Here is a 57,671-nt window from a genome sequence, read left to right as displayed (position 1 = left end):
TCCGCCGTTTCGCTGAACGAGGAGACGGCAATATATCCGACCTTGCTGGAGGGAATCAGGCTGGAGGTTACCGCTGGAAGCGAAAATTGGCCTCGGGTAATCGGATAAACAAGGTTTTGTCCGCTGCGGTTTACCGTAATTTTGACCTGCGTGTTCTCTTCCCCCTGGATACGCAGCGTATCTTCGCTGCTTGTTACCGGAAGCCCGTCCACCTTGGTGATGATATCGCCCTGCAGAATCCCCGCTTTGGCGGCGGGAGAATTCTTCAGCACATCGGTGACATACATGTGATCCGAATGATAACGAAGCGTGACCCCGATCCCGACATACTCTTGATTTAACCCGTCCTCAAAGCTTTGCAGTTCTTCCTGCGTAAAATAATCGCTATACGGATCATCGAGCGAATAGACCATGCCCCGGATGGCATTGTCCAGGAAATCTTGCCGCTCCACGCCCTCGATATTGTAAGCCTCCAAATAGTCCAGAACCTCCTGGAGCACCAGGAGATCGGAGTTCTCCGCCGTTTCGTTCAGGTTGACGACCAAACCTCCGGTCGTACCGGCCGAATCCGCTGCACCGGCCGCTTGCGGCAAGCCCAGCAGGGTTAGGGATAACAGGGGAATCAAGGCGTACTTGCGGATATAAGTCATGATCATATTCTATTCTTCCTTTACTAAAGTATTTCGGAGCTTGTCCGGTTTCTTATCCCAGGAAAGCATTGCGTACCCGATTCCAAAAAGGAAACGGGCGGTAACGGACAAAGCTGATTTTCTGCTCGGACACCTGACAGCGCACGGAAATCAAATCATCCATGGGCAAATTGACATGGTCGATCGTCAGCAGCAGATTTTGTTCTTTGCGCGAGTAAATATCGCAATGGTGATGCTTAGGCAGGACCAGCGGCGAGCCCAACGTGCGGAACACGCGATTGTTGATCGAGGCGATTTCCGTCACCTGCAGCGCTTCGATCGTAGGGTGCAGCATCGCGCCTCCCAAGCTCTTGTTATAAGCGGTGCTGCCGGACGGGGTAGATACGCAAATTCCGTCGCCGCGGAACATCTCGAACATTTGGTCGTTGATGTCCACTTGAGCGACTACGGTGCCGTCCACGCCTTTTAGCGTAAATTCGTTCAAACATATGTAGGTAGCGTTTTCCGACCTTTTCCGGATCTCCAGCTCAATGAGCGGATAGCGGACGATCCGAGGTTTGAGCAGTCCCGGGTCGGCATGGCCGCTCATCATCTGAACGAGCTCGGGGATTTCATCGGCCTTCCAATCCGCGTAGAAACCGAGATGGCCGGTATGGATCCCGACGAAAGCGATAGAGGAGATTTGATCGATAAACGTATGGAAGGCATGAAGCATCGTACCGTCTCCGCCGATGGAGACGACGATATCCGGGGATTTCGCATCCAGCTCGAGACCTTGCTGGGCTGCGAGTTTATGGAAGGACTCGCTTAATTCGGCGGATAATTGATCACCACGGTCAAGAACATAATATCTCAAGATGACAAGCTCCTTTGAAGATCCTTTTGTAAAGATCATAATCAATTCGATAGCAGAACACAACGTTTCATTTTCCGGCCGCGCCTAGGCTTTCGAGGAGAAATGCGGAAGGGACGGCTAGTTTTTCGGCCTGTAGCCCAGCCGGCGAATGATTCTGGTCAGGAAAGACAAAATAAGCAGTATGGCCAGCGCAATCAGTAAAATCCGCAGGGCTTCCGGAAATCCGCTCCACCCATAAAGCGGCCCTGCGACTCGGCCCGTAAATTGCTCCCATGCCGGGGCGGTTCCCATGACCGGTTTCCAGATCAAGAGCAGCAATCCGGCCGAGCCAACGGCATGAAGAATACGAGCGATCAGGAACGGGAGATAGCGCAAGTCCGCTCCGTTTAAAATGCTGGCTACCTGGGCGTGTACCGACAGGCCGCCCCAGGACAAGATAAACGCGGCTGCCGCCGCCTTGTACACCAGCGGGATCGTTTCCGGAGCAGCGGATGCTCTGGTGCCCAACGTCACCTCGAACAAGCCGCCGACGAGCGGCTCCGCCAGCCCGGAGGGCAGCCCGGCCAGAGGAAGCAGGCGGCTCACCGCCAAATATAGCGAATTCATGAATCCAGAGGCGGTCAGCACCTCAAGGATGACCGAGAAGAACACGACAAGCCCGCCAACGACGGCCATCAGCTGCAGGGAGGAGACGATCGCCTGCCGCAGCAACTCGCCCACGCTGCGGCCATCCTGCAGCCGAGCTTCGTGCATCGTCCGCAGTGCCAACCTGAAGCTGAAGCGTTCGGGGGGAGCGGCTTGGCCTTTGCCCTCCGATTCGGGGGTGGCCGGGCGGTAGAACCGCATCAGCAGCCCGATCAAAAGCGCGCCGCCGTAGTGCGCCAAGGCCAACGCTCCGGCGAGCTTCGGGTTGCCGAAGAAGCCGACCGACACGGCCCCGATCAAAAAGATCGGATCGGAGGAAGTCGTAAATGCGACGAGACGCTCCCCTTCGGTGCGGGAGACTAATCGCTGCTCACGAAGCTTGGTCGCCAGCTTGGCGCTGACGGGATATCCGGAGGCAAAACCCATGGCCAGCACGAATCCGCCGCTGCCGGGGATGCGGAACAGAGGCTTCATGAGCGGATCAAGCAGTTTGCCGAGAAAATGCACGATGCCGAAGCCGAGCAGCACTTCGGATATGACGAAGAAAGGGAAAAGGGACGGGAACAGCACGTCCCACCAAATGGCCAAACCGCGGACTCCGGCCTGCCAGGATGCTTCGGGATAGCCGATCATCAGTACGGCCAATAATAGCGCTGAGCCTATAAACAACAAAGCGGTCAAGCGTTTAACGAACATAGCACCGCCTCCACACCCGAGTTATAGAGGTTGTTCAAAAAGTCGTCTTTCCAGGACGAAGCAAATCATGAAGTGGATTCGACATCGAATCTTGAATTCAGCCGGGACTTCCCTTGCTCACGTAGCCTCCAGCTACGCTCTGCTACTCAGTCCCTAGCTTCATCCAACCTTCTCGATCCTGAAAACCCGACTTTTTGAACACGCACATATAGTGAATTTTATGTTTGCGATGGGACAAACAGCACAAAAAAATAAAGGAAGCGATTGCAGAGAAGGCTGATATTTCCGCGTTTCTATGTTAAAATGATTCTAGAAGACCAATTTGGATCTTTAGAACCAGCTACGATACATTCATTGACTTCGCAGGAGCCCAATTTTATGGATGGAGTGATGATCATGAGCATTGTTGCAGGTGTTCTCGTATGTGCTTTTGTTTACGTTATCCGCGCCTCTCTCGTCCATTCCGGTGAAGAGGATTGGCGCAGTTACTGATAGCTTGGCGACATAACTGACAGATAGAAGCTCCGGTAGGAGCTTTTATTTTTTTTTGCTATAATATAGAAAGTAAGCTGACCCAAGGATATGGTGTGACAAGACCAAAAGGAAAGCAGCGGTGAGCGAATGGATCCAAACCTGAGCATTTACGAAAATCTGGGCGGAGAGCAGGCGATTCGCAGGCTGGTGGAAGCTTTTTATCCCCGAGTTCAGCGCGAACCCTTGCTTGGGCCTTTATTCCCGGAGGATATTACCCCGGTGATGGAGAAGCAGTATATGTTCTTGACACAGTTTTTTGGGGGGCCTTCCCTGTACTCCGAAGCAGTGGGTCATCCGATGATGCGTGCGCGGCACTTGCCGTTTCCGGTGACCCCGGAGCGGGCCGAGGCCTGGCTGGCTTGCATGCGCGCCGCGCTGGAGGAGATCGGAATTGACGAACCGCTGCGGGGATTTGTATTGGAGCGGTTGTCCGGGCCCGCTTTTCACTTTGTGAACACACCCTAGAAGACAACGAACGATCCGCAGGGCGGACATTTTGGAAAGGAAGTAGGAGAATTGGCACTTGAACCTCTTTATCAGATCAAAGTTACTTGCATCCACTGCCAACAAGAATTTTCGAGCTCGCGCGTTCGTCCCAGCTTCAAACGGGCCGTGCGAACGGACACGGACTTTTGCGGTTATTATCAGAATGAGAATCCCGATTATTATGTAGTTCGGGTTTGCCCCGCCTGCGGTTTCGCTTCGACGGAAAACTCGCTGGCGCGGCTGACCGACCGCCAACGGGCCCGTTTTCAGGAAGAGATCGGCAGCCGTTTCAACCAGAAGAGCTACGGCGGGCACCGCGACTGGGAAGATGCCTTGGAAGCGTACAAGCTTGCGCTGATTTGCGCGCAAACCGTCGGCGAAACGGATCGGATCATCGCCAGTCTGCTGCATCATATCGCCTGGCTGTACCGGTATCGGAGCAATCAGGAGCAAGAGCGGCGTTTTCTGGAGTATTCCCTGGAATCCTATATTCGCGTTTATGAAAACGAAGGGGTCGGAGGCAGCGATGCCCGGTTGATGTACCTGATCGGCGAGCTTCATCGCCGGGTCGGCAATTTCAACGAAGCGGTCAAATGGTTCTCGCGTGTGATTAACGATAAACGAATCATGGACGCGGCCATGATCCGGGCATCCCGGGAGCAATGGGCGCTGCTGCGCGAGGAAATGCTGAACGGCGGGCATGAGCTGCCCGAAGAGATGCGGCAATAAGAATTGCTCCCATACAACGAAGGGCCGTTCTTGGTAGAACGGCCCTAACTGTAAGATCTATTCGGGTTACCGGATTACGGTATCGGTCAATAAATAATCGTTGTCGCAATCCAACACGGTAACTTTATTTCCGCAGCAAGGGAAAACGAGCAGCTTCTTCTTCCCCTCATGTATCGACTTCAGTTCCAGCGGCTTCAGCGGCAGCAGCACGTTGCTGCTGGAGCAGAACGGACATGCGTGTACATACACATCCCCCATGACCACATCATAGGGCCAAGATCGGTTAAACGGGATCATGACGGCTTTGAATCTTTACTATCAGCTTCGGATTGTGCAGGCGGGCTGCCCGCTTCCTCCTTGGCCAGTTCCGCGATCTTCTGCAATAAAATGTGCTGCGGCATATGCATCAGGTGCTCAATCGGCACTTTGAGCCTTGCTGCTAATTTAACGGCTGTATCCGCCGAAATTTGTAGCGGCTTCATAAGAATATCCCTCCTGTCAGGCTGGTAGCTATATAATAGCATACACTTTTACCCTATAAGCCATCAATATTAACGATGAAGAAAGGATGGAACAATACTCATGACATTATTCAAGGGACCGCTTCAACCCACATGGGAACTGGAATCCGTTTTTCCGGGAGGCTCTTCTTCTTCCGCCTTCCGCAACCAACTTGATGAACTGGAGCGGGAAATCGCCCACTATCAGGCCCAAATCAACGAAATGGGAGCTCCGGGGTCCCTGGAGGACACGAAGACGTTTGACGGATTGATCGAAGGCCTGCAAAACGCTGCGGCCAAGCTGGCCGAATCGAACAGCTTTGTGGGCTGTTTAACGGCACAGGACCAACACGATAAAAAGGCGATCCAACTGGATGCCAAAGTGACTTCCCTAAACGCTTCCTTCACCAATGTAATGACGCTGTTCTATAATGTCCTGCGCATGACCGGGGACGAGGTGTGGAACTCCTGGATGGCCCGGGAAGAAATCGCCCCGATCTCGTTTGTGCTTGACGAGAAACGCAGCGAGGCCCGGGAGAAGCTGCCGCCGGAGCTGGAGACCTTGATTTCCGATCTGGCGGTGGACGGTTACCACGGCTGGAGCCAGCATTACGACACGATCGTCGCAAAAGTCGAAGTGCCGTTTGAGGAAGCGGGCGGCGAAGTTAAAAGGTTATCCGTCGGCCAGGCGGCCAACAAGCTGGATGATCCGGACCGGAACGTGCGGGAGCGCGTCTTTGCCAGCTGGGAGGAAGCGTGGGGGAAATCCGCGGATTACTGCGCGGACACGCTGAACCGTTTAGCCGGCTTCCGGTTGAAGCTGTACGAGAAACGCGGGTGGGACGACATTCTGAAGGAACCGCTGGCCATTAACCGGATGTCCAAAGCAACGCTGGATGCCATGTGGCAGGTCATCGAAGAGAATAAACCGAAGTTCGCCGTATACCTGAAACGCAAAGCGAAGCTGCTTGGCGTAGAGAAGCTGAACTGGACGGACGTGGATTCTCCGCTCGGCCAAGTGACGAGCAAAATCACGTATGAGCAAGGCGCCGAGGATATCGTCAAGCAATTCGGCAACTTCAGTCCGAAGCTGGCCGAGTTTGCCGTCAAGGCGTTCGAGAACCGCTGGATCGAAGCGGAGGATCGTCCCGGCAAACGTCCGGGCGGGTTCTGCACGTCGCTGCCGAAGAGCAAGCAAACCCGGATCTTCATGACGTTCGGCGGCACGATCTCCAACGTATATACGCTGGCCCACGAGTTGGGGCACGCCTATCACCAGAGCGTGATGGAAGAGCTGCCGATATTCAACCAGGATTATGCCATGAACGTGGCGGAAACCGCTTCGACTTTTGCGGAGATGATTTTGGCCGATGCTTTCGTGAAGAATGCGGCTAACGATCAAGAGAGAATCGTTCTGCTCGCCGACAAAGTTCAGAATTCGATCAGCTTCTACATGAACATCCATGCCCGCTTCCTGTTTGAAACCCGCTTCTACGAGAAACGCCGGCAGGGCGTACTGGATGCCGAGGAGTTGTCGGCATTGATGGAGGAAGCGCAGCGCGAAGCTTACCAAGATGCGCTGGGCAATTATCATCCGCATTTCTGGGCGTCCAAGCTGCATTTCTATATTACGGGCGTGCCGTTTTACAACTTCCCGTACACCTTCGGCTACATGTTCAGCACCGGCATCTATGCACTGGCTCAGCGGGAAGGTCAAGGCTTTGCCGCCAAATATGACGCGCTGCTGGAAGATACCGGCCGCATGACCGTCGAGGAGCTGGCCGCCAAGCATCTTGGCGTCGACTTGACGAAGCCGGATTTCTGGCGCGATGCGATGGCGTTGTCGGTGGCGGACGTCGATGCGTTCCTGGAATTGACGAAATAAATGGGATGGCTCTATTGGCCCATTCAAGCGGGTCCTCTTCGGAGGACCCGCTTTTGCGCGCATTCAGCCGACAATCCTACGCGCTTGGCGGTTTTTGTGTCGCCGGGCATGTCGAAGCGTGGAACAAAAGAGGATAAAGTCTGCTTTTTCATCAGTAATATTTAACCAATTTTGTAGTATATTGTTGAACATTTCCTGATAATGGACTATAATGTGACGTAAGCCCTATGCTATTGGGGAATAACATGGAAGGGAGGGTGGATATGCTGAAGACCGAACAGATTTCACTCGCCAGACAAGTGGATATGGTGTTCAAAGAGCTGGAAGAGGAGCTTGCCGGGCTAACATCGGGTACCGTATTTTTGCAAATCCGCAACAACACCGTCGGGAAATTTGGAATCCGCCACAATCCGATCGCCGGGAGAAACGGCCAGCTTGCCGAGGAGGGCCGGGGCTTGAATGCGGATCAAAGGCAGTCATTTCGCGCGATGGCGATTCAGGCCTTGAAATTCAAGCGTTGCTGGACGCATGGAGAGATCAGTTACGAATTTGCGCTTCGACAGGGAACGGTCATGATCGACGCCGTGATGGAATCCAACTATAACATGGCCAATTTGTTGATCCAGCGGTATTCGCATAAGGAGCAAACCCATACATACAAGGATATGACCTCATAAATTTTATCTCATAAGCTACATAGGCTGTTCGGTACTTTAAGCAATATGCTTTCGTAACGTGAAACAGGCGGTCTGCTCACGCAGACCGCCTGTTTCTATAGTGGTAAATAGGAGAATGCAAGTTACAGGTTCGAACGACCCGACAATTGCTGCTCCGCCATTTGAACCAAACGTTTAGTGATGTAGCCCCCGAGAGAACCGGTTTCACGGGAAGTATAGTTCCCGTAGTAACCGTCTTGCGGAATTTGTACGCCCAATTCCTGAGCTGCTTCCATTTTCATTTGTTGCAGCGCAGAGGTAGCTTGAGGAACGATAAGGTTATTACGGCTTCCGCGGCTTTGACCTGCCATAGTTGTCACCTCCTTTGGCGTTTGTGATGTTAGTATGGTTCGTAGGACGCAAAATATGCGGACCAAGTTAAAACTATAGCAGTGGTAATTATTGCATTTCTTCCAATGACCGGATTCTGGATGCCTGAATCCGGCAAATCAAAAACCGCCCTCCGAAGGAAGGCGGTCAAGTCGTTTGCTCTTGAAGAAGAGCCGTTTGATAAGCGATTTACGTTGCGGATCCGTCCGGGTAAACCAGATCCAGGTTAATGTTCAGTTCCAGCGTTTGCTGCGGCCGCAGTTCGATCAAACCCGTCTCGCTGGCCGGCAAATCGATGTTCGGAGCATCCGGCAGCCAGGTATAGGGCTCGATGCAAAGAAACTGGTCGGCTTCCCCTTTGGAGTAGATGACCCAGAATTTGAAATGCTCCGGATCGGCCGAATAGCGCAATCCATATCCATCGTCTCTCGTCAACAAGGCTTCCACGGGCTTGTCTCCGATGCGCAGCATGGTATCGCAATTGACGTCCTGCAAATTCATGCTCGCGTTCAAAGCGTCCCAAGGCCCCAACGGAGCGGTTTCGCCCGTAGGAATGTTCTCCTCGTCCGACAAAAAGAGGTCGGAGACCGGCAAATTAAGTTTCCAGCGTCCCGGCTCGCCGTCGATCAGGAACCATGTATGCAGCCCCAAGCCAAATGGAGCGGCGTTTTGTCCCAGATGGGTAATTTTAAAAGTTTGCTTTAAAGAAGCGCCCTGCAGTCTTAAAGTCATTTCCAGCTTGAGCGGCTCAGGGTACTGCCGGATCCAGCCCGGATCGTCGGAGGTCATGAATTCGGTCGTAATGGCGCAGCCTTCATCATCCTCCTCGATATCGCTGACGCACCAGCTCTGCGTGCGGTGCAACCCATGAATATGATTGTCGTTCGCCGTGTTGCGGTCAAACTGGTATTCCTGCCCGGCATAGGTGAAATGCCCTTTGCGGATTCGCCCCGGAGGAGCCAACAGGGGGATGCCGAAATGGTAGGGCTTTTGCAGATAGAAATCAAGCTCGCTTTCTTCCGGATGCCGCAGCACATCGCGCTGCTGGACATTGTCCCATATACGAATCACGTTATTGCCAAGGCGGGGTAGCAGCGTGACTTCAAGTTCGCGGCTATGTAAGATGTACGTATCGTAACCGTTCCATTGCCCTTTGGTCACCTTTTTCATATCGTTGCTCCTTTTCCCACATAATAGTACGTGTTCAAAAAGTCGCTTTTTGAACAACCTCTAATCAACAGTTCCTTAAGCTAGACTTATCATAACACTTTTTCCGGTGGACGAAAAATGGATTTGACATGGCCACGGGTGACATTTTATGATGATAACAATAAAAGCGCAAGATGCGCTAGTTCAATGAAGGTTCAAAAAGTCGGGTTTGGAGCACCGAGAAGGTTGGATGAAGCCAGGGACTGAGTAGCGGAGCGTAGAGGGATCTACGTGAGCAACGGAAGGCCCGGCTGAATTCAAGATTCGACGTCGAGTCTGCTTCTTGATCTGCTTCGTGATCCAAAGATGATTTTTTGAACTTCCTTATAAACAATGCGATGATGAGGGGAAGTAAGCGAAGTATTCCTCCTGCAGAAAGCCGGTGGTTGATGCGAACCGGCGGAGAAGCTTTAGCCGAATGGGCCTCGGAGTGCCGGGCAGAACGCAAAAGGACGGGGTTCCTTTTCCAGTATGCCGGCCGGGTTGATCCACGTTAAGGATTCAGGAAAGGCCGAATGGCCGGGCGGGCTCTGTTCGAACATAGCTCTGCCGGGATTCGGCGAATAAGGGTGGCACCACGGTCTCACGTCCCTTGCGGGCGTGGGGCCTTTTTGCATTTTCTACGGCAAAGCCAACGGCTTGCACACAAAGAACATGAATCATATGGAGGAGGAAATTCGCTATGAAAAAAGTACTGTCCGGCATTCAGCCTAGCGGCAAGCTGACGCTTGGCAATTACATCGGAGCCATCAAAAACTTCGTGACCCTGCAGCATGACTATGCCTGCAATTTTATGGTCGTGGATCTTCACGCCATTACGGTTCCGCAGGAACCGGCCGCTTTGACGGAGCAATCCGAATCGGTGGCGGCGCTGTATATCGCCGCCGGCATCGACCCGAGCAAAGCCAACGTTTACCTGCAATCCCACGTGATGCAGCATGCGCAGCTCGGATGGCTGCTGACGACGCTCACCTCGATGGGGGAACTGGAGCGTATGACGCAGTTCAAAGACAAGTCGGCCGGCAAGGAATCGGTCGGAGCGGGACTGTTTGTTTATCCGGCCTTGATGGCGGCGGATATCCTGATCTACAATGCCGACCTGGTGCCGGTCGGAGAAGACCAGAAGCAGCATCTGGAGCTGACCCGCGACCTGGCCGGACGCTTCAACAGCCGGTTCGGCGATTACTTTACGCTGCCGGAGCCGTATATTCCGAAAGTGGGGGCGCGGATCATGTCCCTTGACGATGCCTCCAAAAAAATGAGCAAAAGCAACCCGAACCCGGGCAGCTATATCGCCCTTCTGGATACGCCGGACGAGATTCGCAAGAAGGTCAGCCGGGCGACCACCGATTCCGGCCGCGAAGTCAAATTCGATCCGGCGAACAAACCGGAGGTCAGCAACCTGATTACGATCTTCAGCCAATGCTCCGGCCTGTCGATCGCCGAAGTGGAGCAACGTTACGAAGGCCAAATGTACGGCCCGTTCAAGAAGGATTTGGCCGAAGCGGTCGTCGGCGTATTGGAGCCTCTTCAACAACGTTACCGCGACATTCGCGAGTCCGGCGAGCTGCGGAATATTTTGCGCCAAGGCGCCGAAAGAGCCTCCGAAGTGGCGGACAAAACGCTGCAGGACGTACAGCGTTTGATGGGGTTCGTCGGCAGATAACAAGCTGATATTAAGATAGAAAAGGGTTTGCCGCAGGCTGAACGCGCCTCCGGCAGGCCCTTTTTCTGTTGCGCCAACTCCTCTCCCGCATGAGGGAGACAAAATTACGATTCAGGTGCGGTAGATCGACTGCCCGTAAGCGATGTTCTTGTTGAAGACGGAGCGTCATGACATAATCAAGGAAATAAAACCCGGTCTAGCTACTTATCCTTTACTAAATAAGGCGGGATCCCATGAATTTCTTGAGAAGCCGTACGTTCCGCGGCAAGCTGAAATCGGCATTTCTGATCGTAATCATTCTATCGATTCTTATCACCGGAGGTTTCTCATACTCCATCTCGGCCAATATTTTGCAGAAGAATGCCTTAAACCTAACGCAGGATACGGTCATCAAATCCGCGCAAATCGTCGACGAGAAATTGAACAAGCTGATGATCATCATGATGACGTTCATGCTGAGCCAGCCCTTTCGCGGCATGCTTAAGGACGCCTCGACGGGGGAGGCGGGCCGCTATTATACCCATCTGGCCGATCTGGACAACGTATTTTCGCAGGCCCGGATTGCCGAACCGCTCATCCATTCCATTTACATCTCGACGCCGATCGGCGAGTTTTATCCGCTAACCATGAACCGTAATCGTCAGAGCCGATTTGAAGATACGATGCTGTACGGGAGGGTCAGGCAGGAGAATAAAAACGTGTGGGTTGAAGGGCACGAGGATATGCTGTTTTTGGGGAAAGAGCGGGTGATTTCCCTCATTTTGGAGCCGATCTTCGACACCCCGGTCAAGGACGTTTACATCGTCGTCAATATCCGGGAGGAAGGGTTTCGCAACCTGGTCGGGGCCGGGACGGGGCAGGATGCCGTGCGTTTCTTGCTTAATGCCTATGGAGTTCCGGTTTATGCGGAAAATAACGCCTTGGTTCAGAAGGCGGTAAACCGCGGCAATTTAATGGGCGAACTACAACAGCGTACCGCGGCCTCCGGAAGCGCTTCCTATAAAATCGAGCGCCATGACTATTTGTTGAATTACGCCCGCCTGAGCATTGCGGACTGGACGATGGTTACGATGCAATCCAAATCCTATGTGCTGAGAGACCTGATCTACGTCAAATGGATGATCGTCGGCATCACCGTAGGCGCCTTCCTGATCACGGCGCTTATTTCCGGCGGGTTGACCCGTTATTTGCTTGCCCCGCTGCAAGGGCTGCAAAAGGTCATGAAACGCGTGGAAGCCAATGACCTCACCGCGAGATTCGCCGGACACGGGAACGATGAGCTGGCACAGGTGGGGTATCGCTTCAACCGCATGCTGGAGCAAATCGTTGTGCTGATCGAGGAGGTAAAGCAGGCGGAGACCCGCAAGCGTTCCGCCGAGATTAAGGCTTTGTCCGCACAAATGGATCCGCATTTCCTGTACAATACGCTGAACACGGTTTATTGGAAGCTGAAGCTTGGGCAAATCGACGAATCCCAGCGCATGGTCGTTTCTTTGTCCCGTTTGTTCCAGCTTGGCCTGAATAAAGGGAACGAGATTACGACGCTGCAAAAAGAGTTGGAGCACGTCAAGCAATACTTGGAGATTCAAGCGCTTTGCTACCCGGAGTTATTTCAATATGAGATTCAAGTAGAGGATTCGCGGCTGCTGACTTGGCCGGTCCCGCGGATCATGCTTCAGCCGCTGGCCGAAAACAGCATCCTGCACGGGTTCAAGGATATGGAAACCGGCGGCAGGATTACGATTGGCTTAACATTCGATCGGGAGAAGGAACTGGGAGTCATCACGGTTTCGGACAATGGACGTGGGATGGGACGAGACGCGGTTGCCTTACAGCCGGAGCAAACGTCGGAGCACGGATATGCGATTCGGAGCCTGATTAGCCGGTTGCGGCTGTATTACGGCGACCGCGCGAATTTGCTCCTGGAAAGCAAGCCGGATCGGGGAACGAACGTAACTTTAACTCTGCCGCCGAGAGGAGAACAGACCCATGAATCATGACGAACACGAACAAATCAGCCTATGCGTGATCGATGACATTAAAAGCGTCGTCGACGGTTTGACGGCGATCGCTTGGGAAGACCACGGGATCACGATCAAAGGGGCATCGGCAAATGGAAGCGACGGGCTGGAGCTTGTGCGCCGGGTTAAGCCCGATTTGGTCATCACCGATATCCGAATGCCCAAAATGGACGGACTGACGATGCTGCGCCATTTGCTCGAATCGAGCCACAGCTGCAAAGTAATTCTGATCAGCGGGTACGCGGACTTTGAATACGCGCAGCAGGCCGTGCAGCTCGGCGCTTTCGATTTCGTCGTCAAACCGTTTACGGAGGAAGACATTCTGAATACGGTGCTGCGGGCGAAAGCGCACATCTTGGAGGAACGATCTCAGTTGATCAACCATCGGTTGATGGAGTCGAAGCTGCGGGAAAGCTTGCCGGTGCTTCGCCAGGAATATTTGGCCATGCTCGTCAGCCATCGGACAACGTGGGAGCAAGCGTCCAAACGGTGGGATTTTCTTGGCATAGACCTGGAGCCTCGCGGCTTTATCGTCATGCTCATCGAGATTGATAAATTCCGGAAACAGGCGGCCGAGCTATCGATCCGCGAGGCAGAGCTCATCCGCTTCTCTCTGCAAAACATTGTAGAGGAAACGATAAGACAATACAGCCGGTGCGTAGTCATCCGGGCGAGAAACAACCGGTTTCTAGCGCTCATGAACGATAGCGTTCCGCAGGATGCTACCTTGATTGCCGAAACCTGCTGCCGAAATATCGAAAAATATACTCCATTTACGGTGTCCATCGGCGTCTCCGGCCAGGTCGGCCAGACAAGCGAGCTTCCCGATGCCTACCGGGAGGCGGACCGTGCGCTCGCCTACCATATCTTCAGCGAAGGGAATGCCGCTATCGGCGTTCGCGATCTGCCCGAAACCGGGAGCCAGCCTCCGTTATCCCTGGAGCAAAAGGATGAGCTGTTGCTGGCATTGCGTTCCGGCAACGGTGAGCGGGCTTCGCAGCTTTTATGCGGTATTTCCGTCCGCCTTCAAGAGCTAGCCCCGCCTCCCCACCCGGATTATTTGCTCAGCTTGTATGATGAGCTGGCTGCGTCCGTCATCCGGGCCTTATACGAACTGGCTCCTTTCTCGGAGGTTCAACCGCTGATCGCCCGGTTTAGGACGATGAGAGGCGCCTCGACGATGCCCTTAAGCAGCCTGGAGCAGCAGTTGTCGCTATTGTGCCGAGAAGGCACGGATCTGATTCGCAGCAACACGTTGTCGGAGGGCCAGAAAATCATTTTCAAATCGCTGGAATTCATCCAAAGCCGGCTAAGCGGTGAAGTCACATTGACCGAGTGCGCCGCGCACGTGCATCTCAGCGTCAGCTATTACTCCAGCCTGTTCAAGAAAGTCACCGGGGCGACGGTAACCCAATACGTCAATCAGGAACGAATCCGCCTGGCCAAGTCCTTGCTCGTGGAAGGCAAATCGGTGCAGGAGGTGTCGGCCGCGGTAGGCTATGAAGAACGGCGTTATTTTAGCGAAATGTTCAAAAGAATTACCGGCATGACCCCTTCGGAATTCAGAGCCGATTATCATCCGGATGCTCCGGAGTAATCCCAAAACCGGTCAATATCATGAAATCGCTTCCCTAAAGAGTGGGATTGCCCCACTCCTTTTTCATGCCCGAGATTTTATAGTAAAGAAGAAGACAAGAGCATCGCAAACAAGAAAGGGGAAACGTCTATGTGGAAAAAAGCTATGCTGCTCGGAACGAGCCTTGTGCTGGTCATGGCTCTGGCGGCTTGCGGCGGCAGTGGCTCCAATGAGCCGAAAGAGACGACGAGCAACGAGAAGGAGGGCGGGAATGCGGCAGCAGCGCCGGTGCAACTGAAATATTGGACGGATGACCGGCATGACCAGGAATATATCAAAGAAATGGTCGCGAAATTCAACGAGACGAACGAGGACAACATTCAGGTGGAATTGACCGTGATGTCCGAAAACTACACGCAAAGCGTGGATATCGCTTTCTCCAGCAACCAGTCACCGGACATTTTGCGATTGAAAAGCGCCAATACCGAAGCTTTCTACAAAAAAGGGTATCTGCAGCCGATCGACGGCTACTTGACCGACGTCATGAAAGCGAAATTCTCATCCGTCCTCATCGACGGGGTTAACCGGTTCGACGGGCAAATTTATTCGCTGCCGAACACGGGCCTTACGCTAAGACTCGTATATAACCAGGATCTGTTCAATAAAGCGGGAATCGCGAATCCGCCGGCCACACTTCAGGAAATGGTCGACGCCGCCAAGAAAATTACCGAAGTCGGCAAGTCGGAGGGCATCTACGGCTTTGCATTGAATTTTAAAAATCCGAAGCAGGCGTTCGACCGCTCCGTCAGAGAAATTTTGTCCCTCAGCGGATATCAGGGTTTGGGGTTCGATTTCAAAACCAAACAGTTTGATTTTGCCCCTTATGCGCAAGTAATCGAATACTTCAAACAAATGCATGCTGACGGAAGCATTCTTCCGGGAGCGGAATCGCTGGATATCGACCCGCTGCGCGCCCAGTTCGCCGCCGGCAAAATCGGCATGTACCTGAGCTTCTCCACGGAACCCGGCGTCTACCAGGACCAGTTCCCGACGGATATCAACTGGGCGGGCGCGCTGGCGCCAACGTTAGATGGACAGAAAGGCACCTCCGAAATCGTATCGGCCGGCACTTGGCTGGGAATCAGCAAAATGTCGCAACATCAGGATGCGGCCTGGAAGTTTATGCAATTCATGTATGCGGACGATGTCCTGACGGCTTATCACGAGAAAGGTTTTGGCATTTCCGTTGTGCCCAGCATTGCCGATAAGGCCAAAACTCCGGACGTCAAAGGGATGGACGGCTTTTTGATCGGGGAGAAGGATTCATTATGGCCTGTAGCGCCAAACGTGACGCCGGAAGGGGCGAATTACGCGGATGCCTTCTTTAAATACATGCTGGACGGCGGGGATGCGCAGAAAATCGTCGAGGACTTGAATCAACGCTACAACGAAGCTTTGGCGAAATCGGTGGAAAAAGGTGAAGTGGCCGTAACTCCGAATCCATCGTTCGATCCCGCACACCCGCAAGGAGAATAACGCTTAAAGTGCGCGTTCAAAAAGACGGTTTTTTAGCACCGAGAAGGTTGGATGAAGCTAGGGCCTGAGGACCGGAGCGTACGTTTTGGGTACGTGAGAACCGGAAGGCCCGGCTGAATTCAAGATTCGATGCCGAGTTACCTCTTGATTCACTTCGTGATTAAAAGACGACTTTTTGAACTACCTTTTTAAACGGGACGGGAGCTTTTGTGAGCTGACGACAAGGCTCCTTTCCTGTCTCCTGGTAAACAAAAATATGGGGGGAAACCGAAGATGGTTAAATGGAAGCGGCTTCGGGAGAACAGCCTGTTTCTTTTTCCTAGCGTCATCCTTACGTTGGCTTTAGGGATATATCCGTTGATTTGGATGCTGCGCTACATGTTTTACGATTACGTTGGATATGGAGAAGCTTTGTTCGTAGGTTTGGACAATTTCAGAAGACTGGCCGGCGATGAACAGTTTTGGGCGTCGGTCGGAAATACGTTCATTTTCGCCGGAGGCAAGCTGCTGCTGACGATACCTTTATCGTTGCTGTTGGCGGTATTGCTGAACGGCAAGCTGCGCGGCAGAAATTTGCTGCGGGGGATTTACTTCATGCCGACGGTGATTAGTACGGCGGTGATTTCGGTAGTATTTTACAACATCTTCAACTCTTATAACGGCATGATTAACCAATTGCTGATGAAATATCATATCATCGGGCAGCCGATCGATTGGTTGGGTCCGAAGCATGCGATGCTGACGGTTATTATCGTGGCCGTGTGGGGCGCGGTCGGCAACTATATGTTGTTGTTCCTGGCAGGGCTGCAAAGCATTCCCCAGGATTTGTACGAAAGCGCCGCGATTGACGGGGCTCATGCCGGACAGCGCTTCTGGCATATCACCATCCCGATGCTGGGTCCGGTGATGCAAATGATCATCATGCTGGCGATTATCGCATCGCTCAAGGGCTACGAAAGCATCATGGTCATCACCGAGGGGGGGCCGATCGGCAAGACGGAAGTGATGTACCTGTACTTGTATAAATTACTCTTCCCGGTATCAACGGGATCTCCGGTGACGCAGCAATTCGGTTATGGCAGCGCGGTGGGATTTGCAACAGCGATTATCGTCGGTGCGATTACCGCGGGCTACTATTTCTTGAGCAAAAAAATGAACAAGGTATTCTAGGGGGGCTAATAAATGAACGAACCGTCGATGGCGGGGAAAAAACAGGCCGCGCAAGCCGCTAAATGGATCGTGCGCCCGGTCATGTGGCTGTTTTTGCTGGCAACGGTCCTGCTTACCTTGTTTCCGATATTGATGACGATTCTCGGTTCCCTGAAAACCGGGGCCGAGATGATGAGCGGCGGGGATTTGCTGCCGAAGGAATGGCAGTTCCGCAACTATGTGGAGGCCTGGAACCAGACCAACTTTGCTGGATATACCTGGAACAGCATGTTCTTGAGCGTCATGAGCACCGTGGGAACACTGCTGGTGGCGGCGATGGCGGCTTACGTCGTCGACCGGCGGGACTTCCCGGGAAAAGCGTTGTACGTCGGGATACAGGCATCAACGATGTTTATTTCCGTCGGAGCGATCGTGCTGCGGCCGCAATTCGACCTGATGGTCAAGCTGCATCTGAACACGTCGTTATGGGGAGTTATTCTGATTTTGATCAGCGCCCATTCAAGCACTTTTTTTATACTGCAGGGGTTTTACAAATCGATTCCGCGTGAACTGGACGAAGCGGCCATGGTTGACGGGTCGGGCTTTATCCGCACTTTTTTCAAAATCATCCTGCCGCTGCTGACCCCGGGGCTGGGGGTTGCCGGGCTGTTCGCTTTCCGCCACGCCTGGAACGAATATATTTTGCCGCTGGTATTTACGATGACGAATCCGCAACTGCAGACGCTGACCGTGGGGCTGGCCAATCTTCGCTACGGCTCCTCGGCGGCGATGCAAATTCACTTGATGATGGCGGGAGCTTGCCTGTCGATTTTGCCGATGCTCGCTGTGTACATCTTGGCCAACAAGACCTTTATCCAGGTGACGGCGGGTTCCGTGAAGGGATAGATCATTTACGCATAGGAGGTTCATCATGAAGGAGAAACACATTACATTGCCGGTCCAAACGATTCCGGTGTCCTATGACGTCGACGTCTTGGTTGTCGGCGGGGGCGCTTCCGGCATCGCGGCCGCGATCAGTGCCGCCGAGGGCGGAGCGAAAACGCTGCTGCTCGAGCAAAGGGGCTTTCTGGGCGGCATGGGAACGGTCGCTTTGGTTCCGGCGTTTTGCCCTTTTACCGATAAGGAAAAGCCGATCATCCGCGGCATCGGGATGAAGTTGATGGAGCGGATGAAACAGGCCTGCAATGCCGATTATCGGGCCGAATACGGGCAAACGCTCGACTGGGTGCCGATCGACCCGGAGGTGCTGAAGCGGGTTTACGATGATGCCCTGACCGAAAGCGGGGTTTCGCTGTTATATCATACGTTTGTATTCGATGTTCGGCTGTCGGCCAATCGGAACACGGTGGAAGGCGTCGTCGCGGCCAACAAATCCGGCCGTTCTTTTATCCGCTGCCGCTACCTTATCGATGCGACCGGAGACGGCGATATCGCGGCGCTGGCCGGAGTGCCTTTCCAGAAGGGCGGCGATCAGGGCGAACTGCAGCCGGGGAGCATGTGTTATCTGCTGGCCAACGTAAACCGGGCGAGGTTTAACCGGTATTTGCAGGAGACGGGGGATAGCGGGCAACTGCACCAAACGGTAGAACGGGCGATGACTGAAGGAGCCTTGCCGGAAGGGCGCAAGTCGATCTCCGGTCTGGCCTGGGTGAACGATTATTTGGTAGGCGTGAATTTCGGGCATGTGTTTGGCATCGACGGGACGAAAGCGGAGGATTTAACGCGAGGCGCCATTGAGGGACGAAAACTGGCCGAACGCCAGGTCGACTTCTTCCGCAAGTATGTTCCCGGGTTCGAACAGGCGCATATGGTCGCCAGCGGGGAACAGGTCGGCATTCGGGAAACGCGCCGGATTCAGGGCGATTATGTATTGACCGTGGACGACTTCATAGGGGCGCGGTCCTTTCCGGACGATATTGCCCGTAACGCTTATTACATCGATATTCATTTGGCCGATCACAAGGGCGAAATGACCTTTAACCATCTGCCTCCGGGTCAATCGCACGGCGTGCCTTACCGGATTTTGCTTCCCGTCGGTCTTGACAATGTATGGGTAGCCGGCCGTTCCGCGTCTTCGGACCGGGCGGTCCAAGGATCCTTGCGGGTGATGCCCAACTGCTTTGCGATGGGGCAAGCGGCCGGTACAGCTGCGGCGATGGCCGCAAGGACTGGGGACACTTCGCGCGGAATCTCCGTGCCGCAACTGCAGCAAACTCTGCTGGAACGTGATGTATGGCTCGGAGAGGATTTTCGCGTATCCCTTTCCGTGAAAGGCATTGCTGCCGGAGAGGGAGAAATCTGATGAAAACGCAGCCGCTAACGGAAATTCCGCTTGACGAGGCATGGTTTCACGGCGCGGTTTCACTCGAACGGAAGCCTGAGGGGATCAAGCCGTGGCGGATCCCTTACGCGGATTACGAGTTGTTTCCGCCGGACGGGATCGGAACGAAGGGGGAGATTTGCGCCGGCATCCGGCTGCGCGTAAATACCGATTCATCGGCGATTTGCGTGAGATTTGCGCCTTTGACGGAAGAGGCGACGCTGGACTGTCTATGCAACGGGCGGCTTCACGCTGCGATAACGTTGTCCGCGGGAGCCACGGAGGCTGTTTTCCAGGGGCTGGCCGGAAGCCGGAAACTCGTGGAGATCTATCTGCCGCAAAATGCGGGGATGACCGTTGCGGGCATTTCGGTCGAAGAAGCCGCCGTTTGCATCCCCGAGCCGGATTTGCGCCCAAAATGGGTCGCCTATGGCAGCTCGATCACCCAATGCGTCGCTGCGGAGGGGCCTTCTTCGACCTGGCCGGCGATCGCCGCGCGGGAGTGCGGCTTCCATTTGACCTGCCTCGGATTTTCGGGCAACTGTCATTTGGAGCCGAGAGTCGCGAGGATGATCGCGGATTTGCCGGCAGACTTCATTTCGCTTTGCGTCGGCATCAATGTGTACGGCGCTGCATCCCTTAGCCCGCGGACGTTTCAACCTGCGCTGATCGGCATGATTGATACGATCCGGGACCAACATCCCGATACGCCGCTGCTCGTCATTTCGCCGATTTACGCGACGGACCGGGAAACGAACGAAAATCCGTTGGGTTTTACGCTCATGGCCATGCGCGAGGAAATTCGCCAAACGGTAGAATTGTTCCGAAGACGAGGCGACGGCCGCATATATTATGGCAACGGCCTGGATTGGTTCGGCGAAGCCGACAAGGAGAGGCTTTCCGACGGGCTTCATCCGGATGCCGAGGGCTACCGGCTGTTGGGGGAAAGGTTTAAGAAACGTATGCTGAGCATTTTTAATGGGTAAAGCTGCAGTCGCAAATGATACTCAACATTGACAGATCAGAAAAATCGGGGAGGAAAACGCGATGATCCATCAGGTTCCCAAATTATTAACCTCAAGTCCGGTTATCCGGCGCTATGAACATAATCCCGTGCTGGATGCGGCGCGCGTGCCGTACGACACGGCGCTCGTATTCAATGCGGGCGTCGCCAAGTTCGGCGGCAAATACGTCATGATCTTCCGCAACGACTACGGCTCGCTGGAGCAACAAACGATCGAGCCGCACCACACCACCGATCTCGGCATTGCCTTCAGCGACGACGGGCTCCATTGGCAAGCCGGGCCGAAGCCGGTGTTCAAGCTGCACGACGGGGAGATCATCCGGGCGTACGATCCGCGGTTGACCGTCCTGGACGGACGCTGTTACATGTGTTTTGCGGTCGATACACAGCATGGCATTCGCGGCGGGGTCGCCGTTACGGACGATCTGGAACACTTCGAAATCCTCAGTTTGTCGACGCCGGACCTGCGCAACATGGTGTTGTTCCCGGAGAAGATCGGCGGCAATTACATCCGCCTGGAGCGGCCCTTTACCGTATATGGACGCGGCGGGGCGGACCGGTTCGACACCTGGATTTCGCAGTCGCCCGATCTGGTGTACTGGGGCCGATCCGAAATGCTGCTGGCCGTGGAACAAGTTCCGTTCGCCAACGACAAGATCGGCCCGGCTGCGCCTCCGGTGAAGACGGACAAGGGCTGGCTGACAACGTTCCACGCCGTCGATATCGATCCCGCGCGCGGCAAAAACGGTTGGGAGCCCGCCTGGAAGAAACGCTATACGGCGGGGATTATGCTGCTCGATTTGGACGATCCGCGGAAGATCGTCGGGATGAGCAAGCAGCCGCTGATGGCGCCGGAAGCGAGCTACGAAACCGCCGACGGGTTCCGCAATGACGTGATTTTTCCCGGCGGGATGATTCTGGAGCCGGGCGGCGAGGTCAAGATTTATTACGGGGCCGCGGATACGGTGGAGTGTCTGGCCACCGCGCATGTAGATGATCTGATCAAGCTTTGTTTGGACAAATAATTGCACAACGGATAAAGGCCGCCGGATTATTCCGGCGGCCTTTGTGTCACCAAATTGTCATAATAACCATGCGATATTCCAACGATTGTCAAACATTTACGCGTTTTGATATGATAAAGTTTATAGCGAGAGGGTTAATCTGTTGAAAATTTATGAACTATTTATTGATATAAGTGATATCCCGACTCTATACCATACCATTTGTAGGAGGATTGAATCGCCGTGGACAAACCATTGAGTTACCAGGCTTCTGCGGAATCCGCTGCGTTGTCCGTGAGACCTGCTCCTCCGGGAGAAACGGCTACTTGGAAGGACTTTATCGCCTTGACCAAGCCGGGCATTTTGCGCTCGAACCTGATCGCTGCCTTCGCCGGCTTTTGGCTGGCTTCCCGCTGGGAGCTGAATTATTACCAATTGATTGTCATGTTGCTGGGAACTGCGCTGGTGATGGCGTCATCTTGCGTTTTTAACAATTATTTCGACCGGGAAATGGATACGAAGATGGCCCGAACGAAAAATCGCGCCCTCCCTACGGGGAAGCTGTCTCCGAAGACGGTGATGTGGTATGCTGTGGTTTTGGGCATTCTCGGCTTAACCGTGCTGTTCGCTTTTAGCGGGCCGCTGGCCGGGCTGTTCGGCGCCGTGGGCATGTTCGTTTATGTCGTCGTATATACGCTTTGGTTGAAGAGAACCTCCACCTGGAGCACTTCGATCGGAGCGATCTCCGGCGCTATGCCGCCGGTCATCGGTTATGTGGCGGCATCCGGCAAAATCGATCTGGGCGCTTGGATGTTATTCGCCCTGTTGTTCCTGTGGCAGCCGCCCCATTTCTGGGCGCTGGGCATCCGCCGCATGGAAGAATACCGGGCGGCCGGGTTTCCGCTGCTGCCGGTGGTGAAAGGCGTTCCGCGGACCAAGCTGCAGATGATCCCGTATCTGGCGTTGCTGATCCCGATTCCGGCTTTGATGTATGCCTACGATTACACCGGCATTTGGTTCCTCGTGATCGGGGAAATTCTATCGGTCGCATGGTTTCTCATGGCGCTTCAAGGGTTTCGGGCCAAGGATAACGATGCTTGGGCGAAGAAAGTATTTTTGTTTTCCGTGAACTATTTGACGATCGTATTGATCGTGATGATTCTCGATACGGTAAGGTTGTAATGGAGGTCTAGGGGATGGCCGTACTGAAGAAGTACAAGTGGACGTGGATTTTACTGGCCGTATGCGTGGTTCTGGCCGGATACTTGCTGTGGGATACGTATTCCAAACCAAAGCTGCCGGTGATCCGTCCCGTTGCCGATTTCAGCATGGAGAACGTGGACGGCAAAACGGTGACGCTGGAGGACACGAACGGCAAAGTCCGGCTGTTTTATTTCTTTTTTGCCAATTGTCCGGATGTTTGTCCGATCACGACCTTCCGGCTTAGCCAGGTACAGGATATTTTGAAGGAGCAAGGCTTGTTCGGCACGGACGCTTCGATCGTCTCCATTACCTTTGATCCGGAGCGCGACACGCTGGAGAATGTCAAAGCGTTCGGCGATAAATTCAAGGCGGATTATTCGGGCTGGTATTTCCTGCGCGGGGATCAGCAGAAGACGATCGATCTGGCGATGGACTCGTTTAAGATCCTGATCAATAAAGACGAGGACGGCAATTTCGTGCACATGGACCTGATCGGTCTCGTGGACCGCGAAGGGCGACTGCGCGAAATTTATCGGCCCGAAGCGACTCCTCAGGAAATTGCCGCGGGCGTGAATAGTCTGGCCCGGGAGTAGTGCCGGAAGTCGCTAGTCTGCTTTTCAGCGCCGAGAAGGTTGGATGAAGTTAGGGAGTGAGTAGCGGAGCGTAGGCAAAACCTACGTGAGCAACGGAGTGACCGTGCTGAATCAAGATTCGACGCCGAATCTGCATCCAGAACTACATCGCGATCAAAAGTCGCCTTTTTCGTATGAAGCCGGCGGGGGATATTGGATATATTCCTCCAGCCCGGCTTTTTCCAATTGGGCGATCACGTATTCGTCGGGCGTGCCCTCTACGCCGGCATATCCCTTTCGGGTATAGATTTGCACCGCATCGGGAAAAGCATCCCGCAGCACCCCGCGGATGCGTTTGCCGGACGGATCGTTATCGAGAAACAGGAACAGTTCATCGTCCTTGATTTTTTTCCGCAAGCTTTCCAGCTTTTCGTTGTTTAACGTGCCAAACGTGCAGTAAATGTTGATCTCTTCGTCCAGCAGGCGCCGCAGCTTGCTCCGGTCGTTTTTGCCTTCGACAATGATGCTGATGTTCAAACTATAATCACCCCGCGGAATGAAGATTGGACCGGTTCGGTACGCTTATAGTTTATACCGGGCGGCGGATGTGATGCAAAGCGGTCCGTTCACAAGGTTTTGTACGAAAAATCGTACAAAAGCGCTCATAAGCCGTCCCGATGCAGGGGTTTATACGAAAAATCGTACAAAAGCGCTCGAGTGATGCCCCGAAGCGGCGGTTTTGTATGAAAAATCGTACAAAAGCGCTCATGATCCATCCATAAGCAGGGGCTTTGTACGAAAAATCGTACAAATGCAATCGTGCGTAGCGGCGTGACGTAAACTGAGGCATGTATACTATAATTAACGTGTTTTCCTTGCATTGTGCGGCTATACATCACTGGGCAGCGCCACCGGTTCAACGATCACGTAACTTACTCGTCCTCCATTACAAGAAGTTCATGCAGGCTGATGTTTAAAGTCTTACAAATTACATCAAAAGTACTAAGATGAACTCTGTCGACTTCCATGGAACAAAGGTGGTTTATGGTGTTTGGTCTTAATCCTGTTAGTCTTGCCAATTCACGCTGAGACATATTCCGCTGGAATCCAGGGACCTTAAGGCCCCAAAACAGGTGGCCCCAAATTGTAACGGACTGAGGAGGCGTTATTTCGCTCGAATCGGCACAAATGACCTCCAATGAGGTAGAATAGCGCCTCTCGAGTCCGTTACAGCGGGAAATAACCGGGAAATGAGAAAATAACGTCATTGAGGTCCGTTACGGCGACAGTGGCGGCAGAGGGTAGCAGTGGCAGTAACGCAGAGGGGAGCAATGGCAGTAGCGGCAGCCGTGTATGGCCTGAGCGGCAAGGCACATCGACGGCAGGCTAGAGGCGGTAGATGCATACAAAATAGCAACTTGATCAATGACGCCGGTCAGGCGTTTTTTATTTTGACAGAGAATTTTTTCAAAAAAACTTATCAACAGCATGTCCGACGCCAGCGCTTGCTATGAAGCGAGATTGCCGCGTTTTTCCACATTATCCACAGGTTTTTCAAGCTGGTCCGGGCGATTAGCAGGATTGACAACACTATATATAGGTATTAAATTGAGTTAATACAACAATATATTGTTTTTGCGTAAATTTTCGTTTTTACATTTAAAAATAAAATCACCACTAGGTTGACAGAGGAAAAGTGAGGGAGTAACGATGCTGATTGCGTACGATTCCAAAACGGGAAATGTGAAAAGGTTCATTCAGAAGCTCGAATGGCCCGCCGTACAAATCGACGAGGGCATGACGCTGGAGGAGCCGTTTGTGCTGATTACATATACGACCGGGTTCGGACAGGTGCCGACGAAGGTCACCGCTTTTCTGGAGCAAAACCATGAGCGGCTGCTCGGCGTTGCTGCCAGCGGCAACCGTAACTGGGGAGAACGGTTTGCGAAGAGCGCGGATTTGATCGCGGAGCGTTACCGCGTTCCGGTCGTGGCCAAATTCGAGCTGTCGGGAACGAAGAAGGATGCGGAAAGATTCAAGCAGGAGGTGAGCCGGGTTGCGGCATATTGAGCTGAATAATCTATTGATGAAGCGGGACGAAAACGGGTTCTTTCAACTGGAGAAGGACCGGGAGGCCGTCGCCGAGTTTATGGAAGAGGTGGCCCGCAAGAGCGTGACCTTCCCGAGCGCGACCGACAAAGTGCGGTATATGATCGAGAACGATTACTACGAAAATGTGTACGAGCAGTATACGGCTGACGAGGTCGAGGGCGTATATGCCATTACCCATAGCTACGATTTTGAGTTTCCGTCTTATATGGCGGCTTCGAAGTTTTACAATGACTACGCGTTGAAAACGAACGACAAGTCCAAGTTTCTGGAGCATTATCCGGACCGGGTCGCGATCGTGGCGCTTCACCTCGGCCGGGGCCATGCGGATACCGCCAGCACGCTGGCTCGCTCCATGATGGAGCAGCGGCTGCAGCCCGCCACTCCGACGTTCCTGAACGCGGGTAAAAGCCGTCGCGGCGAGATGGTTTCCTGCTTCCTGCTGGAAATGGACGATTCGCTGAATTCGATCAACTACGTGCTGAATACCTGCATGCAGCTGTCCAAAATCGGCGGTGGCGTCGCGGTGAACCTGTCGAAGCTGCGCGGGCGCGGCGAAGCGATCAAAGGCGTGGAAGGCGCGGCCAAGGGGATCATGCCGGTGTTGAAGCTGATGGAGGACGCCTTCTCCTATGCCGACCAGATGGGGCAGCGCAAAGGCTCGGGCGCAGGGTATTACAACATTTTCGGCTGGGATGTCGCCGAGTTTCTGGACAGCAAAAAAATCAACGCCGATGAGCGGATCCGCCTGAAAACCCTGTCGATCGGCCTGATCGTCCCTAACCGTTTCTACGAGCTGGCCAAGGCGAACGAGCCGTTGTACGTGTTTGGACCTTACAGCGTCTATCAGGCTTACGGCACGCATCTCGACGACATGGACCTGGACGTGATGTACGACAAGCTGCTCGCCGACGAACGGGTCAAGAAGAGAAAGCTGATGAGCGCGCGGGACATGCTGACCAAAATCGCTATGGTTCAACTCGAATCCGGCTACCCGTACATCATGAACAAGAGCAATGCCAACAACCAGCACGCGCTGAAAAACATCGGGCAAGTCAAAATGTCCAACCTGTGCACGGAAATCTTCCAGCTGCAGGAGACGTCGGAGATTATGGATTACGGCCAGGCGGATGCCATCCGCCGCGACATCAGCTGCAACCTCGCGTCCCTGAACATCGTGAACGTGATGGAGCGGAAGAAAATTCGCGAATCCGTCCATGAAGGCATGGTGGCGCTCACGGCCGTCAGCGACATGACGAACATTTCGAACGCTCCCGGCGTCGCCAAAGCGAACCGCGAGATGCATTCCGTCGGACTTGGCGTGATGAACCTGCACGGATTTTTCGCCAAAAACAAAATCGCTTACGAAAGCGAACAGGCCCGGGATTTTGCCCGGACGTTCTTTATGATGATGAATTACTATTCGCTGGAAAAAAGCATGGAGATCGCCGTGCAGACCGGAGAGGTCTTTGCCGGTTTCGAGCGGTCCGAGTATGCGACAGGCGAGTATTTCGACCGCTATGTGAATACGGATTACCGCCCGCAGACCGTGAGGGTGGCCGAGCTGTTTACAGGCATGCCCATTCCGTCTCCGCAAGACTGGGCCGAGCTGAAGCAGGCGGTGATGAAGAACGGCTTGTACCATGCCTACCGTCTGGCGATCGCGCCGACCGCCAGCATTTCGTACATCCAGAACGCCACCTCGAGCGTGATGCCCGTCGTGGAGCAGATCGAAACCCGGACCTACGCGAACTCGACGACCTATTATCCAATGCCTTACTTAAGCGCGGAAAATATTTTTTACTATAAATCCGCTTATCAGATGGACCAGTTCAAGGTGATCGACCTGATCGCGGAAATCGCGCCGCATATCGACCAGGGCATCTCGACGATCCTGCACGTCAACAGCAATGTGACGACCCGTCAACTGGCGCGCTATTATTTGTACGCCGCGCATAGAGGGCTCAAATCGCTGTATTATACCCGGACGAAGAAGTTGTCCGTGGAAGAATGCCTCACCTGCTCGGTTTAAAGGTAGTTCAAAAAGTTATCTTTGGATCACGAAGTTGGTCATGGAGCGGATTCGGCTCGAATCTTGAATTGAGTCGGGCCTTCTGTTGCTCACGTACCCCAAACGTACGCTCCGCTACTCAGTCCCTAGCTTCATTCAACCTTCTCGGTGCTCCAAACCTGACTTTTTGAACCTTCATCGAAATGGTAGTTCAAAAAGTCGTCTTTTGATCACGAAGCAGGACAGATTATTTACGGAAGATACAGAAAGGATGAACGAACAGCAATGTGCGCATTACGAGCTGTCAACTGGAACCGTCCGGACGACGATTTTACGATGATGTTCTGGAATCAGAACATTATGCAGTTCTGGACGGATGATGAAATCCCGTTGTCCGACGACAAGATGTCCTGGATGACGTTAAGCGAAGATGAAAAAGAAGCGTATATGAAGGTGCTCGGCGGCCTGACGCTGCTCGACACGGTGCAGGGCGGCGTCGGCATGCCGCAGATCATGGAGCATGTGGACGGCCTGCAGCGCAAAGCCGTGCTTGGCTTTATGGGCATGATGGAGCAAATTCACGCCAAGTCTTACAGCAGCATTTTCACCACGCTGGCTTCGAATGAAGAGATCGACGACATTTTCCGCTGGGTCGAGCAAAATCCGATGCTCCAGACGAAGGCGGAGACGATCCGCCAGTACTACACCAGCATCAACTCCCCGCGCGAGCTGTATTTGGCCATGGCGGCGTCCGTTCTGCTTGAAAGCTATTTGTTTTACAGCGGCTTCTTTTATCCGCTTTATTTGGCCGGTCAGGGCAAGATGACCTGCAGCGGCGAGATCATCGACCTGATCCTGCGCGACGAGAGCATCCACGGCGTGTATGTCGGCGTGCTGGCGCAGGAGGTTTACGCGCAAATGAACGAGGACGAGCAGAAGGATGTATCCGAAACGCTCGAAGGGCTGCTGCATTACTTGCATGCCAACGAGGAGCGGTACACCGAGCAGATTTATACGAAGATCGGGCTGGTGGACGAAGTCAAGGCATTCCTGCGGTACAACGCCAATAAGGCGTTTATGAACCTCGGCCTGGAGCCGCCGTTCGAGGAGGAAGAGATCAATCCGATCGTGTTCAACGGCATCCGTACCGACACCAAGCAGCACGACTTCTTCTCCAAAAAAGGCAACGGCTATGTGCGCGCGCTCAATGTCGAGCCGCTCACGGACGACGACTTCAATTTCTAAGTTGGTCAGGCCGGAGGGGCTTTCATATAAAAAAAACAGGGTGTACGCTCACGAATTTGCGGTGAGGCACCCTGTTTTTTTCGCTAAAGATAAACTATGAGCAGTTATGAGTTCAAGGAAATGCGGAAGGTCGCGCCCGGGTCACCGATAAAAACAACCTTTCCGTTTTCCGGCAGTTTCACTTGGTTGCCGCCGCCGGCTGCCGAAAAGTTCACGCATGCGCCGGAAGCATCATACACCGCAAAGGACGTTTTGGCCGGCAGGTCGACGGTCAAAGTTTTGCCGGCGGCTTTGGCCGGAACGGAGAACCAGCGGGCTTGTTCGTCCGGACGCAGGGTCACCGACGACTTCTTCCCGGGGTACAACGCCTTTACTTGGTCTTCGCTCAAGTACAGGGAGCCTGCGGCTTCCAGGTATTCCGCCCCTTGCCGGGCGAAGAAACGGAATTCCACGGCGTCCCGGCTTCCCATCGCCGGAATCTGGTGTTTGCCCATCATCGTGGAAGGCCCCGTGATTTGTTTGTCCAGCACATAGCCGGGCAGATTATCCGTCAAGCCGATTTCTACGGTCGGCAGCATCATGAAGTAAGCCAGCGAGCTGTATTTTTCCGATACCAGGAAATAGGATTTCCCATCGCGCTTCTTCCAGGCCGCCTCGGTTTCCGGCGGGATTGCGTTCTCCTCGAGCTTCTCGGCGGAATATTGATTCAGCGCCAGTTGCCCTAACTCGGGAACGGTTGCGTATTGTCTTTCCCAGAGATAAGTGCGCCCGTTTTTCTCCTTCGCGAAGCCGACCTTCAGGCTGCCATCTTCACTGATGAAGGTGCCGTCCGCCGTATAAATCAGTTTCATAGCAGCCGGTTCCTCCGGCGCGAATGGAGACGACACTTTTAATTCGCCGTCTGCGGCGTCGATCCGGATCAATTGGTTCGTGGCACCGTAGAAACCGCTATATTTGGCCATCTCGTCCGGCATGTCGGCTTTCACCGGTGTCCCGAAGGATTTGGCGGGCTTCAGTTCGGAAATCGTTCCTTTGGCTTTTAACGCTTGCAGCAGCAGCTCATTTGCCAGCAATTGGTTGAGCGAGCTGGAGCCTCCGGAGGACAACACGGCCGCCGCCATATGCTGCTCCGGCAGCACGACGAGCTCGGCGTGATACATCAAGGTATCTCCGCCCTTGGCCAACGCCTTGATTCCGTAATTGTTAAAAGGGAAGAGCCTTACGCTATCCCAGCCCAGTCCGAAATCAAAGGAATTGTCCGCTTCCTGCGGCCACAGGCCATTCCGGTATTCCGCCTGCGCCATGGCGTTAACCGCTTGCTCCGACAAGATGCCTTTGGCTTCTCCGGTAAACAGGCCGGCGAATTTCACGAGATCCTCGGCGGTCGAGTAGATGCCGCCCGTCCCGATGACGTTCACCGTTTCGTTCGGCAGTTGTCCCGGCACTCCGGGAGCATAAAGCGCCGCCATCCGGCTTGCATCAATTTCATCCAGAGGCGTAAGGGTATGCTCCATGTTTAACGGTTCGGTGAAATACTGGTGGATAAAATCGGTGAAGTCCATCCCGCTGACGCGTTCGACCAGAATCTCCGCCAACGTAAACCCGTCGTTGCAATACACCGAAAACGCGCCCGGATCGGCCTTCAGGGTTTGATCGGCCAGTTGTTCAAGCAGCGTATCGTGGGCGTAAGCATCGTTATCTTCGAACAAAAAAGCGTTGGCCAGGCTAGAGCCCTGCAGGCCGGAGGAATGGTTGAGCAGCATCCGCGGCGTGATCTGCTTATATCGGTCGTCTTTCATTTTAAAATCCGCTATGTAATGGAAGAGCGGAGTATCCAAGTTAATCTTGCCTTGGTCCACCAGCTTCATTACGGCGGCGGCCGTAAACATTTTGCTGGTCGAACCGATCCCGTATATCGTGTCTTTGGTCAACGGAATTTTTCCTTCGGCGTCGTTGATGCCGGCTTGTCCCGACACGACGACCTTTCCGTTGTCCACCAAGGCATACTGGACGCTCGTCGTTCCGTAAGTACCGGTCAGAAGCGCCGCTTTCTCGGCGGCGATCTTCGCCAATCCCTGCGTCGAAGAATCGGTTGTCGCCTCCGTTCCGGCCGCCATCGCTCCTGTCGGCAAGAGCAGCGAGACCATGAGCAGGATAGCCAGCCATGCGGATCGTTTTTTCTTCAAAAAAAGGACCTCCTTCAATGTGATGTATATGTTAGTACGGTTTTGGGCAGGAAGAGTTTCTGTTTATGAGGAAAATATTACCTCGGGAAGGGATAAGGTGAATAGAAGATCCGTCACGGGCCAATCCAACGCAAAACGGCCTGCCCGAGCGGCAGACCGAATTGAACATCCGCTTGTTTGGATTAGTACAGAGGAGCACGAAGAATGATGACCAGCAAAATGTACAACACGAGGATCGTCCCCGTCGATGTCCAGAAACCATAGCCAGGACCTACAGAGCCCGGTCCGCAATTGTCAACGCCACCCATCTGTGTTCACCCCGCTTTCGGCTTGGTAGGTGTTTACACCTTATCTTATGTAGGACACCTATCCGTGCCCTGTGCGGCAGCCTAAACCGGAACGAAATATCAAGCGGCCTCAATGATGATGGCCGGCTCCGGCTCCGATCGGCGGGGGTGTTGTACCGGCATACTTCTTCGGCGGTACGAGGACAATGACGAGCATCAACAGGACGAAGGCCAGAAAGTAAGGCGAATGCGAGCCGTGCATCGCGCCTGCGGCAATCGGGCCGATAAACGAACCCAGCGACATGGCGATCGATTGCAGGGAAAACACCGTCCCCAGCCGTTTCCCGCCGCTTAAGTCGATAAACAAGGAGGCGATTGCCGGAAAGACGACACCCTTGGCCATACCCAAAGCGAACAGGGATACGGGAAGCGGAATGAAATCGAGGGCGGCCAGCGCAAAGAAAGATAAGGCGATGCCCAGGATGCCGACGCTCGCTCTGATGTAGGGGGAATATTTGCTCAAAAATAACATCGACAGCGTCACAAGCGCCCCCAAGCTGATGATGGAGAAGTACAGGCCCGTATGCATGATACCCGAGGTTCCCCCAGCTTGCAGCGGCAGTTCAAAGAACAAAATACCCTGGGAGCAGGCGACGGCAAGCGGCAGCATGTAGTAGCGGAGCGGGATGACGTTGATTTTGACCGGAATGTGGGCTTCGGATAACGGCTTCGCCGAGGCGGACGGGACCGTTTTGGCCGGTTCTTTGATGGTAAAAATCGCGATGATCCCGGTCGTGATCAACAGCCAGCCCAACATCTGAAAGGTGAGCGTAAAGCCCGATTGGGCCACCAGGAAGGCGCCGGCCGCCGGCGATACTACGGAAGCTACGGTGTGCATGACCCCATGACCGGCCATCAGCTTGCCTTGCTGCACCGGATTTTTGGATAGCGAAGCGAGCAAAGCCAAACAGGCGGGCGACAAAAAGGCGAGCACAAACCCGCTGATCGACCTTAAGACAAGCAACTGCCACGGCTCCGTCACATGGGCTTGCAGCAGCAGGATGATCCCGGCGGTGAGCAAGCTGAAGATCATGTACCCCCGGCTGCCGTGGCGGTCGACGCCCTGGCCTGCGATGAGATTGCCCGGCAAATGCGTCAACGCATAGATGCCCATCATCCAGCCGATGAACGTCGGGGCGGCTCCGAGGGACAGCGCAAACGGAGTCAGGATCGGATACTGGGCGTGCAGGTCGAAGAAAGCGAGAAACATGAAAAAGTACAGCCAGAAGGCGATTTTCACGCGGTTGCCCTCCCTTTTTTGTAAAAGACTTATCCCTCTACTTGTACGCAAGGTAGGACGAACTTATACCTTTTAAAAGGTAGTTGAAATTGGAAGATGCGGGATTTTAAACAGAAAAGGGGTTAAGCTGACACCGCTATGGGCCATCATGTATAATGGAAGAGCAACCTTTGCGTTGCCGAATAGGGCTAATAAGATAGGCATCATTTACAAAATGGGGTTTAGGAGTGTTAATCATGATGGATGTTCAAGTATGGACGGAATTTTTGCAGGAAAACTGGCTGGTAATCGTGGTTGCGCTGGTCATCCTTTTTCTGGTGATCAATTTCGTGAAAACGGTCGTGAAATGGGCGCTCGTGCTGGTCATCGCCGCCTTCATCATTATCTATAGTGGAATTACGCTGAAGGATATCGGCGAAGCGGTAACGACGGTCAAGGAACAGGCGGTCAACATCAGCAAAAGCGAAGCTTTGGACATGATGAAGAACGAAGCGAAAGAAGCCCAGTTGATTCAAAATCCGGACGGTACGTTTACGATCACGACGCCGAATCTGGAAGTAACCGGCCAAACGGGCAGCGACAAAGTGAAAGTATCCTTTCACGGGGTCTCTCTGGGCGAATGGTCGGTGAACGAGACGCTGGAAGCTTTCATCCAGGAAGCGAAACGAAATTCGCAATAAATGATCACCTTAGAACGCGGGGGTTGACATGACGGTTGACATAACGACGGTGCTGCAAAGCTTGCGCGAATACAATTTGATATCGGTGCTGCTGTTGTTCGTTCTGTTGGGCTCGATGCTCCAAGGGCTGCTTCGCGGGGCCTCCCGGTCGGCAGGCCGGCTGTTTGCCTTGCTCAGCGGCGGCGTGTTGTCGGTGCTTGGCATCGCGGCCGCGATTCCGTTAACCCTCTGGTTGTCCCCCAAGGTCCAGGTTTGGCTGTCGGCGTTGCCGCTTCCGGAGCGCGAGCTGGCCCAGTGGGAGCAGGTATTTTATACGATTGTCATGGCGGTGCGGGATTTTCCGTTGATGCGCTTTGCCGTGGTATTTATTTTGTCGTACTGGCTGATCCGTACTCTGGTTGGCTTGGCGTCGATCTTTGTGCGCGGCGGCGGCAACCTGTTCGGTTGGCTGGCTTCCGGCGGGGATCGTCCGGCTTCGTTCCTCAGCCGCTTGACCGGAGCGTGCATCGGCGCGGTGATCGGGGCGGCGCGCTGCCTGGTGCTGATCGCCGTATTGTTCATCGCGGTTACCTTGTTTCCGGACAGCGGCTTCAGCCGCTACGTCGAGGCTTCCCCGGTATACCAGCAAGGGGCGCGCAGCGTGATCGAGCCGCTTACCGGCAATTTGATCAAAGAGAAGCTGCCGGTCTTTACCCGTAGCGTCGAAGCCGAGCTTGGCAGCATCCTGCAGCAGAAATATGAAGTGATCGACGCCAATATCCCGCAGGATATCGAGCTGGCGGCCGCGGAAGTGACGAAAGGCGCGGACAGTGACGAGGAGAAGGCCCGCAAGCTGTACGATTGGGTCGGAACGCGGGTGTCATACGATTACGATAAAGTGAGAGACTATGAGGACAAGGGAATTTGGCATGAGCAAACGCCGCAAATGACGTTCGATACCAAACGCGGCGTCTGCATCGACTACTCCCGGCTGTATGCCGTGATGGCCAGATCGCAGGGTCTGGAGGTCAAGGTCGTGACCGGCCTCGGATACGACGGTCAAGGCGGATACGGTCCGCATGCCTGGAACGAGGTGTACCTGTCGGAGAAGGACGCCTGGATTCCGCTCGACTCCACGTGGGCGAAAAGCGGGAACTGGTTCGATCCGCCGGCCTTTGCCGAGACCCACGTCCCCGACAAACTAATTTGAGAGGATGTTCAAAGAGTCATCTTTGGATCACGAAGCAATTGCGAAGAAGCGGATGCGACGTCGAATCTTGAATCAGCCGGGCCTTCCGTTGCTCACGTAGGTCTGCCTACGCTCCGCTACTCACTCCCTAGCTTCATCCAACCTTCTTGGTGCTCCAAACCTGACTTTTTGAACCTTCATTGAAACGGTCGTTCAAAAAGTCATCTTCTTATCACGAGGCAGGTCAAGAAGTGGATTCGACGACGAAAATTTTGGCAAGGGGTTGTAACTTCACCGCTACCCATTTCGTTATGTTAGTATATAGAAGGTTGTCATATATTAAATTTAAGATTCATGGGATAGAAAGTAGGGAAACGCAGTGAAAAGCGCTTATGCGGAAGACCCGCGCGAACAGGAAATCGCGATGCAGAGACATTTTAATATCAGGCTGAACATGTTCTTCTTCAGCGCTTTCGCCATTTTTACCGTCATTATCGTGCGTCTTGCCATTTTGCAGTTCGTGGAAGGGCCGACCTTATCCCAGCAGGAGAGCAATCTCCGGGTCAAGGACATCCCGCTTTCGCCGACCCGCGGGACCATTTATGCGGATAAGGGAGAGAAGCTGGCCTACTCCACGCCCGTGCAGTCGCTGTATATCACGCTGCAGAAGGATTACAGCAGCACGACGGACACCGGAAAGAAGAACCGTCCGGAAGCTATGGCTTTGGCAGACAAATTAAAGGAAGTGTTCGACAAGTACGGCAAGGCGGAATCTAAAATGACCAAAGATGACATTATCGAAGCTATGGATCTGGATTACCGGAAGCAGAACGGTTTTTCACCGCGCCGGATCAAAACGAGTTTGACTAGGGAAGAGGTTGCTTATTTTCTGGAGCGAAAGGATCAGTATCCAGGGATCGAGGTTGTGGAGGAAAGTATCCGGCATTACGATAAGGATACGGTGGCTGTTCAGGCGATCGGGTATTTGAAGAAATTCTCCAGCGCGTCGACTACAGAGGCTTCGGATCTCCAGTATTATAAAAATATCCGGGAACAAAAGGACACGGACCCGGCACTGCAATACACAGAAACAGAGCTCGTCGGTTATGACGGGTTGGAGCTCTATTATCAGGAGCAACTTCGTGGGAAGAATGGTTATAAGAGCGTGCCGATCGACCCTCGTAATATGGCGACCGGTATTGCGGAGGTGACTCCACCCGTAAAAGGATATGATCTGCATATAAATATTAATAAAAATATTCAAATGGTTGCCGAGCAGGCGATCCTTGACCAGATCGATTGGGTGCATAAAAATCCTGTTTCGGGCCAAACCCATCCTAATGCCAAAACCGGGTATGCTGTAGCTATGGAAGTTGATACCGGTAATGTAGTAGTCATGGCAAGTATGCCGGATTATGACACGAATATGTGGCAGTCTGGCGGTATTGCTTCGGATGATTGGTCCAAAATTATGACTAATTATCAGAACGGGACTATTACTCCGATCAGTTCGGGTCGTTCAGGTCACGATTTTGATTCTGCTGTTCTGCTTGGCTCAACGATCAAGCCCTTGTCCGTATTGATTGGTCTTAATGAGGGGCTGTTCAAGTCGACTGATTATTACCCTGATACGGGTATCGCTTATTTCGGGAAGAATGATTCTTCCAGCGTACGCAACTCGGGGAGACATGCTTATGGACAGATTAAACCTACTGATGCGATTCGCCATTCCTCTAATACCTTTATGGTTGATATGGTTGGAGAGAAACTTTGGAAAAAGTACGGGTCGGAGGGGATTGATGTTTGGGATAAGTACATGAAAGAATTCGGCCTTGGGGTTTCGACCGGGGTTGATCTTCCTAAAGAATTTTTAGGTAAATTGGGGTATACAGATGAGCGGGAAACATCGTTATCTCGTTTAGTATATGCTTCATTTGGTCAACAAGCCGGATATACGACGATGCAATTAGCTCAATACACTGCGACATTAGCGAATCGCGGCTTGAGGATGGAACCACATGTTGTTAACAAAATAACGGATGAGAACGGGAAAATTATTAAAGAATTTAAGTCAAAGGTACTGAATAAGATTGAGTTTAAAGATGCTTATTGGGATACAGTGATTAATGGGATGAGGACCGATGTATCGGCCTTTAACGGGTTCCCGTATGATTTTGCACGGAAGACGGGGACCTCAGAGCAATGGGGAGCCGGGGAGAACAGGGATAACGGTGTATTTATCGCCTTTGCGCCACGCAAAAATCCGAAACTTGCCGTTGCGGTCATTATCCCGGAAGGTGGGTTTGGAGCTTGGAGCGCTGCTCCGGTCGCCCGTAAAATTTTCGACGCTTATGATCAGGAATACGGCTTGGATGGGATCCCGAAGAAAGTCAATAACCAACAATCCCCCGAACCAAATGAATGATAATGAAGACAGACACAAAGAATAGTGCTCAATGATATTATATAAAATAGAAAACGAGTTTAACTGGGACTGACCCCCTAATATGAGACAAATTAAAACACCTTCAAGAAAGTGCAGCCATGTCGTAAGATATGGAGACAACTTGGAGGTGTTTTTTCGTTGGCAACAAGAGTCATTATCCCTTAGAAGTTAAAATGAAGGCGATTGAAATGAGTATGTCTGGTACACCGGTGAAAGAAATCATGGCGAAATTGAACATACGAAATAAGACACAAGTGGAAACTTGGATGCTATTGTATCGTAAAAAGTGAATGTGACTTTTAAATATAAGTTACGATTCATGCTTAAAGATATACCAAAAAGATAGAATAATAACAACCTAATTTATTCTCTTGTATTTGATCGTTCTTTTAAAAGCAGCAATATTTACTACAGGAATCAAAAAAATCGAAACTGCCCGATAGCTTAGCTATCGGGCATGATTAAAATGAAATTTTTTCTTTAAAATAATTGAGCAGTTACCATGTAACCTTATACGTTCCAGTTACACCACTATCACCTTCTACTATAAAAGAATGATAGCCATATAACTTAAAAGTAACCGAACCCGATTTATTCCCGGGGAAGTGGCTTCCTCCGTCTCCTGATATAGGTGATGGATTTCCTTGCTTATAGGCTGCAACGTAGACGCCTTTACTATCAGATCCGCCTTTTGGAGAAAAAGATACCGTGACCGTTCCATTACAATAGATGTCTGTTGAATGTTCTCCAATATCATAACTTAAGGAGCCTTGTAACATAAAGTTCGACTGATTAGCAACTAAGCCTTTTTCTTCTGAATGAGGAGCAACTCCACTAGCAAAACTTGAAGGAATTAGTACGAGAAGAGCCATCAAACCAACAAATACACTGAAAAGAATTTTTCCTTGCATACCTCGCATACCTCGGTTTTTTTCTAAAATAGAATACATAACAAACACCTCCTAATATTTTCCTTTATAATATCATATTTTCTAATTAAATGTAAATAGTTGGATATTTTTCTGTCTGAAGATTTTTTGAAAAATAAAGGATGAGAAGAAATGATTATTATTTTGTTTCCTATGAACATCTAAAAGGTTGCCTTTTTAAGGTCGTCTTTCATAGGAATAATACGAATAACATTGTCTGCTGGAGAGATTAGTCGACACATTCAATCGGGCGTTCCTTCTTTCAAAGTTTTTCACCTACTTAAGAATGGTCGGTTGATTGTTTGGCAAGGGGCTTCTTATCATAGGGAGCTTGTATCCCTTTGTATGGTAGTTTTAAGTAAGCAACAACTAAAAGCCTTGTAAAAGATATTATTATTTTTGCACATCTGCATATTTCTCCAAAAGCGCTTACGTTTAATTATCTGACCTTGTTTAGTCCATAAAACTAACCGATCAAAATTCCTCTTGCTTTTGGGAAACTAATGGATTAAAATTTGCACTAGGGAAACATTTTTATTCATGACTAAAAAATAAAGCGCAAGTAAACAAGTGTTTACTTGTACAACATTGCAAATCATACCTTTTGGCAAGGGGAGGGAGTACGGCATGGATGAAGTGAGGGTGAAGAAGAGCCCATTACAGCGGGCGAAAATGACGTTAGGCGTCTTGGCGTTAATTATCCTGGGCGCTTGCTCCAAGGTGGAGGGGCAGGCGGATCTCGCCCAACGTCCTTCGGATGGAGCGCCGATTCAGGTCGTGACCACGATCGGGATGATCACGGATGTAGTCCGGGAGGTCGGCGGCGCTGAAGTGGAGGTTGCCGGGCTGATGGGGACTGGCGTGGACCCGCATTTATACAAAGCCTCGCAAGGGGATATCGAGAAGCTGGATAAAGCGGACATTATCTTTTACGGCGGTTTGCATCTGGAAGGAAAAATGACGGAGATTTTCGAGAAGCTGGAACATAAGAAGCGGACGGTGGCGGTCTCGAAGGGCATTGATCCGGCCGAGTTGCGCTCCGGCGCGGATGCCGGCGGAGCGCAGTACGATCCGCATATCTGGTTTAACGTCCGCCACTGGATCTCCGCTACGGAGACGATTCGCGATACGTTGGCCGCTTATGATCCGGCCCATGCCGAAGCATACCGGCAGAACGCCGAAGCTTATATCGGAGAGTTGGAGAAGCTGGATGCGGAGATCAAGGAGCAGATCGCGAGCATTCCCGAGCGAGACCGGGTGCTGGTCACGGCGCATGATGCCTTCGGTTATTTCGGCGATGCTTACGGCATCAAGGTGATGGGGCTGCAGGGGATCAGCACGGCGGCGGAGTACGGCTCGAAAGATGTCAGCAAGCTGCGCGATTTCCTGGTGGAGAATAAGATCAAGGCCGTTTTCGTGGAATCGAGCATACCGACCAAATCGATGGAGGCGGTCATCGCCGGGGCCCAGGAAATGGGGCATACGGTCAGCATTGGCGGGGAGCTGTACTCCGACTCCATGGGCGAGGCTGGCTCGGATGCGGATACCTACATCAACATGGTCCGCCACAACGTAAACACCATCGTAGAAGCATTGAAATAAATCAAATAAGGGGGGAACGGGATGAACGGTTATCCGCTCGAAGTCAACCATTTAACGGTAGCTTATCAGAAAAAACCGGTGCTCAGATCGGTGTCTTTTCAAATACCGGAAGGAAAATTGATCGGCATCTTGGGGCCGAACGGGGCGGGGAAATCGACCCTGCTGAAGGCGGTGCTGGGGTTGATCCCCATCGTGGACGGTGAGGTCGGCATTTACGGCAAACCTTACCGCGAGCAGCGCAAAAACGTCGGGTATGTGCCGCAGCGGGAGTCGGTCGATTGGGACTTTCCGACGAATGCGCTCGACGTGGTCATGATGGGGCGCTACGGGCACCTGGGCTGGTTCCGGCGTCCCGGCGCGAAAGAACGGCAGATCGCCATGGAGTGCCTGACTAAGGTGGGCATGGCGGACTTTGCGGGACGGCAGATCAGCCAGCTGTCCGGCGGCCAGCAGCAGCGGGTTTTTCTGGCCCGGGCGTTGGCGCAAAACGCGCAGGTGTATTTCATGGATGAGCCGTTTGCCGGCGTCGACGCCACTACCGAAAAAGCGATCATCAGCCTGCTGCACGAATTGAAGGAGCAGGGAAAAACGGTGCTGGTCGTGCATCATGATCTGTCCACGGTCAAGGAATATTTCGATCACGTGCTGTTGCTGAACGGCGAATTGATCGCCGCCGGATCCACCGACGAAACGTTCACGCCGGGGAATCTGCATAAAACGTACGGCGGACGGATCGCCATGCTGGCCGATATCGCCGCCGTACCGGCGGGGACGGTGTGACGATATGATATCGAATCTGTTCCAATGGCTTACGGACCCGAATATGCAGTGGATCCTGATGGGCTCGCTGCTGCTGGGGCTGGGCAGCGGGGTGATCGGTTCCTTTACCTTCCTGCGCAAGCAGAGCCTGCTCGGGGATGCGCTGGCGCATGCCGCGCTGCCGGGGATTTGCATCGCGTTCATGCTAAGCGGCGTCAAGTCGGTGGGCCTGTTCATGCTCGGAGCCATTGCCGCCGGGATGCTGGCGACGTTCGGGATCTCCGCCATTACCCGCTATTCGCGGATTAAGCAGGATGCGGCCCTTGGCATCGTCTTATCGGTCTTCTTCGGGATCGGGACCGTCATGCTGACGAAAATCCAGCATAGCGGGAACGGCAATCAAAGCGGTTTGGACAAATACATGTTCGGCCAGGCGGCTTCGATGATGCTGTCGGACGTATACCTGATGGGGGCGGTGTCGCTGCTGCTGATCGCCGTCTGCGCCCTGCTGTTCAAGGAGTTCAAGCTGGTCAGCTTCGATCCGGGTTTTGCCCGGGGGATGGGCCTGAAGGTCGCCTTCCTGGAGCAACTGCTGCTGCTCATGACCGTGGTTGCGGTGGTCGTCGGGATTCAAGCGGTAGGCGTCGTCCTGGTGGCGGCATTGCTCATTACGCCGGCGGTCGCCGCCCGGTACTGGACCGATGCGCTGGGGCTCATGGTCGTGCTGGCGGGCGTATTCGGAGCGCTGTCGGGGGTGACGGGCACGTTGATCAGTTCGACCTTGTCCAATTTGCCGACCGGACCGGTGACGGTGTTGGCGGCGACCGCATTGTTCTTCGTCTCGGCGGTATTCGCCCCGAACCGGGGGCTGCTAGCGAAATGGGTCCGGCGGTTGCGCAGCCGCAGCGAGGTGCACCACCATCTGGAGATGGCGGTGATCCGCCAAAACGGCAGTGCGATCGAAAGGGGGGCGGAATAACATGGCCGATTTTTGGATTATCGTGACCGGTACGCTGGTAGCGGCGACCTGCGGAGTGCTGGGCTGTTTTCTGATCTTGCGCAAAATGGCCATGGTCGGGGATGCGATCAGCCACTCGGTCTTGCCGGGGATCGCCATTGCTTTTCTGATCAGCAGCTCGCGGGACTCTCTGCTGATGCTGATCGGAGCCGCCGTGCTTGGCCTCATCACCGTTTTCCTGATTCAAGCGCTACAGCACAGCGGCTTGCAGTCGGACGCTTCGATCGGGATCGTGTTTACCGCCCTGTTCGCGATCGGCGTCATCCTGATCAGCCGGAACGCGGCCCACATCGATCTGGACCTCGACTGCGTGTTGTTCGGCGAAATCGCCTACGTGCAGTGGGATACGTGGATTTGGAACGGGTACGACATGGGGCCGGTCGCCGTCTGGATGCTGGGCGGCACGCTGTTGATCGTGCTCGCCGCCATCGGGCTGTTCTACAAGCAGTTCAAACTGTGCGCCTTTGACCCGGCGTTGGCGGCGGCCGTAGGCATTCCGGTCGTTCTGTTCCACTACCTGCTGATGGGGCTGGTATCGTTGTCGACGGTCGCCTCGTTTGAGAGCGTGGGCGCGATTCTGGTCGTCGGTATGCTGATCATTCCGGCATCCGCCGCTTATCTGCTGACCGACCGGCTAAGCGTAATGATCCTCTACAGCGTACTGATCGGGGCGGTCAGCGCGGCCGGCGGCTATTATGCCGCCAAATGGCTGGACGCCTCCATCGCCGGATCGATGGTAACGGTCGCCGGCATGCTGTTCCTGCTTGCCTTCATCCTTTCTCCCAAACATGGCCTCGTGGCCCGGCTGGGGAAGCGGAGACGTTTGAAATCCATTGCGGCTTAAAGCGGATCGAGGCACGCTGGATGCAAAACGCGGCCGAAGGTCGCCCTTTCAAGGGCGGCTTTTTCTTTTTCAGATAACGGCCTCGCGGGTTGCCCCAAGCTTTGTTGGGATTCCGGGAATATGGTAAAATGGCGGTATGTTGTTTGGAGACTAGATATACTTGGGATGGAGGAGCTTGCTTGAAATACAAATTGCTGGCGCTCGATATGGACGGAACACTGTTAAACGATCATCATGAAATATCGCCGGAAACGGAGAAGTGGATTCGCAAAGCGGCTGCGGCCGGCGTGCATGTATGTTTGTCGACTGGACGCGGCTATAGAGAGGCGATTTCTTATGCGGAGCATTTGGCGCTAGGTACGCCGATGATTTTGGTTAACGGGAGCGAGATATGGAAGTCGCCGCATGAACTTTACCGCCGGGAATTGCTGGACCATTCGCAGGTAGCCCGGATGTATGCTATCTCCCGGGAAAAGCAGGTCTGGTTTTGGGCCTATGCGGTGGAGGAAAGCTATAACGAAGGAAACTGGCGCTCGGAAGATCTGGAGCGGAATCAATGGATGAAGTTCGGCTATTTTACCGAAGACGACCGGTTGCGTGGAGAAATAATGCAGGAGCTGCACCAGTTGGGCGGTTTGGAGATTTCCAATTCCTCGCCGCATAATTTGGAGATTAATCCGAAGGGGATCAGCAAAGCCAGCGGAATCCGCACCGTTTGCGGGCTGCTCGGTCTGGAAATGTCCCAGGTCGTGGCCGTCGGGGACAGCCTGAACGATTTGGCCGCGATCGAGGCGGCGGGGCTGGGCGTTGCGATGGGCAATGCGCAGGAGGCCGTCAAGCGGAAGGCGGACGTCGTGACCGCGTCGAATAATGAAGACGGGATTGCCTGGATTATCCGGGATTATATTTTAGCGGAGGAGTGAGCCTATTTTGATCGCAGCGCTCGGCTGGATTTTGGTCATTGTCCTGTTTGTTGTCGGCATGGCCGGTGCGGTATATCCCGTTTTGCCCGGGGTGCTTGCCGTTTACTTCGCCTTTTTCGTGTACGGATGGTTTTTCTCGTTCGAATCGTTTGGGTGGTTTTTCTGGGTCCTGCAGACGCTGATCGTCGTGGTGCTGCTGGTGGCGGATTACGCGGTCGGGGCTTGGGGCGTCAAAAAATTCGGCGGCAGCAAGCTGTCGGTATGGCTTAGCACGATCGGCATCATTATCGGCCCGTTCGTCATTCCGGCGTTTGGCCTCGTCCTGGGGCCGCTGCTCGGGGCAATGATCGGAGAGATGATCAAAGGCGAACCGCTCTCGAAGGCGTTTAAAGTCGGGATCGGCTCGGTGGTCGGCTTGTTCAGCAGCATCGTCGTGAAAGTCATTCTGCAGTTGGCCATGATCATTGTGTTCATTATCTGGATCGTCGCATTTTAGAGTTTACATTTTAGTTTGTACTTAAGTAGCAATCATCAGGATACTGGTTACCGGGAAAGAAGGAATTGTCGTTGTCCAAGAAAGAATCGTTTGTCAAAGGTACGTTAATCCTTGCGGGAGCCGCGTTGATCGCCAGGGTGCTTGGTTTGTTCCAGCGCGTCCCGCTGGAGCATATTCTCGGGGATGTCGGGAACGCGTCCTACTCGCAAGCCAACGCGGCCTATTTCATGCTGCTGACGCTGGCCACGGCCGGCATTCCCAGCACGCTGAGCAAAATGGTGTCGGAGCGGCACGCGCTGGATCGGCCTGAAGAAGCGCGGCGCGTTTATCATGCGGCGCTTCTTTTTGCGGCGGCGGCCGGGGTGGTCATGTTCGTGCTGCTCTTCATCATGGCGCCTTATTACGCCCGGGCTTCCGGCGTGCCGGAATCGGTTGTCGCCATCCGCGCGCTCGCCCCGGCACTGCTGTTATTCCCGCTGATCGCCATCATTCGCGGTTATTTGCAGGGGCGGAACATTATGATCGCGGGTGGCGTTTCGCAGGTCATCGAGCAAATCGTACGGGTCACCACCGGCATTTTGCTGGCCTTTTTGCTGTTCCACTGGGGATATTCCGGCGAGGATATCGCCGCGGGCGCGACCTTCGGGGCGGTGCTCGGCGGGGTTGCGGCGCTCGTCGTGATGCTGTATTTCAGCATGAAAATGCTGCGGAAGGATCAGGCGGAGGTGCGCGGAACGCTCCGGACCGAGCAAAACCGCCTGTCGTTCAAGCGGATTTACGCGGAGATCTTCAAGCTGTCGATTCCGATCGTGCTGACCGCGCTAGCGGTCCCGGCGGTCAACTTTATCGACAACTCGATCCTGAAACCGCTGCTGACCGGGCAAATCGGCTCCGGACAAGCCACTTACATCCTGGGGATTGTGGGCAACCGGGCGCAAATGATCGCCGGCATTCCGCCGATCCTGGCGATTGCGCTCAGCCAGTCGCTGGTGCCGATCATTTCGGCGGCCTTCGCGCGCAAGGACGAGGAGCATTTGCAGCGCCAGGTCACGCTGGCCATGCGGGTATCGGTGCTGACCGGGATGCCGATCATCCTGGCGCTCGGAACGGCGGCGTATTCCGTCAACGGGCTGCTGTTCAGTACCCGGGACGGGAGCAGCATCGTGGCGCTGCTGACGTTCGCTACCATTTTTCAAATTACGATGATGACGAGCAACTCGATCCTGCTCGGGGTGGGCAAAGCCAATTTGTCCATGGTGCACGTGGCGATCGGGATTGCCGTCAAGCTGGCCGCCAGTTATGTGCTGGCTCAGTTTTGGGGCATTTACGGGATCATTATCGCAACCGGGTTATGTTTCCTCGTCATCACGCTGCTGAATGTGCGGGCGATGAAGCGAATCGTGCCGTTCTCGCTGATGGGCAGCCGCTGGATCGGCTTCCTGCTGACCGTGATCGTCTTGTCCGGCGTCGGATACGGCCTCAATCAGGCCGGGATCCAGATGGTGGACCTGATGCCGGCGCGAATCGCGTTCTTCTTGACCTGCTGCATCGTCGGCGTGGTGGTGGTCGCTTTGTATCCGGTCCTGCTTATTCTGCTGCGCGTCGTCCGGAAAGACGAGCTCGCCGGTTACCCGGCGCCGCTGCGCAAGGTGTTGTCGCCGCTGATGCGGCTGCAACGCGGGGGGCGGCAGACGTCCGGGAAATAAACGGAGGCCTAAGGACGGGGCTTAGGGCCCCGAGACGTTGCTTAAACCTAACATGAGACACGGGACTGTTTTCCGATACGGTCTTGATGGAGCCAAGGGGGGGCGTCCCCCCAACCTGGCCTCATGGTTGCCGTTCTATGCGCCCAACCGGCTCGGCTGCTTTGCTTGGCAGGCAACCAGTGGATAACCAGACATCAAGCGCGGTTGATAATGTAATAGCCCGGCATAAAAGGCACGTTCTTTAAGGGGTGGTGTGTCCTATCCGGAATTCGAGATTTACAATAAATCGGGACTTTGCATGGACCCCATGTATTCATACTTGTATATTTTACCCGTGGTTCCTGCCGGAATAGCGCGGAATTTGCCTTTGTCCACGAGAGTCCGGCAATACTTGATAACAGTTTGCTTATGGAGTTCTAGTTCTTTCGCAGCTTGTGGAGGGCACAGGATACGATTGTGCCGAATGGCATGACGCATCAACTGACGTTCGATTTTTTGGAATTTACGACCGACCGTCCCCGCCTTTTCGTCCGCAGCCGCAAGATAAGGCGCTAGAATGCTTCGAACCATAGCCAGTACAAACGATGGATTTTCTTTCATTTCATCCAGGGAAATGGATATCACATGGCATTCTTGCGTTTGCAAGAACAGCTCACGATTCAAATCCAAGCGATATTTCGTGCGGTCCGTGCCGTGCGAACCGTAATCCATGATCTCAAACACAAAACGAAGTCCGCCCATAATCCAAATAAAATCTACGAAGTAAGACCGCCCACGCCAGTCTTTCACCTCATACTCCGGATGCAAACCTGTGAAATGCCCCATTAAGTTCCACCATATCTTTTCCGCAAACATTTGGTTTCCATATCCATGCCCCCTTTTCAGCGCATCTTTTCGTTCCCCCTGACGCTTTGCTAAATGTTCCTTTATCCACTTCTCATGTTCGATTTCAAAACTCACTCTTCAATCCCTCCTCCTAACGAACAAAAAGCCCCGATTTCCCTTCATGCTGAAAGGAATCTCGGGGCGTGCTTCGCCATATAGCTAAAAATAATCATCCATATACTTGTATATTTTACCAAGTAGACCTTTAAGATGCAATTTATTTCGATTACTGTCCTAAATCAAACGGTATCGTAGCATTTTGTACGATTTTTCGTCTAAACCAGATTGCAAGGCTTCCGCCCGAGCGCGATTGTACGAATTTTCGTACAATTTCCCATGTCAAACGTTTGTGCACTCGCCAATTGTACGATATTTCGTACAAAACCGCTAGTATTATAGGTTTAGGTGCGCACTTTGTACGAATTTTCATATAATTTCAGAAGTAATGATGCGAATGGCGCAGGGATCTACGAGGGGAGCGGATGCGGGGATGTCGGATGCGACGACGCGGGGATGGAAGTTGCGACGGCGGCGGATGCGATAGCGAGAGGGGGCAACTATGATAGATGTGGCGATGGGGAGCGACGATGGAGGGGTTAGGGTGCGGGGCTTGGCCAGGCGCCGGTAGGCTTGCGGGGCCGCGCAGAGCTCTCGGCGGCGACATGACGCCGATTCCTTCCGCGCGGCTAACGGTCCTCGACCGCATCGTGCACGAATGCGGTCTTGAGGATGCCGTTCCTGTGCTCGCGGCTGATGTCGCACAGGAACGGCGCCTTCGGCGCGCTGATGCCGTCCAGCGCGCTTTGGTCCTTGAGCCAATCCTCGCGGGAGATGGGCTCATAGGGCGTGTCGCCCCAAACGCTAAGCAGCTTGGGGCTGTAGAGACGCTGGCCTGGCGGTAGCGTCTCGCCCGCGAGAAGCTCTGACCCCTGCACCTTGGCGGTCAGAGCTTCGTCCAGATTGGCCGTGAACAAGTCCGGCCAATAGTCCGCCCGCGAGCCGCTGTGCGGCACGCTCGCGGCGAACCGCTCCGCGCCGTCGCGCACGGCGCGGTAGCCCATCAGCATCGCGTAGAGGCTTTTGCCTAACGCGATGCGGGCCGGCAGGCTAGCGAAGTCGGAGACGGTGCGCCCCGCCAAGCGGCGCACCACCCAGCCTGCCTCTTTCCCCTCGTCCGCCGCCTGCTCCAGCAGCGGGAACACGACCTGGTTCAGTCCGGCCAGGCTGAACAGATGGAAGTTCATTTTGCCGGTGACGTTTTTCTGGAAGAAGGGATGGCGCACCACGCGTTTTTCGATGTAGTTCTGCTCGTTGATGATCAGCCCGACGGTGAGCAGCGCGCTGCCGCGGTCGATCCAGAACCGTTCCCAGAACGGGCGCATGAAGCGGGAAACGTGGAAATACGGCAGCAGGTGGAAACGGCCTGATCCCAGTTCCCGGCTTTTCATGTACAGCAGCAGCTGCGGATACGCGTCCTGAAAAATCAAGGCATTGCTCCGCTCCAAAAATCGATAGGTCAAGCGTTTCTCCTCGGCATCGATCGCGTCGGCCATGCGGCTGCTGTGCAAATCGGTCATGTTCCACCCGGCGTTGCGCGAGACCATATGGGCGAGAAAGGCCCAATGCAGCTCGGGGTAAGCCTGATAGCAGGACAAGTAGGCTTCGGTGCGGCTTACGTTGCTCGCGCCGGCGCGGCGTGTCTCCTCGGCGATCTCCTCGCCGAGCCGCAAATCCTCCGCGTTGAATTCCTCTTTGGCGGTACGGGAGGTGCCGGCGCGGCGCAACTGCTCCTCGATGTCGGCGATGACCGTGCGGGCGGCCGCCTCGTTCCAGCCTAAGGCATCCGTTTCTTCCCGCAACTTAGAGGATTCGGAGAAACGGGCCGTTTGGCCGGCAATCATCAGCCGGATGGCGGCGGGCAGGCGGAACATCATCTTTTTAAGGCCGGCACCTCTTGCTCTTCCGGCCGTATGACGGGGCTGCTCGTTCATAGCCGCGCCCCTCCCCTCTGGACAATTTGAATGAATGCGTTCCGGCAGGCAGCGGCGAATGCCGGAATAATCCGGGCAGCGCAAGGGAAACTATCGCTAACCGTACCTCCTGGCGCCTGAACTCCGGGAAAACCTGTTTACTGCACGCTTCTATCGGTAACCGGCCAACGGCGCTTTTTTTATCAGTATGTCCGAAATATTTGACTTCCACTCCCGGTTTTGGTTGACTAGAAGTACCATTGAGGAAAGGATGGATAATCATGAAAAAAGTAACGTCCCCCGAGGAATTTCAAGTAAACATTCAATCCAGCAACCTGATCGTGGCCGTGTTTAAGGCCGACTGGTGCGGGGATTGCAAATTCATAGATCCGTTTATGCCGGACGTCGAGGAGAAATACGCCGGGCGCCTGTCACTGATCGAGGTGGATGTGGATCAGGTCGGCGATGTCAGCCAGGAGCAAAATATTCTGGGAATTCCGAGTTTCGTCGCCTACGCCGACGGCCGGGAGCTGGTCCGTTATGTCAATAAGCTGCGCAAGTCGCGCGAAGAAATCGAGGATTTCCTGAACCGGGCGCTGGACGTGTACCATACGCTGCACGATACGGCGGAACGCCAGGATTGATGCAGTCGCTTTAATTCCATCACATTTATCACACCGCCGCCCGGGGAAACCGCTGCGGCGGTGTCTGTTTTTGCACATTTTATTGCCGCCAGCCTATGAAAGTGGTTACTTGATCGGTTATAATGAAAAGGATTTATTGAATTTATAGAAGGTGTGAACCGTTTGAATACGAAATCCTTAAAATGGCTCAGCTATGCTTCCTGCTTCGTGATGTTCTTGGCAACGTTAGGCGGGAGCGTGGTCACCAAAACGGAATCGGGACTGGGCTGCGGCAATGAATGGCCGCTGTGCCACGGCAAGTTTGTCCCCGCCCATACGCTGGCCTCGATGATCGAATACTCCCACCGTGCGGTCAGCGGAGCGGCCGGACTGTTCTCCCTGGCCGCCTTTGTCGCATTCTGGCTGTACCGGAAAAACCGCAAGGACCTCCAGCTGTTTTCGCTGCTGGCTTTGGTCTTCGTCATGGTGCAGGCGTTCATGGGGGCGATGGCCGTCGTTTATCCGACCTCTTCGGCCGTGATGGCGCTGCATTTCGGGTTTTCGCTGATTGCGTTCGCCAGCTCGATTATGCTGGTGCTGGGCATCCGCGAGGAAGAGCGGGGACAAGCCAAAGCTGCAGCGCCTGCCGCCCGGGTCACCAAAGCCTTCCGCAACCTGACCTGGCTGGCGACGGGTTATACCTACATCGTCGTCTACATCGGCGCTTATGTGAGCCATACGGATTCGGCCGGCGGCTGCAGCGGGTGGCCGCTGTGCAATGGCCAGCTCGTGCCCGGGCTGACGGGCGGCGAAGGCATCGCCTTTATTCACCGGGTGGCGGCGGCGCTGCTGCTGGCGGTGATCGCCACGGTCGGGCATTTCGCCTTCCGCAAGCATCCGGAGCTGCCGGAAATCCGCAAGCTGGGCGTGGCGGCGACCTTGCTGGTCATCGTGCAGGTGTTCACCGGGGCGAGCATCGTTTTTACGCTGAGCAATTACCATGTTTATCTGTTTGCCTCCCTGGCCCACATCATCGTCTTGGCCGCTTTGTTCGGCGTGCTCTGTTATCTGAGCGTCCGCACCTGGCAGTTGAGCCGGGTTCCCGGGGTGCCTTCCCGACCGTCCGGCAAAGCGTTATGATTTCCGAGTCTGCGGCGCCTGGGTGCCCTTGACCGTCGCCCCTGCTTGGCGAACCGTGCAGATTGTCATGAATCTGTAGATTCCGCAGGGCCCGGGCGACCGCCGGTATAAGGTATACTTTTGTCTATAGCGAACGAAACGTGATGACCGGGACAAGCCGGCGGGCCGCGGGCTCGAGGCGGGGCCCGGTCTTTTAGGAGGATGTTCAAGCATGAGTTATAGAAACTTGCGTCAATGGATCGATGCCCTGCGAAAAGAAAACGAGCTGGCCGTCATCGATGCCCCGGTCGATCCCTACCTGGAGCTGGCGGAAATTCACCGGCGCGTCATCGACGACGGCGGTCCCGCGCTGCTGTTTACCAATGTCAAAGGGACGCCTTTTCCGGTAGCCACGAATCTGTTCGGCACGATTCGCCGGGTCGAGATGGCATTCGGCCCTCGTCCCGAAATGCTCGCTAACCGGCTTGTGGATGCGATACATAAGCTGCTCCCGCCTTCGCCTAAGGCGATTTGGAACGAGCGGGGATTAATCCGGGACGTACTGAAGGTAGGCATGAAAACCGTCTCCAAAAGCGAAGCGCCCATCCTGGAGGTGTGCCGTACGGAGTCGCCGCTGAAGGACCTGCCGAAGGTGACCAGCTGGCAGGAGGACGGGGGGCCGTTTATTACGCTTCCCCTGGTTTACACGGAAAATCCGCTCCAGCCCAAGGAGAACAATCTGGGCATGTACCGGATCCAGCTGTACGACGACCAGACGACCGGCGTGCACTGGCAAATTCAGAAGGGCGGCGGCTTCCATTATCACGAAGCCGAGAAGCGGAACGAGCCGCTGCCGGTATCGGTGTTCCTCGGCGGGCCGCCGGCCATGATCGCTTCGGCGATCTCCCCGGTTCCCGAGCATCTGTCGGAGCTGCTCGTCGCTTCGTTTATTTTGGGGGAAAAGCTGCCGATGGCGGAGAACCCGCTGGGCGGCCATCGCATCCCCGCGGAATCGGAATTCGCCATTTCCGGCCTGGTACCACCGCATGAACGCCGGCTCGAAGGGCCGTTCGGCGACCATTTCGGCTATTATTCCCTGCAACATGAATTCCCGGTGCTGCACGTCAATCATATGTGGCACCGCAAGGATGCCATTTACCCGGCGACGATCGTCGGCAAGCCGCGCCAGGAGGATTATTACTTAGGGGATTTCCTGCAGAAGCTGCTGTCCCCGGCTTTCCCGGTCGTGATGCCGAACGTGCGCTCGCTGTGGACTTACGCGGAAAGCGGATTCCATGCCTTAAGCTCGGCCGTCGTCCGCGAAAGCTATGCCCGCGAGGCGTTGGTCTCCGCGTTCCGGATCCTCGGGGAAGGTCAGCTGTCGTTGACGAAATTCCTGATGATAACGGACAAGCTGATCGATTTGGCCGATTTCCGGCTGCTGCTCAAAACGGTGCTAGAACGTTTCGATCCGCGCACGGACCTGTTTATTCTCAACAATACGTCGCATGATACGCTGGATTATACCGGGCACAAACTGAATCACGGCAGCAAGGCGATTCTTCTCGGGGTGGGCGATCCGGTCCGGGAGCTGCCGCGGGCCTACGAGGAAGGCGAGATCGCCGAGATCAACCGCATCCAAGTTTTTCATGACGGATGTCTCGTCGTTTCCGGTGCATCCTATGAGGACGAGCCCGAGCTCGCGGAACGGCTGCTTGGCCGTCTCCGTGAACGCGGAACCGCCTGGCCGCTGGTCGTATTGGTAGATAACGCCGATATCGCCGCCCGGGATCAAACGGCCTTCTTGTGGACGGTGTTTACCCGCTTTAATCCGGCCAACGATATTTATGCTGCGGCAGAGGTGCGTGAGCACCACTTGTCCTACAGTCTGCCGCTCGTGATCGATGCCCGCATGAAGCCGGGGTATCCGGATGAGCTGTTCCCGCGCGAGGATATCGTGTCGTTGGTGGATCAGCGCTGGAAAACATATTTTGTGTGAAACGGGGACTTGACTATGCTGCGAACCCTCCTTGGCGAACCGCCGAGACAGAATGAAGGCCGGCTGGCCGAGACGATGGATGCGATGGCGCAAACCGTGAGACTGCTCCAGAAGGAGATGAAGGAGCATCAGGATCCCTCGCATGATTTTCGCAAGCTGGAAGTTTGGACGCTTGGCTTGATTTCGTCGCTGGACGAGCTGGAGCAGTGTTTGTACGCCGCCGCTTTTTTTCGCCAAAAGGTGCAAACCGATTCCGTCGAGGATATGGATCCGGCGGAACGGGACGACTATGCAAGGTATGTGTATTTCTACAAGGATGGCTTTATACGCGTGTTCTCGGCGCTGGATAAGCTCGGGACGGTGCTGAATGAGCTGTTCGACCTGAAAACGTCGAAGGTGAAAATGCACTTTTCCTATTTTACCGTCTTGCGCCAATTTGCCTATTTGAAGGTGCACCCCGAGCTTGGGAAGAAGCTGATCGCGCTCAAGGAGGACCACCGGGAGGTACTGAACATCTTGCGCCGCCGCCGAAATACGGAGATTCACTACATGAACTCGGAAATGAAGGACGATCTGTGGCAGCGGCATCAAGCGCTGCACGGTAAAATCGCCCTGGAGGACCTCGATCAGCATATCCGCGATTTGGAGCAAGGGTACCGGATGGTATGCGAGTCGTTTTACGCCGTATTCGACTACGTGAATCAGCGCTGGAAAAAAATATCGGCCGGTTGAGCCGTTCTTGCGTCATATTTTCCCTTTGACAAACTAGGCAAAACTCATTATACTCATCAATAGTTTCATAACATGACGTGTGCTCATGATTAGTGCATGTTCGAACTCCATCTAAAATTTCATATTTTTCTTATCGAGAGAGGCGGAGGGAAAGGCCCGATGAAGCCCAGCAACCGATTCGACCATGAGGCGGCGATACGCGCGCGGAGCATGGCGGATGTCATGGTGCTAATTCCTTCAAAACCACGTACCCGGGTACGGATGGTTTTGGCAGATGAGAAGGCATTGTCTTTACGTAAAGAGAGCCCTTTGATTCTGTTCAGGGCTCTTTTATTTTTGTTTACGCCGGATGTCAATTCCATTATAGAAACAGGAGGCTAGTCCGATTGATTGAACTCAAAGGCATCACCAAAATATACGGAGGCAAGAAAACGGCCACCACGGCGCTCTCCGGGCTGAACCTGAGCGTGCAAAAAGGGGAAATCTTCGGGGTGATCGGCCATTCCGGCGCGGGGAAAAGCACGCTGATTCGCTGCATCAATCTGCTGGAGCGTCCGACCGAAGGCGAAGTATGGGTCGGCGGCGTCGAGTTGACCGGACTTGGCAAACGCGAACTGCAGCAGCAGCGCCGCAAAATCGGGATGATTTTCCAGCACTTCAATCTGCTCTCTTCGGCCACCGTCTACGATAACATCGCTTTTCCGCTGACGCTGACCGGAACGCCGAAGGCGGCCATTGCGGAGAAGGTCGACAGCTTGCTGGCATTGGTAGGCCTGGAAGAGCACCGCCACAAGTATCCCGCCCAGCTGTCCGGCGGCCAGAAGCAGCGGGTCGGCATCGCCCGGGCGTTGGCCAGCGATCCCGACGTGCTGCTGTGCGACGAGGCGACTTCGGCGCTTGACCCGCAGACGACGGATTCGATTCTGAAGCTGTTGCTGGACATCAACAAGCAGTTTCAATTGACGATCCTGCTGATCACGCACGAAATGCACGTCATTCAAAGCATTTGCGACCGCGTGGCCGTGATTCATCAAGGCGGGATCGTCGAACAGGGGCCGGTCACGGAAGTATTCCTGAAGCCGCGGCACGCGGTAACGAGGGAGTTCATCCATCGTGAGGCCGCCGGAGGGGAAGTCGTGAAGCTGGCCGCATCGGTGCCGCATCCGGCATGGTCCCGTCTGGTCAAAATCACCTTCCTCGGCGCCAAGACGTATGAATCGGTTTTGTCCCAGGTCGTACGGGAAACCGGCGTAAACTTCGCGATCCTGCAGGGCACGATCTCGACGATCAAGGATATTCCGTACGGTCAGCTGACCGTGTCGTTCGACGGCGAAGACAGCGAAGTGGAGCGTACGTTATCGCTCCTGAAGGAACGCGATCTTGATGTGGAGGTGATCGGGTGATGTGGGGACTGGACTTCGGGACGATCGATTGGTCCGAAATGGGGACTGCCACGGTTGATACACTGCAGATGATGGGCTATGCGACCTTGTTCACCTTCCTGATCGGGCTTCCGCTCGGCGTGTTGCTTTACACGTTTTCGCGTTCGCAATCCGCGGTTTTAGGATGGGTTTACAGGTTATTGTCACTGGTCGTCAATATCCTCCGCTCCGTTCCGTTTATTATCCTGATCGTGGCGCTGATTCCGGTCACGCGGGCGATCATGGGGGTATCGACCGGCGTGGAGGGAACCATTCCGCCGCTGGTTATCGGAGCTGCTCCGTTCTTCGCCCGATTGGTCGAGACGGCTTTGCGCGAGGTCGATCGCGGAGTGATCGAAGCTTCCCAAGCAATGGGCGCCTCTTCCTTCCAGGTCATCCGCAAGGTACTCCTGCCGGAGTCTTTGCCCGGACTGATTGCGGGCATGACGATTACCGTCGTGACGCTCGTGTCCTACACGGCTATGTCGGGCATGGTCGGCGGCGGCGGACTGGGCGATTTGGCCATCCGCTACGGGTATTACCGTTACGAGACCGGCGTGATGATTATATCGGTCATTTTCATGGTCATTCTGGTACAGGTGCTGCAAATGTTGGGAGACCGGCTGGTGATTCATTTTACGAGGAAATAAGGAAACACTATATAAATAAGATCCTTATTCAAAAAAACACATTTTTAAGGGGGAGAATCTGTGATGAAAAAATGGACTTTATCTTTGCTGACCTTGGCGCTCGTTTTGGTGCTGGCCGCATGCGGCAGCAACAACGCGGCGAATAACGGCGGGGGAAACGCGGCGGAAGGCAATGCGCCGGCAACCGAAGGCAATGCGGCCGGAGCGGACAACCAATCTGCGGCCGAACCGGTAAAACTGGTCGTGGGGGCTACGGTACCGCATGCCGACATCTTGAAATTTATCGCTCCTCAATTGAAGGAAGAAGGCGTAGAGCTGGAAGTCAAAGAATTCACCGATTATGTGCAGCCGAATGTACAGGTATTTGAAAAAGAGCTGGATGCTAACTACTTCCAGCATCAGCCTTACCTGGACGAGCAAAACGCGCAAAACAAGTTTGACCTCGTTTCCGTGGTTGGTGTTCACGTTGAACCGTTTGGCGCTTACTCCAACAAATATAAATCCGCTGACGAAATTCCCGACGGCGCGAAAGTAGCCATTCCAAATGATCCGACCAACGGCGGACGTGCGCTGCTGCTGCTGCAGAAGCAAGGCTTGATCAAGCTGAAGGAAGACGCCGGCATCACCGCAACGCAAAAGGATATCGTGGAAAACCCGAAAAACCTGAAAATCATCGAAGCCGACGCCGCCATGCTGCCTCGCCAATTGGCCGAAGTGGATCTGGCGCTGATCAATACGAACTATGCGCTGGAAGCGAAGCTGAATCCGACGAAGGACGCTTTGTTCATCGAGGATAAAGATTCGCCATACACGAACATTCTGGTGGCGCGTCCGGACAACAAGGATTCCGAAGCGATTCAGAAGCTGGCGAAAGCTTTGACTTCCGATGCCGTTAGAACGTTCATCAACGATACGTACCAAGGCGCTTTGGTTCCCGTATTTTAAGCTGGCGTCCGTATACTGGAAAGATCATCGTTATCCCGCTGTAAACACAGCGGGATTTTTTGTATGGGTTAACGCAAAAAACAGTAAATAGGGAGGGAAATAGCCGAGCTTGACGAATAACATACCCAAAGGAAATTCTTAGGAGGTATTGGCGATGTGTGCGGTTCATACTGGTTCTTTTCAAGGATTCGTCCCCGAAACCTTGACGTTTCTGGAGGAAGTGCGACGCAACAATTCCAAGTCTTGGTTTGAGGAAAATAGAGCGGTATATACGCGAGTTTTGCTGGAACCCATGCAGTCTTTGGTGGCGGATTTAAGCGAGTGTATGCTGAATATCGATCCGCAGCTGGAAACACGCCCGTCCGTCAATAAAACGATCTCGCGCATTCATTGCGACACCCGATTTTCGAAGGATAAGCTCTTGTACCGCAACACCATGTGGATCACGTTTAAACGGCCTTCCAAGGAATGGAGGGACGCTCCGGCGTTTTTCTTTGAACTGCATCCCGATGCTTATCGTTACGGCATGGGATATTACGGCGCAACCAAAGAAACGATGGACAAGCTGCGCGAATGGATCGATGCTAAGCCGCAGCAGTTTGAACAAGCCACTTCCTTCTTTAATTCGCAAAATACGTTTGTGATCGAAGGGGAGCGCTACAAGCGTGTTCTCGATCCGGCCAAATCCGAAGAAGTGCTGAACTGGTATCAGCGCAAAAATCTGTATTTGGTTCATCACGAGGCCATTAACGGCAAGTTGTTCCGTTCCGGGCTTGTCCGGGATCTTGCGTCCGGCTTCATTCTGTTGGCGGAATTGTACCATAGTCTGTACAAGCTTAAAACGATGTGATGTCATCGCCCGTTTGTGGGAATGTCCTCGATCCTTTATACTTGAAGTAATATGCACGGAGAGGAGGAGAAGGACGTTGCAAGGTAAAGTCGCCTTGATCACCGGGAGCGCCAAAGGCCTCGGCAAAAGAACGGCGCTTACGCTGGCCGCGCAAGGCTGCGACATTGCGCTGAATTACGTACATAGCGAATCCGAAGCCCTCTCCCTCCGTTCCGATATCGAACGGATGGGCGCCCGATGCATCGCGGTGCAAGCGGACGTCTCGCGCCGCGAACAAATCGAGTTTTTGGCCCGTCAGGTTAGCGAAAGCTTGGGGACGATCGATATCCTCGTCAACAATGCCGGGCCGTTTATCCGGGAGCGCAAGCTGTTCGCCGATTACAGCCAGACCGAGGTGCTGGCGATGATCGAAGGCAATCTGGTCGGCAGCCTGCTGCTGGACCATCTCGTATTGCCGGGGATGCGGGAGAAGCGCTGGGGACGGATTATCCATTTCGGCTTCGGGCATGCCTCGGAATCCCGCGCTTGGCCGCATCGGGCCGTGTATGCCGCGGCCAAGACCGGGCTCGTCTCTTTCACGAAGACGTTGGCCGTCGAAGAAGCGCCTTACGGCATCACCGTGAACATGGTATGTCCCGGCGATATCCGCGGGGGCAATAAGGAGATTTCCATCGAAGAGGCAAGGGTCATCCGCGATGGGGAGACGCCTTTGGGCCGGCCCGGCAGCGGGGAGGATATCGCCCGCGTCATCGCTTTTCTATGCCACTCCGATTCCGACTTCATCACCGGCAACATCATGGATATTTCCGGAGGCCTGGATCCGATCCGGCCATGGATTAAACCTTCGTAATCTTCCGGCCCTAAATAAAAGGGAGCCCCCAAGATCTCTGCCGCACGCGGGGAGATTTTTGGGGCTCTTGTCATTCTTTTCTGCAGAACTTAAAAAGGCATACCGCTCATGATCCGGCTGCGGGTCGACATGTTGAAGCTTTTGACGATACGTCGGGCCTCTTCGTCATCATCCGCCTTCAGCGCTTCCAGAATGGAGCGGTTCAGGTGGTTGGCCGAATAGTGCTTAACATAGGGCGTTCTTAAATAGTTAATGTATGCGGCCATCGCCAGCTTGTCGGCGTAACCCTCCATGACGTCAAGCATGGCTTGATTGTTGATCGACGATATCACCGCTTTAAAGAATGACATGGAATTTTTCATATAGGACAGATAATCATCCGCTTCTTCCGCCGCGATTTGCTTTTGCACAAACTCCTCCAGCCTCTCGAGGTTCAACCGGATGCCAAGCTCATTTTTCATATCTAAGGCATAAGCAAGCATCGCCATCGTCGTTTCGAACATATCCATCGTTTCTTTATCGGATATTTCCTTTACCAGAATCCCCCGGTTTTTGAGCGACAGGACGAATCCTTCCGTTTCCAGGCGAGT

The 57,671-nt window shown here is 54.0% G+C and carries 53 protein-coding genes, 1 pseudogene, 1 riboswitch and 1 other annotated feature (2 of these 56 only partly in view); of the genes and pseudogenes, 38 read left to right on the top strand and 16 right to left on the bottom strand.

Translation table 11 applies throughout. From position 1 onward, the window contains the following. The 3 genes from ACQ4N8_RS05235 to ylbJ all read right to left on the bottom strand — a co-directional run. Positions 1 to 656, bottom strand: partial view of a S41 family peptidase gene (locus ACQ4N8_RS05235; RefSeq protein ID WP_430703290.1) — the beginning only. 829 nt of this gene lie to the left of the window's left edge; the window shows 656 of its 1,485 coding nt (coding positions 1-656); it begins with the start codon at positions 654 to 656; its stop codon lies off the left edge, out of view. A 46-nt stretch (positions 657 to 702) separates the two neighbouring features. Next, entirely contained in the window at positions 703 to 1,506 is an 804-nt protein-coding gene (locus ACQ4N8_RS05230; RefSeq protein WP_430703289.1) for an NAD kinase, read from the bottom strand. Positions 1,507 to 1,623: 117 nt separating this feature from the next. Then, on the bottom strand, positions 1,624 to 2,847 hold the full coding sequence (gene ylbJ, locus ACQ4N8_RS05225; protein ID WP_430703288.1) for a sporulation integral membrane protein YlbJ: 1,224 nt from the start codon (positions 2,845 to 2,847) through the stop codon (positions 1,624 to 1,626). Between the two features lie 621 nt (positions 2,848 to 3,468). On the opposite strand from ylbJ, the gene ACQ4N8_RS05220 reads away from it, so the two are divergent. Both ACQ4N8_RS05220 and ACQ4N8_RS05215 read left to right on the top strand, forming a co-directional pair. Then, complete coding sequence (locus ACQ4N8_RS05220) at positions 3,469 to 3,846, top strand: globin (RefSeq protein WP_430703287.1); 378 nt, start codon at positions 3,469 to 3,471, stop codon at positions 3,844 to 3,846. Positions 3,847 to 3,897: 51 nt separating this feature from the next. Then, complete coding sequence (locus ACQ4N8_RS05215; RefSeq protein ID WP_430703286.1) at positions 3,898 to 4,596, top strand: DUF2225 domain-containing protein; 699 nt, start codon at positions 3,898 to 3,900, stop codon at positions 4,594 to 4,596. Between the two features lie 66 nt (positions 4,597 to 4,662). Here the strand turns inward: ACQ4N8_RS05215 and ACQ4N8_RS05210 are convergent, their stop codons facing one another. Continuing rightward, positions 4,663 to 4,893 carry a hypothetical protein gene (locus ACQ4N8_RS05210; RefSeq protein WP_430703285.1) on the bottom strand — a complete coding sequence of 77 codons (231 nt, stop codon included), beginning with the start codon at positions 4,891 to 4,893 and terminating at the stop codon, positions 4,663 to 4,665. After that, positions 4,890 to 5,078: a YycC family protein gene (locus ACQ4N8_RS05205; RefSeq protein ID WP_430703284.1), complete on the bottom strand. Its 189-nt coding sequence runs from the start codon at positions 5,076 to 5,078 to the stop codon at positions 4,890 to 4,892. Before ACQ4N8_RS05205 ends, ACQ4N8_RS05210 begins: the two co-directional genes overlap by 4 nt. A 100-nt stretch (positions 5,079 to 5,178) precedes the next feature. On the opposite strand from ACQ4N8_RS05205, the gene ACQ4N8_RS05200 reads away from it, so the two are divergent. Both ACQ4N8_RS05200 and ACQ4N8_RS05195 read left to right on the top strand, forming a co-directional pair. Further along, positions 5,179 to 6,981: a M3 family oligoendopeptidase gene (locus ACQ4N8_RS05200; RefSeq protein ID WP_430703283.1), complete on the top strand. Its 1,803-nt coding sequence runs from the start codon at positions 5,179 to 5,181 to the stop codon at positions 6,979 to 6,981. Positions 6,982 to 7,244: 263 nt separating this feature from the next. Beyond that, a complete protein-coding gene (locus ACQ4N8_RS05195; protein WP_430703282.1) occupies positions 7,245 to 7,658 on the top strand; it encodes an O-methyltransferase in 414 nt (137 codons plus the stop codon). Between the two features lie 122 nt (positions 7,659 to 7,780). Here the strand turns inward: ACQ4N8_RS05195 and ACQ4N8_RS05190 are convergent, their stop codons facing one another. Further along, complete coding sequence (locus tag ACQ4N8_RS05190; RefSeq protein WP_430703281.1) at positions 7,781 to 8,008, bottom strand: small, acid-soluble spore protein, alpha/beta type; 228 nt, start codon at positions 8,006 to 8,008, stop codon at positions 7,781 to 7,783. Positions 8,009 to 8,216: 208 nt separating this feature from the next. Continuing rightward, positions 8,217 to 9,197: an aldose 1-epimerase gene (locus tag ACQ4N8_RS05185; RefSeq protein ID WP_430703280.1), complete on the bottom strand. Its 981-nt coding sequence runs from the start codon at positions 9,195 to 9,197 to the stop codon at positions 8,217 to 8,219. Between the two features lie 368 nt (positions 9,198 to 9,565). Continuing rightward, positions 9,566 to 9,832: a binding site (T-box leader), on the top strand. 86 nt (positions 9,833 to 9,918) lie between these two features. Between ACQ4N8_RS05185 and trpS the strand changes: the two genes are divergently transcribed. The 11 genes from trpS to ACQ4N8_RS05130 all read left to right on the top strand — a co-directional run bounded on the left by trpS (position 9,919) and on the right by ACQ4N8_RS05130 (position 23,349). Next, a complete protein-coding gene (gene trpS, locus ACQ4N8_RS05180; protein WP_430703279.1) occupies positions 9,919 to 10,902 on the top strand; it encodes a tryptophan--tRNA ligase in 984 nt (327 codons plus the stop codon). A gap of 233 nt (positions 10,903 to 11,135) precedes the next feature. Further along, positions 11,136 to 12,902 (top strand): sensor histidine kinase, encoded by a 1,767-nt coding sequence (locus ACQ4N8_RS05175; RefSeq protein ID WP_430703278.1) that lies wholly within the window; start codon positions 11,136 to 11,138, stop codon positions 12,900 to 12,902. Continuing rightward, positions 12,892 to 14,520 carry a response regulator gene (locus ACQ4N8_RS05170; RefSeq protein ID WP_430703277.1) on the top strand — a complete coding sequence of 543 codons (1,629 nt, stop codon included), beginning with the start codon at positions 12,892 to 12,894 and terminating at the stop codon, positions 14,518 to 14,520. The genes ACQ4N8_RS05175 and ACQ4N8_RS05170 overlap by 11 nt, the downstream gene beginning before the upstream one ends. Before the next feature lie 129 nt (positions 14,521 to 14,649). After that, positions 14,650 to 16,035 (top strand): ABC transporter substrate-binding protein, encoded by a 1,386-nt coding sequence (locus ACQ4N8_RS05165; protein WP_430703276.1) that lies wholly within the window; start codon positions 14,650 to 14,652, stop codon positions 16,033 to 16,035. A 273-nt stretch (positions 16,036 to 16,308) separates the two neighbouring features. Next, a complete protein-coding gene (locus ACQ4N8_RS05160; protein ID WP_430703275.1) occupies positions 16,309 to 17,205 on the top strand; it encodes a carbohydrate ABC transporter permease in 897 nt (298 codons plus the stop codon). 12 nt (positions 17,206 to 17,217) lie between these two features. Next, positions 17,218 to 18,090 carry a carbohydrate ABC transporter permease gene (locus ACQ4N8_RS05155; RefSeq protein ID WP_430703274.1) on the top strand — a complete coding sequence of 291 codons (873 nt, stop codon included), beginning with the start codon at positions 17,218 to 17,220 and terminating at the stop codon, positions 18,088 to 18,090. Between the two features lie 25 nt (positions 18,091 to 18,115). Further along, positions 18,116 to 19,507: an FAD-dependent oxidoreductase gene (locus ACQ4N8_RS05150; protein ID WP_430703273.1), complete on the top strand. Its 1,392-nt coding sequence runs from the start codon at positions 18,116 to 18,118 to the stop codon at positions 19,505 to 19,507. Then, positions 19,507 to 20,511, top strand: a complete 1,005-nt coding sequence (locus tag ACQ4N8_RS05145; RefSeq protein ID WP_430703272.1) for an SGNH/GDSL hydrolase family protein — start codon at positions 19,507 to 19,509, stop codon at positions 20,509 to 20,511. Before ACQ4N8_RS05150 ends, ACQ4N8_RS05145 begins: the two co-directional genes overlap by 1 nt. 61 nt (positions 20,512 to 20,572) lie before the next feature. Next, positions 20,573 to 21,574 carry a glycoside hydrolase family 130 protein gene (locus ACQ4N8_RS05140; RefSeq protein WP_430703271.1) on the top strand — a complete coding sequence of 334 codons (1,002 nt, stop codon included), beginning with the start codon at positions 20,573 to 20,575 and terminating at the stop codon, positions 21,572 to 21,574. A gap of 222 nt (positions 21,575 to 21,796) precedes the next feature. After that, positions 21,797 to 22,735: a heme o synthase gene (cyoE, locus tag ACQ4N8_RS05135; protein WP_430703270.1), complete on the top strand. Its 939-nt coding sequence runs from the start codon at positions 21,797 to 21,799 to the stop codon at positions 22,733 to 22,735. A 14-nt stretch (positions 22,736 to 22,749) separates the two neighbouring features. Further along, positions 22,750 to 23,349, top strand: coding sequence for an SCO family protein (locus ACQ4N8_RS05130; protein WP_430703269.1), 600 nt, complete (start codon positions 22,750 to 22,752; stop codon positions 23,347 to 23,349). Positions 23,350 to 23,502: 153 nt separating this feature from the next. On the opposite strand, the gene ACQ4N8_RS05125 is transcribed toward ACQ4N8_RS05130, so the two are convergent. Next, positions 23,503 to 23,865 carry a toprim domain-containing protein gene (locus tag ACQ4N8_RS05125; RefSeq protein WP_430703268.1) on the bottom strand — a complete coding sequence of 121 codons (363 nt, stop codon included), beginning with the start codon at positions 23,863 to 23,865 and terminating at the stop codon, positions 23,503 to 23,505. 395 nt (positions 23,866 to 24,260) lie between these two features. Further along, the gene (locus ACQ4N8_RS05120; protein WP_430703267.1) at positions 24,261 to 24,422 is read right to left on the bottom strand and encodes a helix-turn-helix domain-containing protein; all 162 of its coding nucleotides are present in this window, start codon (positions 24,420 to 24,422) and stop codon (positions 24,261 to 24,263) included. Between the two features lie 616 nt (positions 24,423 to 25,038). Here ACQ4N8_RS05120 and nrdI point away from each other — a divergent pair. From nrdI to nrdF, 3 genes are all read left to right on the top strand, one after another. Then, positions 25,039 to 25,398 (top strand): class Ib ribonucleoside-diphosphate reductase assembly flavoprotein NrdI, encoded by a 360-nt coding sequence (gene nrdI / locus ACQ4N8_RS05115; RefSeq protein ID WP_430703266.1) that lies wholly within the window; start codon positions 25,039 to 25,041, stop codon positions 25,396 to 25,398. After that, the gene (gene nrdE / locus ACQ4N8_RS05110; protein ID WP_430703265.1) at positions 25,385 to 27,469 is read left to right on the top strand and encodes a class 1b ribonucleoside-diphosphate reductase subunit alpha; all 2,085 of its coding nucleotides are present in this window, start codon (positions 25,385 to 25,387) and stop codon (positions 27,467 to 27,469) included. Before nrdI ends, nrdE begins: the two co-directional genes overlap by 14 nt. Before the next feature lie 264 nt (positions 27,470 to 27,733). Further along, entirely contained in the window at positions 27,734 to 28,693 is a 960-nt protein-coding gene (nrdF, locus tag ACQ4N8_RS05105) for a class 1b ribonucleoside-diphosphate reductase subunit beta (RefSeq protein WP_430703264.1), read from the top strand. Positions 28,694 to 28,797: 104 nt separating this feature from the next. On the opposite strand, the gene ACQ4N8_RS05100 is transcribed toward nrdF, so the two are convergent. The 3 genes from ACQ4N8_RS05100 to ACQ4N8_RS05090 all read right to left on the bottom strand — a co-directional run bounded on the left by ACQ4N8_RS05100 (position 28,798) and on the right by ACQ4N8_RS05090 (position 32,466). Further along, positions 28,798 to 30,879: a serine hydrolase domain-containing protein gene (locus tag ACQ4N8_RS05100; protein WP_430703263.1), complete on the bottom strand. Its 2,082-nt coding sequence runs from the start codon at positions 30,877 to 30,879 to the stop codon at positions 28,798 to 28,800. Positions 30,880 to 31,061: 182 nt separating this feature from the next. Next, positions 31,062 to 31,187, bottom strand: a complete 126-nt coding sequence (locus ACQ4N8_RS05095) for a sporulation protein YjcZ (RefSeq protein WP_430703262.1) — start codon at positions 31,185 to 31,187, stop codon at positions 31,062 to 31,064. 109 nt (positions 31,188 to 31,296) lie between these two features. After that, positions 31,297 to 32,466 carry an MFS transporter gene (locus ACQ4N8_RS05090; protein ID WP_430703261.1) on the bottom strand — a complete coding sequence of 390 codons (1,170 nt, stop codon included), beginning with the start codon at positions 32,464 to 32,466 and terminating at the stop codon, positions 31,297 to 31,299. A 239-nt stretch (positions 32,467 to 32,705) separates the two neighbouring features. Here ACQ4N8_RS05090 and ACQ4N8_RS05085 point away from each other — a divergent pair, with 239 nt between their 5' ends. The 4 genes and pseudogenes from ACQ4N8_RS05085 to ACQ4N8_RS05070 form a co-directional block, all read left to right on the top strand. Further along, positions 32,706 to 33,146 (top strand): hypothetical protein, encoded by a 441-nt coding sequence (locus ACQ4N8_RS05085; protein WP_430703349.1) that lies wholly within the window; start codon positions 32,706 to 32,708, stop codon positions 33,144 to 33,146. A 28-nt stretch (positions 33,147 to 33,174) separates the two neighbouring features. Next, on the top strand, positions 33,175 to 34,335 hold the full coding sequence (locus tag ACQ4N8_RS05080; RefSeq protein WP_430703260.1) for a transglutaminase domain-containing protein: 1,161 nt from the start codon (positions 33,175 to 33,177) through the stop codon (positions 34,333 to 34,335). Positions 34,336 to 34,693: 358 nt separating this feature from the next. Next, on the top strand, positions 34,694 to 36,739 hold the full coding sequence (locus tag ACQ4N8_RS05075; protein ID WP_430703259.1) for a peptidoglycan D,D-transpeptidase FtsI family protein: 2,046 nt from the start codon (positions 34,694 to 34,696) through the stop codon (positions 36,737 to 36,739). Positions 36,740 to 36,870: 131 nt separating this feature from the next. Beyond that, positions 36,871 to 37,029, top strand: a pseudogene (locus tag ACQ4N8_RS05070) (helix-turn-helix domain-containing protein); the annotation flags it as partial. A gap of 228 nt (positions 37,030 to 37,257) precedes the next feature. On the opposite strand, the gene ACQ4N8_RS05065 reads toward ACQ4N8_RS05070, so the two are convergent. Beyond that, positions 37,258 to 37,710 (bottom strand): hypothetical protein, encoded by a 453-nt coding sequence (locus tag ACQ4N8_RS05065; RefSeq protein WP_430703258.1) that lies wholly within the window; start codon positions 37,708 to 37,710, stop codon positions 37,258 to 37,260. A 606-nt stretch (positions 37,711 to 38,316) separates the two neighbouring features. Between ACQ4N8_RS05065 and ACQ4N8_RS05060 the strand changes: the two genes are divergently transcribed. The 7 genes from ACQ4N8_RS05060 to ACQ4N8_RS05030 all read left to right on the top strand — a co-directional run bounded on the left by ACQ4N8_RS05060 (position 38,317) and on the right by ACQ4N8_RS05030 (position 45,037). Then, a complete protein-coding gene (locus ACQ4N8_RS05060; protein ID WP_430703257.1) occupies positions 38,317 to 39,291 on the top strand; it encodes a metal ABC transporter solute-binding protein, Zn/Mn family in 975 nt (324 codons plus the stop codon). Positions 39,292 to 39,312: 21 nt separating this feature from the next. After that, positions 39,313 to 40,071, top strand: coding sequence for a metal ABC transporter ATP-binding protein (locus tag ACQ4N8_RS05055; protein WP_430703256.1), 759 nt, complete (start codon positions 39,313 to 39,315; stop codon positions 40,069 to 40,071). Positions 40,072 to 40,075: 4 nt separating this feature from the next. Beyond that, positions 40,076 to 41,029, top strand: coding sequence for a metal ABC transporter permease (locus tag ACQ4N8_RS05050; RefSeq protein ID WP_430703255.1), 954 nt, complete (start codon positions 40,076 to 40,078; stop codon positions 41,027 to 41,029). Between the two features lies 1 nt (position 41,030). Next, a complete protein-coding gene (locus ACQ4N8_RS05045) occupies positions 41,031 to 41,912 on the top strand; it encodes a metal ABC transporter permease (RefSeq protein ID WP_430703254.1) in 882 nt (293 codons plus the stop codon). Between the two features lie 179 nt (positions 41,913 to 42,091). Beyond that, positions 42,092 to 42,835, top strand: a complete 744-nt coding sequence (locus ACQ4N8_RS05040) for a Cof-type HAD-IIB family hydrolase (protein ID WP_430703253.1) — start codon at positions 42,092 to 42,094, stop codon at positions 42,833 to 42,835. Between the two features lie 10 nt (positions 42,836 to 42,845). After that, a complete protein-coding gene (locus tag ACQ4N8_RS05035; protein WP_430703348.1) occupies positions 42,846 to 43,331 on the top strand; it encodes a DUF456 domain-containing protein in 486 nt (161 codons plus the stop codon). Between the two features lie 71 nt (positions 43,332 to 43,402). Continuing rightward, positions 43,403 to 45,037, top strand: a complete 1,635-nt coding sequence (locus tag ACQ4N8_RS05030; RefSeq protein WP_430703252.1) for a putative polysaccharide biosynthesis protein — start codon at positions 43,403 to 43,405, stop codon at positions 45,035 to 45,037. A gap of 276 nt (positions 45,038 to 45,313) precedes the next feature. On the opposite strand, the gene ACQ4N8_RS05025 is transcribed toward ACQ4N8_RS05030, so the two are convergent. Both ACQ4N8_RS05025 and ACQ4N8_RS05020 read right to left on the bottom strand, forming a co-directional pair. After that, complete coding sequence (locus ACQ4N8_RS05025; RefSeq protein WP_430703251.1) at positions 45,314 to 45,997, bottom strand: hypothetical protein; 684 nt, start codon at positions 45,995 to 45,997, stop codon at positions 45,314 to 45,316. A 611-nt stretch (positions 45,998 to 46,608) separates the two neighbouring features. Beyond that, positions 46,609 to 47,913, bottom strand: coding sequence for a DUF2515 family protein (locus tag ACQ4N8_RS05020; RefSeq protein WP_430703250.1), 1,305 nt, complete (start codon positions 47,911 to 47,913; stop codon positions 46,609 to 46,611). 260 nt (positions 47,914 to 48,173) lie between these two features. Between ACQ4N8_RS05020 and ACQ4N8_RS05015 the strand changes: the two genes are divergently transcribed. The 9 genes from ACQ4N8_RS05015 (at position 48,174) to ACQ4N8_RS04975 (ending at position 57,081) form a co-directional block, all read left to right on the top strand. Continuing rightward, the gene (locus ACQ4N8_RS05015; protein WP_430703249.1) at positions 48,174 to 48,536 is read left to right on the top strand and encodes a thioredoxin family protein; all 363 of its coding nucleotides are present in this window, start codon (positions 48,174 to 48,176) and stop codon (positions 48,534 to 48,536) included. A gap of 162 nt (positions 48,537 to 48,698) precedes the next feature. Next, positions 48,699 to 49,655, top strand: a complete 957-nt coding sequence (locus ACQ4N8_RS05010; RefSeq protein WP_430703248.1) for a COX15/CtaA family protein — start codon at positions 48,699 to 48,701, stop codon at positions 49,653 to 49,655. A 211-nt stretch (positions 49,656 to 49,866) separates the two neighbouring features. Continuing rightward, complete coding sequence (locus ACQ4N8_RS05005; protein WP_430703247.1) at positions 49,867 to 51,633, top strand: UbiD family decarboxylase; 1,767 nt, start codon at positions 49,867 to 49,869, stop codon at positions 51,631 to 51,633. Positions 51,634 to 51,648: 15 nt separating this feature from the next. Continuing rightward, positions 51,649 to 52,365, top strand: a complete 717-nt coding sequence (locus tag ACQ4N8_RS05000) for a Cthe_2314 family HEPN domain-containing protein (protein WP_430703246.1) — start codon at positions 51,649 to 51,651, stop codon at positions 52,363 to 52,365. Between the two features lie 127 nt (positions 52,366 to 52,492). Then, a riboswitch (SAM riboswitch) is annotated at positions 52,493 to 52,646 on the top strand. Positions 52,647 to 52,751: 105 nt separating this feature from the next. Then, positions 52,752 to 53,768: a methionine ABC transporter ATP-binding protein gene (locus ACQ4N8_RS04995; RefSeq protein ID WP_430703245.1), complete on the top strand. Its 1,017-nt coding sequence runs from the start codon at positions 52,752 to 52,754 to the stop codon at positions 53,766 to 53,768. Continuing rightward, the gene (locus tag ACQ4N8_RS04990) at positions 53,768 to 54,436 is read left to right on the top strand and encodes a methionine ABC transporter permease (protein ID WP_430703347.1); all 669 of its coding nucleotides are present in this window, start codon (positions 53,768 to 53,770) and stop codon (positions 54,434 to 54,436) included. The genes ACQ4N8_RS04995 and ACQ4N8_RS04990 overlap by 1 nt, the downstream gene beginning before the upstream one ends. A gap of 63 nt (positions 54,437 to 54,499) precedes the next feature. Continuing rightward, positions 54,500 to 55,381, top strand: coding sequence for a MetQ/NlpA family ABC transporter substrate-binding protein (locus ACQ4N8_RS04985; RefSeq protein ID WP_430703244.1), 882 nt, complete (start codon positions 54,500 to 54,502; stop codon positions 55,379 to 55,381). Between the two features lie 154 nt (positions 55,382 to 55,535). Then, positions 55,536 to 56,231, top strand: coding sequence for a DUF2461 domain-containing protein (locus ACQ4N8_RS04980; protein WP_430703243.1), 696 nt, complete (start codon positions 55,536 to 55,538; stop codon positions 56,229 to 56,231). Between the two features lie 76 nt (positions 56,232 to 56,307). Next, the gene (locus ACQ4N8_RS04975) at positions 56,308 to 57,081 is read left to right on the top strand and encodes an SDR family oxidoreductase (protein ID WP_430703242.1); all 774 of its coding nucleotides are present in this window, start codon (positions 56,308 to 56,310) and stop codon (positions 57,079 to 57,081) included. An 89-nt stretch (positions 57,082 to 57,170) separates the two neighbouring features. On the opposite strand, the gene ACQ4N8_RS04970 is transcribed toward ACQ4N8_RS04975, so the two are convergent. After that, positions 57,171 to 57,671, bottom strand: partial view of a GntR family transcriptional regulator gene (locus ACQ4N8_RS04970; RefSeq protein ID WP_430703241.1) — the 3' portion only. It continues 147 nt past the right edge of the window; the window shows 501 of its 648 coding nt (coding positions 148-648); its start codon lies off the right edge, out of view — the gene reads right to left on this strand; the stop codon is at positions 57,171 to 57,173.

It is taken from the genome of Paenibacillus macerans, assembly GCF_050565405.1.
Lineage (GTDB): Bacteria > Bacillota > Bacilli > Paenibacillales > Paenibacillaceae > Fontibacillus > Fontibacillus macerans_B.
Note: the sequence above shows the minus strand (reverse complement) of the source record. Positions and strands in the feature narration are given on the sequence as shown.

Excerpts from the sequence above, each read along its gene's own strand:
- ylbJ (WP_430703288.1), bottom strand. The coding sequence starts at position 2,847 with ATGTTCGTTAAACGCTTGACCGCTTTGTTGTTTATAGGCTCAGCGCTA.
- ACQ4N8_RS05220 (WP_430703287.1), top strand. The coding sequence starts at position 3,469 with ATGGATCCAAACCTGAGCATTTACGAAAATCTGGGCGGAGAGCAGGCG.
- ACQ4N8_RS05210 (WP_430703285.1), bottom strand. The coding sequence starts at position 4,893 with ATGATCCCGTTTAACCGATCTTGGCCCTATGATGTGGTCATGGGGGAT.
- ACQ4N8_RS05205 (WP_430703284.1), bottom strand. The coding sequence starts at position 5,078 with ATGAAGCCGCTACAAATTTCGGCGGATACAGCCGTTAAATTAGCAGCA.
- ACQ4N8_RS05200 (WP_430703283.1), top strand. The coding sequence starts at position 5,179 with ATGACATTATTCAAGGGACCGCTTCAACCCACATGGGAACTGGAATCC.
- ACQ4N8_RS05195 (WP_430703282.1), top strand. The coding sequence starts at position 7,245 with ATGCTGAAGACCGAACAGATTTCACTCGCCAGACAAGTGGATATGGTG.
- ACQ4N8_RS05190 (WP_430703281.1), bottom strand. The coding sequence starts at position 8,008 with ATGGCAGGTCAAAGCCGCGGAAGCCGTAATAACCTTATCGTTCCTCAA.
- ACQ4N8_RS05185 (WP_430703280.1), bottom strand. The coding sequence starts at position 9,197 with ATGAAAAAGGTGACCAAAGGGCAATGGAACGGTTACGATACGTACATC.
- trpS (WP_430703279.1), top strand. The coding sequence starts at position 9,919 with ATGAAAAAAGTACTGTCCGGCATTCAGCCTAGCGGCAAGCTGACGCTT.
- ACQ4N8_RS05175 (WP_430703278.1), top strand. The coding sequence starts at position 11,136 with ATGAATTTCTTGAGAAGCCGTACGTTCCGCGGCAAGCTGAAATCGGCA.
- ACQ4N8_RS05170 (WP_430703277.1), top strand. The coding sequence starts at position 12,892 with ATGAATCATGACGAACACGAACAAATCAGCCTATGCGTGATCGATGAC.
- ACQ4N8_RS05165 (WP_430703276.1), top strand. The coding sequence starts at position 14,650 with ATGTGGAAAAAAGCTATGCTGCTCGGAACGAGCCTTGTGCTGGTCATG.
- ACQ4N8_RS05160 (WP_430703275.1), top strand. The coding sequence starts at position 16,309 with ATGGTTAAATGGAAGCGGCTTCGGGAGAACAGCCTGTTTCTTTTTCCT.
- ACQ4N8_RS05155 (WP_430703274.1), top strand. The coding sequence starts at position 17,218 with ATGAACGAACCGTCGATGGCGGGGAAAAAACAGGCCGCGCAAGCCGCT.
- ACQ4N8_RS05150 (WP_430703273.1), top strand. The coding sequence starts at position 18,116 with ATGAAGGAGAAACACATTACATTGCCGGTCCAAACGATTCCGGTGTCC.
- ACQ4N8_RS05145 (WP_430703272.1), top strand. The coding sequence starts at position 19,507 with ATGAAAACGCAGCCGCTAACGGAAATTCCGCTTGACGAGGCATGGTTT.
- ACQ4N8_RS05140 (WP_430703271.1), top strand. The coding sequence starts at position 20,573 with ATGATCCATCAGGTTCCCAAATTATTAACCTCAAGTCCGGTTATCCGG.
- ACQ4N8_RS05130 (WP_430703269.1), top strand. The coding sequence starts at position 22,750 with ATGGCCGTACTGAAGAAGTACAAGTGGACGTGGATTTTACTGGCCGTA.
- ACQ4N8_RS05120 (WP_430703267.1), bottom strand. The coding sequence starts at position 24,422 with ATGTCTCAGCGTGAATTGGCAAGACTAACAGGATTAAGACCAAACACC.
- nrdI (WP_430703266.1), top strand. The coding sequence starts at position 25,039 with ATGCTGATTGCGTACGATTCCAAAACGGGAAATGTGAAAAGGTTCATT.
- nrdF (WP_430703264.1), top strand. The coding sequence starts at position 27,734 with ATGTGCGCATTACGAGCTGTCAACTGGAACCGTCCGGACGACGATTTT.
- ACQ4N8_RS05095 (WP_430703262.1), bottom strand. The coding sequence starts at position 31,187 with ATGGGTGGCGTTGACAATTGCGGACCGGGCTCTGTAGGTCCTGGCTAT.
- ACQ4N8_RS05085 (WP_430703349.1), top strand. The coding sequence starts at position 32,706 with ATGGATGTTCAAGTATGGACGGAATTTTTGCAGGAAAACTGGCTGGTA.
- ACQ4N8_RS05080 (WP_430703260.1), top strand. The coding sequence starts at position 33,175 with ATGACGGTTGACATAACGACGGTGCTGCAAAGCTTGCGCGAATACAAT.
- ACQ4N8_RS05065 (WP_430703258.1), bottom strand. The coding sequence starts at position 37,710 with ATGTATTCTATTTTAGAAAAAAACCGAGGTATGCGAGGTATGCAAGGA.
- ACQ4N8_RS05060 (WP_430703257.1), top strand. The coding sequence starts at position 38,317 with ATGGATGAAGTGAGGGTGAAGAAGAGCCCATTACAGCGGGCGAAAATG.
- ACQ4N8_RS05055 (WP_430703256.1), top strand. The coding sequence starts at position 39,313 with ATGAACGGTTATCCGCTCGAAGTCAACCATTTAACGGTAGCTTATCAG.
- ACQ4N8_RS05050 (WP_430703255.1), top strand. The coding sequence starts at position 40,076 with ATGATATCGAATCTGTTCCAATGGCTTACGGACCCGAATATGCAGTGG.
- ACQ4N8_RS05045 (WP_430703254.1), top strand. The coding sequence starts at position 41,031 with ATGGCCGATTTTTGGATTATCGTGACCGGTACGCTGGTAGCGGCGACC.
- ACQ4N8_RS05020 (WP_430703250.1), bottom strand. The coding sequence starts at position 47,913 with ATGAACGAGCAGCCCCGTCATACGGCCGGAAGAGCAAGAGGTGCCGGC.
- ACQ4N8_RS05015 (WP_430703249.1), top strand. The coding sequence starts at position 48,174 with ATGAAAAAAGTAACGTCCCCCGAGGAATTTCAAGTAAACATTCAATCC.
- ACQ4N8_RS05005 (WP_430703247.1), top strand. The coding sequence starts at position 49,867 with ATGAGTTATAGAAACTTGCGTCAATGGATCGATGCCCTGCGAAAAGAA.
- ACQ4N8_RS05000 (WP_430703246.1), top strand. The coding sequence starts at position 51,649 with ATGCTGCGAACCCTCCTTGGCGAACCGCCGAGACAGAATGAAGGCCGG.
- ACQ4N8_RS04990 (WP_430703347.1), top strand. The coding sequence starts at position 53,768 with ATGTGGGGACTGGACTTCGGGACGATCGATTGGTCCGAAATGGGGACT.
- ACQ4N8_RS04985 (WP_430703244.1), top strand. The coding sequence starts at position 54,500 with ATGAAAAAATGGACTTTATCTTTGCTGACCTTGGCGCTCGTTTTGGTG.
- ACQ4N8_RS04980 (WP_430703243.1), top strand. The coding sequence starts at position 55,536 with ATGTGTGCGGTTCATACTGGTTCTTTTCAAGGATTCGTCCCCGAAACC.